The following is a 56,558-nucleotide window of genomic DNA, read 5'->3' on the forward strand; positions in this document are numbered from 1 at the left end:
GGCTTTTGGGAGAAAAAATGAAAGTATCACTAAATGCAATTAAATTAATTTATCCTCCTATCTCAAATAGATTCGCAGATCATTTATGGGAAAACAATCAAGAAGTAAGAAAGCAACTTACAGATAGTCATTTATATATGCTTGCTCAGAGGCAGCAATTGTATTTTGAGAGCTATACTTATGACGTTGACTCGGCATCATTTAATTTCACGCTTGTTTGTGGCGATCTGAAGTATGAAAACTTATCTGTAGATCTATCTGAGTTCTTAGTTGAAGATGACATGCGTCTTGAGGCAGGGCAGCAGCACATACGTATTTATCCAGCGTCAGTTGATGTGTCAGCAGAAGAGCCGACATATTGGGCTACAACCGATAAATTGTTATGGGATCACAGTAAAGAGGTCATCACAATCCAAGGAGATTTTGATGCTAAAGCGATATCAACCTTTTACCTCTATTACGTAGGTATATCAAAAAGTAATGATAGCTTTACGCGCCTATTTAAAAATGGGCATAAAAATAGAACGAAAATTTTATCAAATGAGATGCAATTTTCTGGTAATGCACGTTTATCTGATGAATTGATGATTTTCTTCTTTGACTGTGAAGAAACAATGGTAAAACAGTATGACTTGGATGAAATTGAATTTAATATCCCGAACTTAAATAATAAAATTGACATCATATCAGACGCAGAAAAAGCTTTTATTAAAGTATTAGATTGTAAATATAATACGGAGAAGTATAAAAACTACCCTCAGTGCTTAGATGGGCTATATGATAAAGGACTAAAATCTTACTCTTATCATATTGACGATGATCTAAATTTTATTGCTCCTAAAGCTACAATAAAAGGAAGCTCAAATATCTTTATGGAGCAAGATTATGACTTTATATTGATATCTGGTGAAAATGTTACCTTGTTTAAAGGTCAAGATATCGTCGAAGAACAAGCCTAACAAAGCCATCAATACGACCACTAACGCTCGGCATTTTAGGTCTGAATCGGTTTTAGTGTTTTCGGTGGTCTATCAACATCATTGTAATGCGTTGTGGCGTATTATGGCAGGCGTTAGGCACAGGGTCGAAAGTGGAACTACAACAGTTAAATCAACGCCGACTTAAATGCTTACTCGAACATGGTGGTATTGACTCAGAATTGACGTTTTGTGAAGGCTCTGTGCCACCAAAACATGTTCTGATTCGATCTTATGAGCAACTTCAAAGCTCAAAATCTTCCTTCTGGTCTTTGCCCTACATGATATCGGTGGACAAAAATGTCGTCGGTTTTTGTGGCTTCAAAGATGAACCACAAGATGGTGAGGTGGAAATTGGATACAACGTTTCACCACATAAACAGGGTCGAGGATTTGCGAAGTTAGCCGTCAATCAGCTATGTCGTTTAGCTTTTAATGCAAGTTCAATTGAACGTGTTGTTGCCTTGATTTCACCGACTAACATCGCTTCGTTGAACGTTGTGCGAGCCAACAACTTTATTTTCATTGGTTTTGTTGTCGATAGCGACAATGAAAAATTGGAAAAATGGTCGCTAAAACGGGCATCTTTTGCCTAACAAATTCTTCAAGAGGCACTGTCAACTACCAGCGTTTCCAGTCCCAATGGGCCACAGTGGTAAAGGCCGTTGTGTTTAAGTGCCGGGTTAATGCGTCACCAGCCCCTTAGGCGGACGTTAGCTCTAAATTGAATCTCATCATAACGTTAATTATCTATCATGAATTCGCTGTTCTCTATGTGCATTAACTTCAGGAGGTAGTATGAGCAAAAGGTTTTGCGAAGTATGTGGGAGCGACACCGAACATAAAGAAGTCATGAAACAGAAGCCATCGAAGTACGGTAAGTCTAAAAAAGAGCAGTTCAAAGCATTTCTAGATGGCTTCTTTAGCAGCTCTTCTACTTCTATACCCGGAGGCGCTTCTCTTGAGTTAACAGATAGGTACATAGTTTGTGCTATTTGTGGCAAAGCGACGAAGGAAAATCATGGTTCGGAGTTTCAATGAGTCACCCGCTTGATAACGACCTAACAAGCGAATGCACGACGAGCGTTTACTCGTGGCACATTTTTCATAGAAACGCTGTGATTAAGACACTCCAATTAGTTTGGGCTGGTACAAGCCTGTTATTCGAACGTTATATCATTGAGGTAGTAAACCTTGAGTGAATGGGATGCTGTAGCAGCCTTAGTTGACTTTAACCTAGAAATTTCCGTTAGTGATTTTTTAGCGTCCGTTCCAGTTGGGGCTAAAGTACTGGATTTTGGCTGCGGCTATGGTCGTGTTACACATCAAATTGTCGAACTCGGTTACAGCAATGTAATTGGCGTTGATTCCTCCAAAGAAATGATAAGTAGAGGATTGAGTGAATATCCTCTACTTGATTTGCGCTATTTGTCTAGTGACGTTCTACCTTTCTCCGATAATGAATTTGATTCGATAGTGACGTGTGCTGTGTTTACATGCATACCTGAACAAAACACTCGTGAAAAAGTGCTTCGAGAGTTGAGACGAGTACTCAAGCCTAATGGTGTTATTTACTTAGCGGAGTTTTGTTCCGAACACAGTCGTCGTTTTGTGTCGGGGGCTGGTGTTTCGATGTGGCATAGCGAAAAGAGGGAACTTGAAACTTTGCTTGTGGATTTTGATATTAAAACGTCAAGATTAGTTGAAACATCAACCATGTCAGGTGTAGCAAGTTTGGCTAGTCATATCATCGCGAGAAAAGTCATCTAACAAGCGAGGTTTACTCGTGGCGCATTTTTCATCGAAACACTGAAATTCAGGCGTTTCAAACAGTTTGGTCTAGTAAATGCCCTTTATAGTGAAGTTATTTGACACAGAGGATATATGGAAATTTCACTGCTAGCTGATCATCCCGATTACGCACCTAGAATAGCTAAATGGTACTTTGATGAGTGGGCGCATATTGCCCCAAATATCACTGAAGAAATGGTGTTGGAAAAAGTCATCGAGAAATCTAAAAATCGTGACCAGATACCATTGGCTCTTGTCGCGTGTTTGGACGGTGAATTAGTAGGCGTTCTGGAACTTAAGTTTCGCGAAAATAAAAACTACCCTGAATATGAAAATTGGATCGGCGGTGTGTTTACAAACCCTGCTAATCGAGGGCAGGGAGTGGCAAGTCAGTTACTTAAGAAAGCTAAAGAATTGGCAATGGATTTGGGTGTGCAGGATTTATATTTACAGTGTGAGAGCTTCAATACTCCACTGTATTTAAATCGTGGTTTCAAAGCGTTACACCAAGCTCAACACCATGACGTAGAAACAACGATAATGGTGTGGCGAGCAGCCACACAACAGAGCGTTTAAGGCGGACGTGTTCCCACAATGGGTGAAATAGAGTGATTGCGCCGCTCATAGCTTAGCTGGGCGTCACATTACAAAGGTGAAGAATGCTGAGCTTATTTCGGCCAAATCGAATCATTTATACCTCAAAGAGCGTTGATGAGGTCATGGAGAGACTTCAAGGCATTTATCGCCACCATGTCAGTAGAACTAAGTATCTTGAAGTACTTCGCCGTGGCACTAGACTCTCAACTTATATTTTCACAAAAGTGTAGCTTCCGCCCAGCTCAAATACTCTATATCCAAGGAAGTTTGGGTATCCGAAACCGAGACGGGGACGGAGGTTCATATAAAGACCAGACCCATTATCTATGCTTGGGGCTTCCCCCTTCTTCTTTGCACAATGCTACCTTTTGTCATACCGAGCTATGGCGTTGCTGGCTTTTTGATCGTTTTATTGCCGTTGCTTATTTTGGATCTCTTGTTTTTGTTTAGATCAACCAAGGAGAACAAGAAGTTGGATGCGCTAATTGATATGAGCGCGCAGTAACCTAATGAGGCTAAAACGAATGGTTAAAGCTCGTTGTCCAAATTGCAATTCTCCAACACCAGAGCTTCCTGCTTCCGGCGTTTGCAAACAATGTGGCAGTTTCTCAACAGACTGGTTCATATATGATTGGCCAGCTTTTGTTAGGTTCAAACGGTATCACGTTGTACTTAACTGGATTGTTTTGGCAATGAGTCTTTTATCGTTATTGGGAAATGTGTACTTTGGTATGGCGAGTATAGGCTTATGGATAGCCTCGTTGTTCTCTTTTCCTGCCATATATGATTTATCTAATTCGTATAAAGCACTCAAGAGTGAGTCGAATTATCAAGGTCACAGATCTAAAGATGTCACTTCTTGGATTCCCTTGATATAGCAAGCTAATAATCAAATCACCGGTACATTTACTCGCGGCGCAACTTTCCTAGAAATGCAGTGATTTAGACACTTTAATCAGTTAGGGCGAGTAAACGCGCATTTTGTTAACGTTATCGATAATGAACATGGAGGTTAATCGTTTTGGGTAAGCAATTTTCGGAGTTATCCGATAAACACATCGAGTTTATCGAAAAGCAAAAAATCTACTTTGTCGCGACAGCGGTAGAGAATGGCAGCGTAAATTTATCACCTAAAGGCGGAGACTCACTGCGGGTTATCAACTCAAAGCAAATAGCGTGGTTGAACCTCACTGGAAGTGGCAATGAGTCAGCATCACATGTCATTCAAAATCCAAGAATGACAGTGATGTTTTGTGCATTTGAGGGTTCTCCGCTCATCCTACGTGCATATGGTCAAGCAACCGTTTTACACGCGAAAGACGAAAGGTGGGATACGTTTGCTCCGCTATTTCCGAAAAGTGTTGCCGCCAGACAAATCTTTGTTCTAGATGTTGATTTGGTTCAGTCTTCCTGTGGCATGTCAGTGCCTTACTTTAGCTATGAAGGTGATCGCGATGACTTAGCTAACTGGTCAACCAAACAAGGTAAAGAGGGCATTGAGAAGTACTGGCTCAAAAAGAACCAAAAGAGTCTCGATGGCTTTGAAACTGAAATTGCGAAAAGGTCTGGCTTGGACGTAGAGTAAACAAAATCGTTTTCATCACCGCTGGCATAACGATAAATTTAGGCAGATTTAAAACGCTTGGCATTTTATGTGTGAATCAGCTTTTGTGTTTACAGCACAATGGGCTAGGTGTGTGGTAGCGTAATACGAGTTTTGCTTGAGCAGTTTTATACATTCCCAAAGTTTGTGTTAACAGGATCTTGGTATAGAGCAATGCGAATTACACAATCCTAATATGTCGTTCAAGGAGGAACGGTGTTTAAAAAGAGTCACATCTATTTTCGTATCCAGAAAGGTGAGGTGCATGTTTCTCAGGTGGAGAGTGGGAATAGCGCAAAGAAATTTTGTACTGCCTTGTCGCACCCACGCACGTTGATGGGGGATTTCTTTGCGATAGAATCCTGCTTTAAAGAAGCCTTTACCGAAGTTATGCCTAAATCATGGCTTTCCCTTTCACCGATAGCGATCGTTCAACTGCTCGAAACTTATGACGGCGGCTACACAAATGTAGAAATTAAGGCATTTCGTGAGGCCGTATTAGGAGCAGGTGCCCGACAAGTCTTCTTTGCGGATTCAAACGACGTGTTATCTCCATCTGATATCCAAAACAGAAATTTCAACGAGCTTAAAAGTGCGTAGCAACGGACTTACAATGCCTGGCTTATCACTACCTGAGCTTTCAACGTATTGAGAATAAGAAGGATTAGCAGGTTTTGGTAGTTTGGTAAGGTCCGTTGCCATTTCGCTATCAGACAGGAGAGAAACTGAAATATGTCAATTCTCAGCTATTCAACTATTGGTTCTGGGCCGGAATATGTAGTCGTTTTACATGAGTGGTTGGGCGACCATTCGAACTATGAGCCAGTGATAACTTATCTAGATACTCAAAAGTTTACGTGGATCTTTGTTGATTTAAGAGGTTATGGCGATTCAAAAGAATTATCAGGTGAATATACTTGTGAAGAAGCATCAGAAGATGTTCAACGATTAATAGATAAACTTGGAATTCACAGCGTCAACCTTGTAGGGCATTCAATGTCAGCCCTAGTGGCTCAAAAAATTCTGGTTGATAATCCTCTTTTACTTAAAAAACTAATCTTGGTCACTCCTGTTCCAGCATCGGGTATCCAAATAAGTGAAACAGATGCAGACGAGCTTCGAACTAGTGTTTTTGAACATTCAAAAATTCGTCACCTCATCAATCTAAGAACGGGTAAAAGATATAACTCCTCATGGCTAGATGCCAAATTGATGCTGGCAACCAAAGCGTCAACGCCAAAGGCCAGAGCGGGGTATTTGGAGATGTTTTTAAACACGGATTTTTCTAGCCAGCTTTTAGGATGCTCCTCACCCGTTCGCGTAATCGTCGGTAAGCATGACATCCCTGCATTTCAGCGGGAAACAATCAAAAAGTTATTTTCGCAATGGTACAAAGATCTTGTGATTGTTGAATGTAAAGAATCAGGGCATTACCCAATGCTGGAATGCCCAGTCTTTTTTGCGAGTATGCTGGAAAAATTCGTGACTGAATCGTAGGTTTGTTTACATTTTTGTTATTAATGAATACCAAGTGCAGTCGACGAGGACTAGCCTGCACGAGAGAACAGAAACAACACAAGGAGAGTAAATGGTCGTATACGGAGATATGCAGTCGGGTAACTGCTTAAAGGTAAAACTCATCCTGTCATTCCTTGGTATCGAACACCAATGGATTCACGTCAACATCCTCGAAAACGAAACCAAGACCTCTGAGTTTCTTGCCATCAATCCCAATGGAAAAATACCGGCCGTAATGCTTGATGATGGTCGTACCCTGAGCGAATCAAACGCTATCTTGGGTTACTTTGCAGAAGGTACAGACTTTCTGCCGCTAGACGTTTACCAAAAAGCCAAAGTCTATGAATGGCTATTCTTCGAACAATATTCCCATGAACCTTATATCGCTGTGGCTCGGTTTATCCAAAAGTACCAAGGTATGCCAGAGAGCAGGGTAGAGGAATACCAATCGCTCCAGGCTGGCGGCAATAAAGCACTAGCTTTGATGGAACAACAACTGTCTACGTCGGCTTTTCTCGTTGGTGAGCAACCGACCATAGCGGACATCGCGTTATACGCGTACACCCACGTGGCTGACGAGGGCGGATTTAACCTTTCAAATTACCCCAACATTCAACGCTGGATAGCGGCAATCGCTGCGAAGAAAGGTTACATCGGTATGCAGGGGTAACTTACCAAGAACAGACAAGATGTAACAGCGGCTGAATCTCGCCTCACGTTAAACCTTCTTGTCACAAATAGCTTGGCGCATTTTGTATTCAACGAAATGCGACCAAGCTTTTTTATTCAATTCGTTTTCGGTTCGAAGGTGCGCAGTGTTAAGAGTTATGGAGAACGCAGTGTTCGTAAGAAAAGCCACCAAGCAAGACGCAAAAACCTTGTTCGCATTCCTTGAGCAAAAGGCTGAATTTGACCGCAGTATGAAAGGATTTAGCGGGGAACTCTCCACCTCTGTCGAGAAGATTGAACGCACATTATTCGGTGATTTGCCTTTTGCGCATGCATTGGTGTTAGAACGCGAAAGTGAGGTACAAGGCTTCGCGCTATACCATTTTCGCTACTCCTCTTTCACTGGAGAGCCATCCATTTGGCTAGACGATCTTCTCGTCGTTCCTGAGCATCGATCAAAAGGTGGTGGTTTTGAGCTGATGAATGCGTTGAAAGTGGAGGCTGAGACGGCCAATGCTTCATTCATTGCATGGACGGCAAGTCCACACAACATAAAAGCACATGCCTTCTACAAAAGGCTAGGTGCAGAGATTGAACGAATGGATGCTCAGCGACCTTACTTTCGTTGGGCAATAACCTGCTAACAGGCTTTAGGGCTGCATTAATATGATTCTTCTTCTTAAACTCACGCTGGCCCCTCTTTTTGTTGGCTTGGCCTCTCTCGCTGGAAGGCGTTGGGGGAGTGGCGTTGCGGGGTGGATCGCGGCTTTGCCTATTATTGCGGGTCCGATAGTTTTAATTTTAACGATAGAAAACGGTGTAGCGTTTGGGGAAAGTGCGGCCAGTTCAGCGATATTGGGAATACTGTTGCTTACAGGGTTCTGTCTAAGCTATGCGCATATGGCGAGATATTTTAATTGTGTTGTCACGCTCTTTTTAAGCTGGCTGATCACGTTTGCATTGATAGCTTTGCTGAGCGAACTGGCTCTATCTCCAGCGGTTTCATTCACTATCGTTATAGTGGCACTGTATGTTGCTTTGAAGTGCTTTCCTCAGTTTGATACTAACCAACCCATTACCTCACCACCCAAGTGGGAAATTCTATTGCGTATGTTAGCGGTAGCGGTGCTTGTACTTGTTATCACATCATCCGCTCAACTTCTTGGGCCAAACCTTAGCGGTCTTTTAGCACCGTTCCCAATTGCATCATCAGTCCTTGCGGTTTTCACGCATCGGTTTTTTGGCGTAAATGCGGTTATTAGCCTCACTCGTGCTTTTGTGTCCGGCATTTTTAGTTATGCCGTATTTTTTCTGCTTCTTGCCACTACGTTAAAATCATTCGGTATCAGCGCGGCTTTTGTCATTGCCTCACTGGCTGCATTGATCATTCATGCTGTATCAGGTCGTTATCTAAGGCTCATTCAAATACCGAAATTGGGGTCACGTGCGCCGGCTGGAAAAACAGAGGTTGAAACAAGTAAGCACTAAAAGCTGCTTTTGTGCTTTGCACATGAGCCGATACTCAAGGCGGAGAAAACATGACAACGGGAAGTTGTAACTGCCAATCGGTGAGTTTTGAAGTAAGTGGCGACATAAAGAATGTCGTGAATTGCCACTGCGGGCTTTGCAGAGGGATGAATGGAACCCCTTTTTCAACCTATGCGGTGGTTGTGGAATCTGACTTTAGACTGATATCCGGTGAGCTTTCTTTATATAGCGCGACAGAAAGTGCTGAAAAGTACTTTTGTGGCAAATGTGGTACACCGATATACAACCGTAATTCTAAATACTCTGGTCTAAATATGGTTTATTTCGGCACGTTGAAATCGAGAGACACTTTGGCTCCAGCAGTAAATATCTTTGGTGAGTCAAAAGTGGATTGGCTTTCTGGCATTCTTGATTAGCCAACCTTTGGGCAGGGGCTGAAATAACTGCGCGCCCAAACTTAGAAGCGGGTGATTGTTATGGAAGAGGTCAACTATCCAATCATTTTGTTTACTGCTTTTGTGTCGTTGATGAGCCCTGGGCCAGCAACGTTGTCGATCGTTGCTACGTCGATGAGCCAAGGGCGTTTGCATGGCATTGTGCAGGCTAGTGGAGTGGGGACAGGCGGCATTGTCTGGTCGAGTCTGGCGGCCTTTGGATTCGGTGCCATTATGGTTGCGAATACGTGGCTATTTGAGGTACTGAAAATATTAGGTGCCTGTTACCTGTTATTTTTAGCTTACAAGTCCGCGAAATCAGCATTGAGCAAAAACAGCATACAGTTCGAACAAACACCGCACGCTGATTTGGTTACAACCTATCGAAAGGGTGTGCTTATTCAACTTACGAACCCCAAAGTCATTCTATTCTTCGGCTCTTTATATGCGATAGCTATTCCTGCGGGGACAAGTTCGTTTGAGATCGCGAAAGTGATTCTGGCGATTTCGCTTCAATCACTCCTCTGTTTCTATGCGCTGGTTTATCTGTTCTCCACAACAAAAGTGCGTCAGTTCTATATCGGATTTCAACGCAAGCTTGAAGCCTTTTTATCCTTCGTGTTTGCGTTTGGCGGTTTTAGCTTACTGTTCTCAAAATTTAATGAAAACACATAGTAACGCCATAAATTCATAAGTTTATGCTGAACTAGTTCTGTCTTGCCGTACTCAGACACAAAGTCGCCTACCATTCGTTTTTCCAACGTGCGGCTATTTGATATGGGCAATCGAGCACGCGGTTTATCAAGCATACACCGGGAAAGAAGCTAACCACCCTGATAGTCGCTCTTGTGAGAGACCCTGAACGATGCTGAAAACAAAAAGGCTGATACTCCGACAATGGACAGAGGAAGACTTTCATCCTTTTGCAGAAATGTGCAGTGATGAAGATGTTATGGCGCATTTCCCTAAACCTCTCTCTGCGGAAGAAAGCCATGAGATGGCAAGAAAGATCCAATCGCTCATCCGTGAAAGGGGTTGGGGTTTGTGGGCGATAGAGGTTGCCGGGCAGCACAAGTTTATCGGTTTCGTTGGTTTGCACGAAGCGCCTTCGGCGATGCCATTTTCTCCCTGTATTGAGATTGGCTGGCGTTTATCGAAGGAACATTGGGGGAAGGGATACGCGACAGAGGCAGCAAAGGACGTGCTGAGGTTTGCGTTTGAAGAGCTGAGTCTTTCACACGTTGTTTCTTTTACCACAGTTGAAAATACCCGCTCTAGGGCGGTGATGCATCGAATTGGCTTAAGAGACACTGACCAAAACTTTGCTCACCCGAATATCGAGCCATCACATCCTCAAAGCGAGCATGTGCTTTATAAAATCACGCAATCTGAATGGCGGCAGTTAAACCGATAGCTTGCTTTTAAAGCGTCACTGGGATTGCCGCTTTTGCTTTATCAGAAAAGAAAAACACAATTATATGCGCTAACAAACAAGGAGAGTTTTATGTCAGAAACCATAGGTTTAAACCATCTTGGCTTATCTGTTGATGATTTAGAGGCAAGCAAATCGTTCTTCGTTGATGTGCTTGGCTGGCAAGAGTCGGGCTATGACGCGTCTTACCCAAGAACGGCGGTATCAGACGGAAAGCTTCGTCTCACGCTTTGGCAAGTGGACAAAAGTTTAAACGGGGCGGCGTTTGACCGTAAAAAGAACGTAGGTCTTCATCACCTTGCGATTCAGGTAGAGTCAGAAAGCAAGCTTGATGCGCTGTATCGAAAAATTGCTGATCATCCCAAATGTTCCATCGAATTTGCGCCAGAGTTGCTTTCAGGCGGCCCACGCAAGCATATGATGTTTAATGAACCATCAGGGCTGCGTTTAGAGCTGATTTGGCAAGGTAACTGATCATTTCCATCGTCACATTTGGCGGGGAATAACCGTATACTGACGGAGCATTTTTCTATCGAATGCTCCGTCAGTGTATTTAAGGCGGAGCAACACATACCATCTGACTACCGAGAGTGAACGCCTGATGATTCAATGGCCGTGTATATTTAAACTAGAGGGTGACGATGAGCTGATGTATTTGGCTTCTCAGTCGCAACTCGAAGCCGAATTTGAAGCGTTAATTTGGAGTGATGACGACTATCTCATAGACAGCCAAGGTCGACGCTTTTCGGTGCAAAGGGCGAAAGGTGGCGAACTTGCTTTCGAGGCGACTTCCTGTGTTTTCACGTCTGACGAGGTAACTCTGCTAATTCAAGCTCACGAGTTTTCAAAAGCGGAAGTTTGCCTCACCAAAATCCATTTCTTGTCAGTCAGTGACGCTATCCATTCTCTATCAAATCAAAATTAACAGCGCGATAACATTTCTGGGCATTTTCTTTTTGTGAATCGTGCTGTGCGCCCTAATTTCCTGCCGCTTATTTGAATTCGACATTGGGTTCCTGTTTCTTGGTCGCAAAGGAAGGACTTTTTGCGGCTTTTTCTTGGCTGCTCGTTGGTTAGAAATCGAATATCAAAGGATGTGAAATGAACTTAAATCAAGTCACGTTAACCGTGAAAAACATGGAAGAGTCCGTCGCGTTTTATAAAACACTTGGCTTCACAATCATCGTCGCTGAAGACCATTATTCTCGCTTTGAATGCCCAGAAGGCGATGCGACATTTTCTCTGTATCTTGGCAAGCCTGACTCTCAAAACAACAGTGTTATCTACTTTGAGCATGAAGATCTTGATGCTTGGGTAGAAGACTTAAAGCAAAAGGGCATTGAGTTTGTTCAAGAACCCAAAGATCAGCCCTATCTTTGGCGAGAAGCGATGCTCTGTGACCCTTCCGGTAACGAGATCAAACTGTATTGGGCGGGAGAAAACAGAAAGAACCCACCTTGGCGTGTAAAGGCATAACAGTTTCTGAAACAGCAAGGCTAAAAGTCACTAGATCGAATTATGTTGTTCGCCTTACTCGCGAACGTTTGCGCATTTGTCTTTGGAAGGATCTTATCGATGTACCCAGACGTGATTTTACTGAATGGCACGGGCAGTTCTGGCAAAACAAGCTTAGCCAAAGAGCTGCAAGAGTTGCTTCCTACGCAGTTCCTAAACTTCAGTATTGATAGCGTGTTATATGCATTACCGCCCTCTGATTTAAAACATATGATGAAAGGGGAGGAAATTACGCGTGATGGTTACAATTACGGGCAGTTGACGGAAGGCTATCATCGCTGCGTGAAAGGGCTTCTGGAGTCTGGCTGTAGGGTCATTATCGATAATGCCTGGATCAACGAAGAGGAAATTGATGCGCTGGAAAGCGTACTTAAAGGTTTCAACGTTCAGCGTGTGAAAGTGCAGTGTCGCTTAGATGTGTGTGTTGCTCGCGAACTTGCGCGTGGCGACCGAGCCATTGGTTTGGCGGAGTGGGAGTTCCCTTTGGTACACCAACACATGAAGTATGATTTGGTCGTTGATACCAGCGATATTTCACCAAAAGAAGCGGCAGCGCAGTTGTTTGAAAAATTGCGAAGTGGTGAAGAGGTAGAGGCATAGGCCTCTACTTTTTTAATCCAAACACACAGACAAAATCGTAGATGGCTCCTTGCTTGTTTGACCGTCATCTGCTGCTGTGATACGTGCTCTTACTCTCTGATTTATTGGGAAAAATTTAAAAATTCGATAAGTCTCTTTCTTGCCATTCGTCATGGTTCTATTCACCTTACACTTTAAAATACAAAGCGTTTTTATTACGCAGTTGGGTGAGCAAATGATCGCAGTCATTTTTGAAGTACAGATTGAGCAAGGTAAGACAGACGCGTACTTAGATATTGCAAATGAAATTAGGCCGTTGCTGTCTGAGATAGACGGGTTTATCTCAATAGAACGTTTCCAAAGCCTGACGACAGAAGGCAAAATCCTGTCGCTCTCTTTTTGGCGAGATGAAGCCGCGATTCAGGAATGGCGCAAGCTAGAAGCCCATCGCTATGCGCAATACAAAGGGCGAAATGGTGTATTTCAAGATTATCGTTTAAGAGTGGCGGGTGTGATCCGCGACTACGGGATGGATCATCGCACCGAGGCACCGCAAGACAGCATTGAAGCGAATGGTTAAAACCGACTCGAACGTCATCACTCGGCCATCAACAAGGAAGTAACCTATGCCAAAAGCAACGCCAATCAAACTGGATGAGGCATTCTCAACGCTCTCATTCTTAAGCGGCCGAACACCTGAAACAACCGATGAAGAAGCAAAAGATGCTTTTGCCATGCTCTCTGAGTTTTCAAATGGTGGCGTCTATATTGGTCACTATGACGGATACAGTGAGTGGGAACGGCATTCTCACGGAGACGAGTTGGTGCAGGTGTTAGGCGGGGAAACAACCCTAGTTTTGCTTATTGATGGCGAAGAGCAGCCGAAGCTTCTTTCAGCTGGACAACTGCTGGTGGTTCCCAAAGGTGTATGGCACCGATTTGAAAGCCCAAAAGGCGTGAAAGTGATGACGATAACACCGCAGCCAACGGATCATCGGGTAGATTTTCCGCTAGACGACTAAGGTATATCGAGGCAGTTTCTACTTCGTTGGGCATGAGTTTTCTTAGATGTAGAGACCTTTGCGGACGGTAAGAGGGAGGCGGCATTTAATGAAGGTATTACTGTTCCTGCTATTGCTGGTATCGCCCCTATATTCCTTAGCAAAGGAAGTGGATGTCCCTGGCGGTAAGTTTATCCGAATCCCTATTGGCAATAGCGAAGAGGGGCTTCGTCCTATTCAATGCGACCTCGAAATTCTCAAGGAATATCGCGACACAGAATACGGCCCCGTCATTTCTCTCGACTTATCGGATGCCAACAACGATGAGTTTATTCAAGTAAGGGTGACGACGACAAAGGTCGACAAAAACTACCTATTTTTAACCAAAAATGGGTCGCGTAAGCTTGGTGACATTGAGTCATATTTTCTTGCTTTGCCAAAAACACTGGGGGACAACTTATCTCTGTATATTTTGCCGTGGGATGAAGAAGGGGGAACCTTCGACTATCGGGCTAAAGTCGGTAAAGACATTAAGGCTGGCGGTTACATCATCAATCCTTACTTACGCAAAGATCTCCGCTACTCCATCTCATTTTCTTCTGTTCGGGCAGACTATGAGTGCAAGTTTATCCAATGATCGCTACGTAAAGATAGCTGCCGCGTTTCTGAATTAAAACATGCTAAAGATAGGGGATACATTACTGTCAATCTGATGACCTTACAGTGTATAGGTATGAGATATGGGCAAAGCATTGAAAGTGGTAGGGGCAGTTCTGGGTATCTTGACTCTTATTGCTGTCTTTTTAGTGCTCTGGACAGAAGCGTCGTTGGATGATGCAAGAATTAACGCGACACCATTTATTAAAGAAAGCCTGCCAATTCTTACAACCTGGGAGCCTGAGCTCTATGAGCCATTGTTTACGGAAGAAGCTCGTGTGGCAATGCAAAGCGAGCGAGGGAAAAAAATCGTTACTTACCTCTCAACGCTTGGCGAACTAAAAGCTTTTAACGAGCCCGAATTGTTAAAAACAAGTACTCATACAAGCATTGATGGGGACACAAAAGAATCGGCTATTTTCAAGGTTGAGGCATTGTTTGAAAAAGGACCTGGGTTGGTCAGAATCGTCTTACGAAAAACCCCTGAAGGCTATCGAGTTCATTCAATTAACATTTCTTCTGATGCGTTCATGGAGTAGAGCGTTGTTGCGTTTCATCGATTAATGAACGAAATGAACGCTAATTGAATGGCGGTTAAATCAAAAACAATCAGAAATCTTATTAAGACAACGTTTAATCATTATACATTCTCCACATTCAAGGAAGCTTAATGGAAGTATTACAGGGCGGGCGCGAAGGCGCGATTTTCCGCTCAGAAGACAAAGTCTATCGACCGGCCGGGGCTTGGTCCCATTCTGTTCACCAGTTATTGGCACATTTGGTTAATGAGGGTTTTGACCGCGCACCTAAGTCTTTTGGCTTTGATGATAACGGAAACGAAATCCTTTCTTACGTGAAAGGTGACGTTTATAACTACCCGTTAAAAGACCAGATTGCATCAGATGAGGCACTGATTTCCGCCAGTAAATTGCTACGCGAATACCACGACGCGTCTGCGTCATTTCTTGCCCATCCAGCGTTTCATGAGATGGCGTGGATGTTTTCCAAAAGAGAGCCGGCGGAAGTGATGTGTCATGGTGACTACGCACCGTACAACGTTACGCTAGAAGGCAATCAAACCATTGGTCTCTTTGACTTTGATTTGGTGCATCCAGCACCGCGCCTTTGGGATATTGCGTATGCGGTTTACTGCTGGGCACCGTTCAAGACCAATGAATACGATGCGTTGGGAGATTTGACGGCGCAAACGGAAAGAGCCAAGTTGTTTTGCGATGGCTATGGTTTATCAAATTCAGAGCGTGAAAAGCTCGTTGCTACCGTGATTGAGCGGGTGCAGTTTCTTGTCGATTTTATGCATGCTGAGGCGAACAAAGGCAATGCGGCGTTTATTGCCAACATTGCCGATGGTCATCACCTTGCGTACGTGGCAGACATTGAATACCTTCAAACCAACGCGCATTTCATTACCAATGGTTTAATGAAATGACAGCAGTTTAAAGGATAGAACTCTTAGCACCGGTGGCTTGCTGATTAAACCGCCATGATGTGACAACCGGAAATAGAACAAAGGAGGGGGGAATGGCGTGGTTTTTATATGGTTCAGCCCTCCTTTTGTTTCTCGTCGCGTTAGCGCATTCCTACTTGGGAGAACGCTACATACTTATCAGGCTTTTTAGACGCGATAACCTTCCCAAGCTATTTGGTTCAGATGACTTTACCAAGCGCACACTCCGATTTGCGTGGCACCTTACGTCCGTTGCATGGTTAGGGCTAGCCGCGGTCGCTATTGCCCTCGCACAACCTGAGCTTAGTCGTACTCTACTCGCGCAAATCATTGCCATAACCTTTGCTATTCACTTTTTTGTCGCGCTGTTTGGCTCCAAAGGCAAACATCGTTCGTGGATAGTATTTGGTAGCGTCAGCCTTATGATGTTTTTCGCGTCTTTCATGTTGTGAAGTAAGAGGGGAGAGATGAGCAAACCAAGTGGCAGTGAATTGGTCTCGCACTATCAGTCTTTGCTAAGGGATGGGAGCCTTCAACATACCTACGCCTTTCTCATCAAATATGTACAAAGCCTCAAGACTGCATTCACTAAAGCGTTTGGGGATGACTTTGCTATTGGCAATGTATTCCAAGGCTACATGGATTTCACGTACTTTTACCTCACGACGCCTGACCTAAAACGCCACAAACTCAAGCTGGCAGTGGTATTCAATCACCAAACATTGGGCTTTGAACTTTGGCTGCTTGGGCAGACGAAACCGGTGCAGCGTGACTACTGGCAAAAACTGCAAGGGGCGAAATGGATAAGCAGCAGTCACATGCCTGAATATGCTATTGCCGAGATAGTGATGATAGAAAAACCAGACTTTGATGATTTGGACGCACTGACTGAGCAGATCAAATCGCAGTTTATGGAATGGCAACTGCGTGTCTGGCAGGCGATAGAGTCTTCTTCAAGGAGTGATAAAGCATGATACGCGAGATGACCAAAGCAGATTTCGAAGCATTCTGGCCAACGTTTTTCCACATTATCCAAGCACAGGAAACCTATGCGTTCGACCCTAATATGACGTTAGAGGAAGGCTATCAATTGTGGTGTACGCTTCCAGACAAAACGTTTGTGTTCGTGGAAAGCGGAGATGTATTGGCGTCTTATTACATCAAACCGAATGCTTCGGGACCAAGTCGCCATCTTTGTAACTGCGGTTATATGGTGTCGGAGAAGGCAAGAGGTCAAGGCATCGCAAGAAAGCTTTGCAAACACTCACAGACAGTTGCGTTAGAGCTGGGATACAAAGCGATGCAATTCAACAGTGTCGTATCCACCAATGAAGCAGCGGTGAAGTTATGGGAAACGCTAGGATTTAGTATCATTGACACCATTCCAAATGCTTATAAACACGCGCGTTTTGGGTATGTTGACAGCTATGTGATGTATAAATGGCTCGATACTGAAGTGAGATAGCACAAGAAAATGAGCCCATTGCAGGGCTCACTTCAACCGTTAACGATGGAAAATGATCTGCTCGTCTTCGGTTTTCACGAGGCTAGCTTTGTTCTGTTCAATGAGTTGTGCCGCATATGACGGTGTGACCGCTTGGATTTCACCTTTGGCTCTCATTGTGAATGCATCCCACGCTTGGTCTTTGTATTTGCCTGCTTGTGTGTATTGAATTAGAACTTTCATAGCATCCCGCTCCGTTGTGGTTTACGTGCTACTCAACGTAAATCGTTTGGTCGCGTTACGCACCCGTTAAAAATGAAACGTAAGTTTAACGAAATAAAAATGAACACTGAGGAGAGAAAGCGACTAGGGTGTCTTCGCCTCGTTTCTGTTCAGTGGCTCATTTTTCAGGAAGAAATCTAGAAGCAAGGACGACATGCAAGCCGTTGTAAGAAAAGCAAACATAAAAGATGTGCAAGACATTGCATCCATTCACGTTAGATCTTGGAACGCCGCCTTTGATGGGCTGATGCCTGCGGCTTATATCGATAAGTTCACCTTGGCACGTCGAGTGAAAGAGTGGCAACACATCATAGAAAACCGCAAAGAGCATGTCCTTGTTGCCGAGCAAAAGGCCAAGTGCTGGGGTTTGCTTCTTTTGAAAAAGAAGTGAACGACAATCAGACAATCGCGCTCAATAAACTCTATCTTTGCCCTCGACATTATGGCTCGGGGTTAGGCCGTTTGTTGATGGAAGAAATTGAAGCGTCAGCGAAATCACAAGGCGCAAAAGTGTTGTCATTGTATGTGCTAGACAGCAATGAAAACGCTGCAGGTTTCTACCAAAAGCAAGGGTTTGCTTTCGGAAAAGGTTCAGTCTCAGAGGTCTTTGAAGGAGTGACAATCATTGATGTTCTGATGGAAAAACAGCTTTAGCTGGATATGCCAAAAAATAACGGGGCACTATAGCATAAACGGTGCTTATCTCGGGATTCGACCGCCGTTTATCGCTATGATGCTCGGGTGTTTTAATCCAAGAGTTTGCAACAATGATCCGTTTGATCCGCGAAGAAGATATTCCTGCTACCGCACTGGTTCACAAAGCCGCTTTCGTCAGACAAGGACACTCTCAGGAGTGGATTCAATGTAACTTCAATGCCTTCCCACGTTTTCAAATATATGTGGCCGAATTGGATGGCAAAGTGGTTGGCTACATCATCTGGAACCAGAAAAGCGGTTTTCGTCCTGAAGCAGTGCTTGAACTCGAGCAGCTTGCCGTTTCCCCTGATTTTCACGGCCAAGGCATCGGCCGCCGATTGGTTGTTGAATCATTACCACTAGTGAAGCAGCAATTGGCCGAAAGAGACGCCGTAATCAAGCATGTGATGGTGACAACACGAGCCGATAACTTTGCTCAAGAGCTTTACAAAAGCGCGTTAGGTGCGGAAGTGGAAGCGACAATCACTAACCTTTACTCTGCCGACGAAGTTTTACTGATTGCCCGTAACGTAAAGGTGTAATCATCAAATAACCACCACAAACACCAGCATAGGAGTGCGAAATGAGCAGCGAAGCATTTGTGATGCGTGAGGCAACAACCCGCGATATACCTCGGCTGCTTGAACTGGAGCAAATCCTCATTCAGGCGGAACGTGCACTTAACGAAACCATGAAACCGAGTGACGTTAAGTATTATGACTTCGAAGCATTGATTGAGGATGAAAGTGCCTGCTTGCTGGTTGTTGAAGATAAAGGAGTCATTATTGGTAGTGGCTTGGCGCAAATAAAAACCTCGAAACCAGCACTCTCCCATGATCTTCATTGCTATTTAGACTTCATGGTTGTCGAGGACAGCTATCGTGGGCAGGGGTTAAATAAAAAGGTGATAGAACATCTGATGGTATGGAGTCAGTCCAAGTCAGTGTCCGATTTTTATTTGTCTGTTTATAGTGACAACGCGCCCGCAGTGAGAGCCTATGAAAAGCTGGGGTTTCGTTCAAACATTCTAGAGATGAAACTTAACGTAAAGGATTAACGTTAGAAGCATGACGAAACCAATGGGCGATAACGTTAAAGCGTGGTTGAATCGCAACGGGTAACCCCTGTTGTGAGATGCTTGAAAAACCTCTATTGACTCTGCGACTTAAAACTCACCTTTATGTGCTTTCTTTTTATCTCTATTACGAAGTACGTAAAGTGTTGATTGGCATTGCAAGGTGAACGTGGAGTATTCAGATGCGGGTTTTCCCTGATTTAAAACAGCCTGATGGCAGTCTATATTGCGGCCCTTTTTGTCTTGCTGCGATGCTTACCGTTTTGAATCGTTTGCCGATCGAATCAGCCGTCACTGTTAAACGCTACAATGGTGATCACAAGGAATTTTGTGGAGAAGATGTTCCGTTGTTCTACGCGTCTGGTGATTTGAGTGGTTTCGGTAAACAGATATACAAACTGACAGGTATCATTACGCCGGGTGAGTACCCCGACTATATCGAACACTCCGGGTACAATTCGTTGGCCGCGATGGTACATGTGATGACGCAATTCGGCTTACAAGCCGAAGTGATTATTCGGGATGAACAAACGAAAGGCTATTTAGAAACCGTTTTTCCCGTTGAATTTGAATTGCTGAATGACATAAGCGTGCCTGTGAGTCTATTAAACGGCGAACGGTCAACACCCGAAGGCTGTTATCTTATTTCTGTTATCGCCGTAAATGGCTCTCTTCATTACATCCTCAATACTGCTAACGCTGAATGGTTTGATTCTCACCTTGCTGTTGATGATACGTCTTGGGACTTCATCGAAAAATGGGATGGTAGCGGCACAGGACGTGATGGCGCATCGTGGGTTGGAATATCCTTGAGAGTTTTTCTTCCAACCAGCGAAGAATAGACGCACAGGGAGTGCAACGACGTGTCTCGCAAAACCGCAATGCAAGACATAAGAGTTCTTTATTGCTCTCCCGTTGCCCCTTCCCAACATGGATACTTTGAGTACGTACTAATTTGGGAGAGGTGAATTTGGCATATGGATTATGACAAAAAGCTCGAGCTTGCCCTAAAAGAGCTCAACGCTAAAGGGAATAACATTAGCGACGTTAACCTTAAATATGCAAAAACGTTAATGCGATTTGGTTTTCGCCTTCCTCCTCCCCATTATCAGAGTTTCTGGTGCAACCTTGTTTCTTCTGGCTCCTCATTCGGCGTTATATGGGGCGCATTGATGTGGTTTATGCTCTGGGAGCCCGCAGGAAAAACGTTTGTTGAATGCCTGACTTTGATGGTAATGGGGGGCGCGCTCTTCGGTTTACTCAACGCGAGTTTCTATCGGCTTCGTCGCAAGCGTTTAGGGCTTTCAACGTGGAACGAGCTCGGAAAATAAAGGCCAAAAGTAACCTTAGCTTCTCAGTAATGGCAGTTTGAGAACGTTCAAACCAAAGGGGAAACGAAAGTGAAATGTCTGGTCGTTTTAGCACATCCGCAAACCTCAAGTCTTTGTCATTACCTTGGTGATGAAACCATTAAACACCTTACTTCTAAAGGCTATGACGTTGAAGTGTTAGACCTTTATAAACAATGCTTTGATCCCGTATTGAACCTTCAAGAACGCGAGAGCTACTACAAGGAAACGTTTGATGTATCCAGCGTTGCATCAGACATTGAGCAACTGAAAAATGCAGAGTCTTTAGTGCTTATCTTCCCTACATGGTGGTTTGGATTTCCGGCAATCCTGAAAGGTTGGTTCGATCGAGTATGGGCCCCCGGCCATGCTTACGACCATGCCGATGATTTGGGTGCCATCAAACCTCGTCTTCACAACTTAAAGGAAGTGAAAGTCGTGACAATGTTGGGCTCGCCTTGGTGGGTGGACAAGTTTGTGCTTTGGCAGCCCGTCAAACGCATACTTCGTATCGCGTTGCTCGGCGCATGCACGAAGAATTGCCGCTTCACGATGTTGTCGCTGTATAAAAGTGAGGACGTGTCAAAAGAACGTGCTAAACAATTTGTCGAAAAGATTAAAACAACGTTCTAATAGAGCAAGTTGTCAGCAGTGTAAACAACACGTTAGATTTTTTGGAGAGCGTGCTCAATGCGAAAAAGGCTTTGGATTAAAAATGGCGTCATTGCGCTGTTTTTGGTTGGCTTGAGTGTGTTTGTTATTCGATTTGCGTTCTATCTTCCCGAGCCTGACTTAGAGAGTTTTGCTTGGACGCAGCATTCAGCGCAGCAAGACTGGAACGTGGTAAAACCCGAAGCGGAAGGGTTTGACCCCATTACGCTGGTGGAGCTACACAATCAGGTAACGGTCAGGAAAACCAAGAAAGTACAGTCACTGGTCATCGTGCGTGACGGCAATCTGGTGTTTGAGCAATATTACCTTGTGATGAGTGACGAAGACGGCTTGCCAGTGCCTGTTCATTATCCGCCTACCGCTGATACACAGCACCAGATGCGCTCCATTTCGAAAACGGTCACGGCGACCTTGATAGGAAGTCTGATAGAAGAGTCTTTACTGTCTGGTACGGATGAGCCTATCTATGGCTTTTTTGACCAGAATGATATTCCTAACGCATCCAAGAAAGCAGCGGTGACGATTGAAAATGCGCTGAACTTTAACAGCGGTCTAGATTGGCAAGAGTGGCGTGCAGCAAGCAGTGATGCGTTCAATATGTGGGTATCACCAGACCCTTACCACTATGTGTTCAGCAAAGATGTGATTCATCCACCCGGCGAGGTATTTGAATACCAAGGTGGAATGAGTGTTTTGTTGGGCGGTGTGGTTGAGAAAGTCACGGGAATGGATTTGCGTGAATACGCTGATAAACGCTTGTTCTCGCCGTTGGGCATCTCGAATTACGACTGGTTTACCCATGAAGCGACCGGGGACCATCTGGGCTCTTCTGGCCTCTATCTTCGTACCCGCGATCTGGCCAAACTCGGCCAGCTTTATCTCAACGAAGGCGAGTGGAACGGCACGCGTATTTTCTCTGAGCAATGGGCAAAGGAAAGCCTCAAACCAGCAGGACGGTTTTGGGAAAACAAAAGCATTGAGTATGGTCACAATTGGTGGTTCCCAAAACTCACGCTAAGAGGTGAACCGATCAAGATAGCAGGCATGCGGGGAACTGGCGGTCAGGAAATGTTTGTCTTGCCTGATTACAACCTGGTGTTTGCGATGACGTCGGGGGCGTACCTCAGTCAAGATGAGGATTACCCGTTTGAACTCATTGCTGATTATGTGCTGCCTGCCATTGGCGTAGATAACGTGAAATATGAACCCAAAGCTAGTTAGGGCGTTGTGGGAATGATTAATCGAGTAAGGAAGCAACGATGAAAACGCAGTTTGTGCTCATGGCTAAGTACAACCAGTGGATGAATGACGCCTTGTACCAAAAAGCGTTTGAGATGACGGAAAGCGATGTGTATGACGACAAAGGGGCTTTCTTTGGCAGCGCTTTTCACACACTAAGCCATATTTATACAGGCGATCTTCTCTGGCTTGGCCGGTTCACGTCAGTAGCGAGCTCTGTTGATCTTGCAAGTTCGCTATCTGCCTTTCCTTCTACAACATCAAATACTGTCCATTTATGTAAAAATCTCAGAGAGTTGGCGGACTCTCGCAAACTCTTAGATGTATTAATCATAAAATGGGTCGAAGGGATTGAAGAGACTGAATTTGAACAAAATTTGGAATACCAGAATACAGCAGGCAAGACGTTCTCTGAACCGCTAGGGAGCGTGTTACTGCATTTCTTTAATCACCAAACGCATCACCGCGGGCAGTTCACCACCTTGTTAAGCCAAAGTGGTGACAACGATTACTTCACGGATTTGATTGGCTTAATTCGCCAATAATGATTTACCGACGCCATTCATCATGTAACGCATTGCTTTTAGACCAGGGAAGGGCAGTAATGAACACATTTGATGTTTATAAAGTGACGATTTTCGTCATCGGTTTTACAGGACTATTGTTTTTTATCCAGCTATTGATTGCAGATGTGGTTGGCTTAAGGCGCAAACATCAACCGGGTTTTCCCGTTGATGCGGATTACGATGATTTCTTCTTTCGTGCCAGTCGTGCATTTTTAAACAGCAACGAAACAGCCAGTATATTTCTGATGCTCGCGGTGTTCGCCATGCTATCTTCGGCGAACGCAACAAGCTTAAATACTGCCGCGTTGGTGTATTTCTTTGCCCGCTTATTCCATATGCTGTTTTACTACTTCAGCTTCAGCATACTGAGGAGCGTCTCCTTTACAGTGAGCTTGATTGCGCTGCTGGCAATGTTTGTTATTGGCTACTCTGCTTGGTGAGCCGTCATTCGGCAAGTGAGATGATTCGAGCGAAAGATAAAACCTACCAAGGACGCTGCCATTGTGGCTTTTTGACGTTCAGCGTTGTGGCGAATATCGACCATGCGCGCGTTTGCAACTGCTCGATATGCTCAAAAAGGGGGACGATGAACTTTCGTGTGCCCAATGATGCACTAACGTTAAACACACCGCTTGATGGCCTCACGCTCTATCAATGGGGCTCTAAAACTGCGAAAGATTACTTTTGCCCTAACTGCGGCATTTTGGGATTTCGTCGTCCTAGTCTTCCTACGAAGGAAGAACAAGAAAGAGGCATTCAACCCTTCGAGGCTGGGCAATAAACCTTCGCTGCATTGATGACATCGACATATCAACACTTCCTATCGTTAAGATCGACGGCGCATCTCTTTAGCTAGCCTTTCATTCCATACAGAAACAGTGCGAGTCGACAAGCGTAAGAACGTCGTCGATTTGCGTAAACTTGTTTGAATTTGCTGCAATTTACTATTGTTTAGATACGCAGTTTATTTTTTGACTTGCTGTTTGACGTCAACCTACCGCGTAAATTCTGCTCTTTAGCAACGATCCTCTTCGCGACACCTTAACCGGAATACAAAGCTGATCGCGATTGACTCTATGTGAAGGAGACCGATATGGAAATCAAACAGGTACACAAAGCAACATGCCATTGCGGCTCAGTCGAGCTTGAACTCAGAATGCCAAATGGTCTGGTGGATGCCAGACGATGCTCCTGTTCGATGTGTCGCAAGCGAGGAACTGTTATGGCTTCGGTGGAAGTGGAAAATTTGATGGTCACTCGAGGCGAGGAATTCCTCACCTTGTACCAGTTCAATACGCTGGCAGCGAAACACTACTTCTGCAAGCGTTGTGGTATTTATACTCACCACCAACGCCGTTCCAATCCTTATCAGTTCGGGATTAACGTTGCCTGTTTGGAAGGGATCAATCCGTATGATCTTCCAAACATTACCGTGACAAGTGGCGTGCATGAACCCGGTGAGGGCATAGGCCTTTAAGCCGAAAATAGAATGAAAAAAGAGGCGGGAAAACCGCCTCTTTTCCTTTTAGGTAGATTGTGTGTTTAGCCGTAGAGTGCCTGCATAACCAGCTTAGGCGTGCGATCTACTTTGAACAGTCCCCAATGTTTTTCTGGTTCCTGAGGGTGTGAGTCGCCTTTCCAAGGCTCATCAAACGCTTCAAAGACAAACGTGAGGATCTTCTCTTTACGTGTCCACTCCAAAAGCTGCTCGTAATACGCCGCTTGAAGCTCTTCTGACGCGTTCCACTCTTCAATGCCACGTCCATTAGATGCAGTCGCCCAACCTGCCTCGGTGATGATGACAGGCTTATTCGGGTACTTGTCTGCAACCGCGTGGTAGTTCTGTTTAGTGTACTCGAGGGCATCGTGAATGGTTTTGTATTCCCACACTGGGTAGGTGTGTAGGGAAATGAAATCCAACTCTGCTACAAGCTCATCCAATTTGTATGTCCAAGGGACATAGTTTTCACAGAAGGTGACAGGCTGAGTGATGTTGGATTTCACCGTTTTAACGTGCTCAACCAATTTCTCAACGGAAATCAGATGATCTGTCCATTCCACACTGGCCTCGTTACCCACTGACACGTAGTCGACGATGTCAGGGAAAGCATTTGCCAGCGCAATCAGTTTTTGAATTTCTTCCTGATTGTGGAGGCGGTTTTCTTCCAGTTTTTCTTCACTAAACTGTGCGCCCCATGGACACCCAGGGTTGTTCATTTCAGCGGCGACATCTGCGCCAAGCATGACTTTGAAGTCGAGCTTTTCATTACGAATAACGTCCAATACCAAACGGGCATGGTGGCTGCAGTCATATAGCCGCAAAGCTTGCCAGTTTTTGGAGAGAATAATCAGGTCTTCTTTGATCTCATTGTAAGTCGGGTAAATACCCTCACGCGGGTTTTGACCCTCTCGATAGCCTGAGTAACAAATAGCGTTTCTGTATTCCATAGCGCGCATTACCTTTTATTGCGTATTTCCAATCACTTGTCAGATTGTTGTTATCGTTAAACGGGATACTTGTAGCGACCGTCTTTGTCCCACAATCCCCAGTAGGCACCGACGGCACCTTCTTTTTCGACTTTCCACGCCTCGTCGAACGACGAGAAGTAGAAGACTTCAATGCTTTCTTCTTCCGCCCATTGATAGGTGTCAACGAAGTAACGAAGAGCATTCAGTTCGGATGGCTCCGCGCCGCGTTCTGCGACACCTTCATTTGGCCAACCGGTTTCTGAAACGATGACAGGTTTGCCTTTCGCTACGACACTGGCTCGGCGATACATTTCTTTCATGTAAGGAACCGCGAAGTCGATAGGACACCCTTCCCAAAACGGGTAACAGTTTGTCAGGATGACATCGCATGCATCGGCAACGGCCGGGTGGTTCTCAAACAGGAAGTAGGCGTCGACATACCCGACCATGACGTCTGGTACTTCAGCCTTAACACGGTGGATGTATTCGATGAGTTCATGCTCAGGGATGTCTTCACGAAGCAATACCTCGTTACCCACCGCAAGAATATCAACGTGGCCCGCTTTCGCGACCTCGATGGCATTGCCAATTTCTTCTTCGTTCTTTTCTTTATCCGCATCGATCCAAATGCCGACCATGGTGTTAAGACCGTTGGCTTTGGCGATACGAGGAATATTCTGATGGCCTTCTGTGCACGAGAAAGAACGCACCCAATTCACGTTACTGCTTATGATTTGCAGGCGTTCTTGGATTTGTTCTTCGCTGATGTAAGAGCCTGGGCCTTGTCCTTCAATGTAGGGGCTGAAGGAGATGCCATGGATCTTTTCGTTTAGGATCTGGCTGGTTTTCAGTTTTAGACCTTCCAGATCATGCACTCCGCCCAGAGAGGGCTGATACAACTTACTCGACACGCGTATAACTCCTTGCGGCAAAATCAATCTAGCTTCCGTGCCTTGGATGAACCTTTTCGCAGGTTTTCCAGACGCATTCTTGTTTGCTGACTTTTTGTTTTTTTCGTTTTGATGACCAAAAAGAAAGCGCTTTCTTTTTGAGTTTTGCCAGTTGCGGCCAAATAGACAACCCGTTTTTAGGCGAAGGATAAGCTTGATCACAAATGTGCAGAGGAGGGGCAAGTGTGTCTAAATCGAGATTTAATGTGATGGATGAGCGGTTTATAAAACAAAAACAGTAGCTTGATTAATAGTGGATGGTTTGCATATTTGTCATATTTGGGTTGCCAAGGTGTGTTTGATTTTGTGACGATAATGTCCAGTTTATCCATCAATATTCGAAAGGAAGCATCAAGATCATGAGAATAACAGAACGCTTAGGTATTGAACTTCCCATCATTCAAGCGCCCATGGCTGGCGTGCAAGATGCCGACTTAGCGATCGCGGTTTCAAACGCAGGAGGTTTGGGTTCGCTTCCTTGCGGCATGTTAGATGTTCAAGCCATGGTCAGCCAGATCGAGAAGATCAAAGCCGCCACCGATAAGCCATACAACCTGAATTTCTTCTGCCATGAGGTTGTCCCTTTCGATGATAAAAAGCATCAAAAATGGCGCGAGCGGTTAGGTGGCTACTTCGATGAATTTGGTATTGATGAAGCAACCCTGGGTAACAAAGCCTCTCGGCTGCCTTTTGACGAAAATGTTGCTGATGCAATTGCACCCTTTGCGCCACCCGTTGTGAGCTTTCACTTTGGTTTGCCATCAGAGGCTTTGCTAACACGCGTGAAGGGCTGGGGAAGTGTTGTCATGTCGTCAGCAACAACGCTTGAAGAAGGGATATGGCTTGAGGAACAAGGCTGTGATGTGGTGATTGCACAAGGCATTGAAGCGGGTGGTCACCGAGGGATGTTTTTAAGCCGTGACCTCAACACTCAGATTGGTGTGAAGGACTTGGTTCATGCTCTAAAACAGCACCTTTCCATTCCTGTTGTTGCAGCTGGTGGCATTGCGAATGCGTCAGATATATCTCAAGCCTTCGACCTTGGCGCAGACGGCGTTCAAGTTGGCAGTGCATTCTTATTGTGTGATGAAGCTAAAACGTCAGACCTTCATCGTGTTGCTCTTCAAAGCTCTGCCGTTGAAAGTACGGCTCTCACCAACATTTTCTCCGGCAGGCCAGCCAGAGGCATTGTGAACAAGGCAATGGAAGAGCTTGGTTGCATCAACGATCGCGCGCCAGTGTTTCCTTACGCGTCGATTGAAATGACACCACTACGGGCGGCGGCAGAGAAACAGGGTCTGGATGCTTTCACACCACTTTGGTGTGGGGCTAACGCCAAGAACATTCAAAAGGGCAGTGCCAAATCGATTGTTGAATCTTTAATGGCGGGATTATCTCGGTAAGGTGCTAGGGATGAGACATCGATAGCGAATGTCGATGGATATAGTAAATAACGTCATGAACCAAAAGACCATTCACGGAGGAATGTGTGTATGAAAGGTCTCATTACTTTTGTTGTTTTAGCCATGTTTAGCGGGGCGTCTTTCGCCGAGATAAAGGTGAAAACCTTACCCAGTTACAAAGCGGCGAAAGAGCTGAGCGAACGTATCATGCAAGAAGTCAGCAAAGACAACTTGGAAAAGGGTATTCGCGTTATGAAGCCTTATATGCCTATTTCAGAGGCGGAGTTTAATGCGGAGATCGCACAGGTCGCGGTTCAACAACCTGCGATAAACGAGCGATTCGGTAAGTCGATAGGCTATGACTTCGTTTCTCAGCAAGTGCTGGGTGATTCACTTGTTCAGTATGCTTATCTACAGAAGTTTGAGCGTCATGTCATGGTGTGGCGTTTTATCTTCTATAAGCCGCGTGACGTTTGGATGCTGAATACGTTTGATTTTAACGATCAGGTCAAGCCACTCTTTTTCGCGCGCTAAAGCGACAAATTAATTGAGAAAAACAAGGCAATAAAAAAGGGCATCGAATGATGCCCTTTTCCGTTAGATTCCACTTACACAGTGAACCTGTGTACCAAATCGTTCTGAGTAACAGCTTGCTCATCCAAGCGGTCACTTGCACTTGCGACATCTTGCATCGCGTTGTAGCTGCTGTCTGCGATAAAGCTGATGTGCTCAACATTGCGAGCAATGTCTGCCGATGTAGTTCTTTGCTCCGCAGCGGCTTGTGCAATCTGGCTGCTCATGTCGCTGATCATCATAATGATGGCTTCAATTTCTTCCATTGCAGAGTTAGCGTCAGAAGCTTGAGTCACACTGTTACTCATTTCATCAACACATTCTTCCATGACCGAAACAGCTTCACGAGATTGTGTTTGCAGCTTGCTGATCATCTCTTCGATTTCAGAAGTGGAATCAGAAGTACGTTTTGCCAGTACGCGAACTTCATCGGCTACGACTGCAAAACCACGACCTTGTTCGCCGGCACGTGCCGCTTCAATCGCCGCATTCAATGCAAGCAGGTTAGTCTGGTCTGCAATGTTGCTGATTACGTCCAGAATGGTTTCGATGTTCGATGTCATCTCTTGCAGCGAAGAAACAACCGCTACAGACTCGTCCAAACGTGTAGACAGCTGGTGAGTCGTGCTGATGTTGCGCGTCATGATTTCACGACCTTTCGCTGCCGCATCGCTCACTTCCATCACTTTATCCATGGTTTGTTGAGCACTACTTGCAACGTCTTGTACAGAGTGTTCCATTTCCGTCATTGCCGCAGCAACGGCAGTGGTTTGTTGACGCTGCTCATTCAACTGAGACTTCGCCGTTTGCGTGGTGGATTGGTTTTGCGCCGCAACTTGCGCTTGGTCTTCTGCTGCATCTCTTAACTGACGCAGAATACCCTGAAGGTTCGATGCCAGCGTGTTGATGTGGTCTGCAAGCTGACCAAACTCGTTGTGCTCTTTCACCTCAATACGTTTGGTCATGTCGCCATCAGTGATAGCTTCCAGTACAGCCAGCGTGTTGCTTAGCGGCTTACGTACGCTACGTGCAATGTTCCAACCGATGAATACTGTGATTGCAAGAATAAGCACGCCGATGAACACAGTCTGCTGAACACCATTTTTGAAGACGGTGTTTGCGTTCTCAATGGAGTCAGCCATCACCATTTCTGCTTGGGTGCGGAAAGAGGTCAGGATAGACATCGCGTTATCAACTTCCACTGCCAGGTTAGCAATGTTGTCGTAAAGCTCATTGGTTGCCACAAGGTAGGTGTAGTGCTGGTCAAGCACACCGCCTTCACGGCTAACGTCTTTAGTGAACAGATCTAAATCTTTCTGGAACTTGTCAGTCAGGTCAGGAAGCTGAGACGTCAAAGAGCGGAAAGAGTAGTTGAGCTGACGAATGCTGCGTTTGTTTTCCGTGATGGCTTTGTTTACGTCATCAAGGCTGGTGCTCGCGAGGGCATCTGAAGTGTGCGTCTCGGTTTCATTCAGCTTTTTAAAGTAGGTTTTTGAAATGATCTTAACGGTGTTGTTGCCGTTGTTCGCGATGAAATCTTGCATGCCAAGAGCCAACTGCGTGTTCATACGCTGGAATTGACGCGCTGCCGTTACACCTTCCGCTTTCGCCGTTTGTTGGCGTTGGTAGTTATCAATTGCGGTTGCGGCTTCTGCAAAGTAGCGGCTTTCGATTTCGCGCAGTTGTGCCAACTGGCCTTTAAGCTCAGGTTGGCCTGCCGATGCTTCATCAAGCTTTGTGAGTGCGTCATCGAACTTTTTACGCGCCGCTTCAAAGCTTTCCAATACTCCGGTGCTTTCCGAAACATTGTTGGTTGTCAGGTAGTCTTTAAAGATTTTGTCCGCAGCAAGAAGGCTAACACTCGCATCATTAGACATGGACACTAAGGGTAGGGCTTCGGAGGTCACAACCTCTAACTGGTCATGGATGTTTTGAGAACTATTCAGATTAAGTGTATTGGTCGCCACAAGGCTGACTGCCAGTACTGCAAAACCTGCATACATTCTGCGGATTACAGAACTTTGTCGTTTCTTTGCCATTTTTATTCCTCCCACCAGTTTTTGGCTGGTGCTCCCCATTTTGCTTCCGTACTACAACAATCGGTCGGTTGCTTGGTTCTACAATCGTGAGCGAATCAAGACTCCAAACTCGCTTGGATTATTAGTCGTTACACCGAGGACAAATAAGAACGATGTAACGCTTTGCTTTTCCTATCATCTGCAAGTATTTCAGAATCTTTACGCTAAAAAATCGCTATGCTTTCCACTCTTTGAAGTAGGACGCAAAAATGCTGAGACTTTGGTTAATAAACGTCTAGTCGGTGATACTTAGATTCGGTTTGATTTATTCAGGTGATTAATTCGTAAACAAATCTGGAATCAAATTCTCAAATCGCAAAATTTCCATAAAAACAGTGTTCAATATTGCTCAATTGATCGGGGTAAAGCATACTTACACCTCCTAGAAATCATTAATTTGGAGCTGCTCGTGGCTGAAGAAACCATATTCAGTAAAATCATTCGCAAGGAAATTCCGGCTGACGTGGTTTACCAAGATGATCTCGTCACGGCTTTTCGCGATATCAACTCGTGCGCCAAGCCATATTCTGATCATTCCAAATAAACTCATTCCAACAGTTAACGACATCGAAGCTGAAGATGAGGCCGCAATGGGGCGCATGTTTACCGTTGCACGTAAACTGGCTGAACAAGAAGGTATTGCTGAAGACGGTTACCGCCTGATCATGAACTGTAACGTTCATGGTGGTCAGGAGGTTTATCACATTCACATGCACCTGCTGGGTGGACGTCCACTGGGACCAATTCTTGTAGGCTAATGAAATCAGCATCTAGAAAAGCCCTCGCTTGTGTAAGCAGGGCTTCTTTTTCGTCTGTAAAAACACTCACCTTGGCTGGCCTTATCTCGGTTGGTTTGGTCGGGTGTGCGAATCTGTCTGTACAAAGCCTCTTTAGTAATTACTCAGCGGGTATGGCTGACTCGCGCTCGCTTGCACAACAGGGGGCATTCCCTGACGCGATCGATGCGTTACCGACTGGGGCGGGTGGCGAGATTTTGGATGAAATGGAAAGAGCGAGACTTGCGCTTCTCTCCAGTGATTATCCGCAAATGAAAGAAGCGTTGGATATGGCTGATCTTGCTGTGAAAGAACAGACCAATCAGGCCGTCATTCAAATCTCAGAAGGTTTTAACCAAGTCGGCGCACTGGCATCTAACGACAACATGCTGACATACGTGCCGCCTTCTTATGAGCTCGGCTTTCTTCATCTTTACTTGGTACGACATTATTTGCAGAAAGGGGATTTGCAGGGCGCATTGGTTGAAGTCCGACGTGCAAAGCAAATCCAAGAAGATGCTATTAAGCTTCGCGAGAAAGAGCAGGATCTGGCGCGAAAAAGTGCCAGTGAAAACGGTATTTCTGACAACGTAGGCGCAATATTGTCACGTTATCCTGAGTCAGATAATGCATTGGGCAGCGTTCAGAACGCCTACCTTTTCTATATCTCTGCATTGCTTTACGAAGCGGAAGGAAACCTAAACAGTGCCTTCATTGATTATAATCGTGCGCTTGCAGTTGCACCTGATAATCAATACGTTGCTGAAGCCGCAATGCGAATCGCAGCGAAGCAAGGTCGTAAAAGCGAGCTGAAGCTACTCGAGAAAAAATACGGCAAGGTTTCAACGCCGAAGAAAGGCAGTGCAAAACTGGTCGTGTTAGCAGAAGACGGTTTCGTTGATGCTCGACTCGGTTGGCGTTTGCCATTTTGGGTCACAGACAGTAACGGCAACCTCGAATCTTTCACTGTTGCATTACCGTATTATGCACAAAGCAGAGGCTCTCAACCTCAAGTCATCAGTCTTGATGGCAAAGGCGAAAAACTAGAGGGGTTGGCGGACGTAAATGCGATGGCGAGACATGCGCTGAATGAAGCGATGCCGGGCATGGTAGTAAGACAGATCCTTCGAGTAGTGGCTAAAAACGAATTCCATAAGTCCGCGTCTAAAAATGATGAGTCGGGCTTAGGCAGTTTAATTACCAGCATGTATAACGCGGTAAGTGAACAACCAGATACAAGAAGTTGGCAAACACTGCCAGCAAGAGCAAGTCTGTTCAGCGAGTACCTTTCTGCTGGAGAGCATAAGCTACAGATTAACGGTAAAACGATAAAAGTGAATTTAACGCCTGACAGGACAACACTTCTTTGGCTTTCAACAGCCAGCGGTGAAGTGGTGGACTGGCAAGGAACCTTAGGAGGGGTCTAATGCGATATGCAGTTGCGTTGCTGTCTGCGGTGCTATTGGTAGCGGGTTGTGCAACAAATTCTTCTACTGGCATTAGTATTGACAGTAGTAATCAAAACGTCGTGCTAGGGAACAGCACACTTGGCGAAGCGTTGGAGTTTGGCAATGCGCAAACCAGCATTGTTAACGAGCGTCTTCTTGCTCAAGTGAAAGTGACAAACACGAGCAGTGAAGTGCAAAACCTTCAATACCGTTTTAACTGGTATGACGCTCAGGGTTTAGAGGTGGATAACGGAAACTCACCTTGGAAACCGTTTATTGTTTATGCTGGCGATTCAGTGACATTGCAGGGTGTAGCGTTGAGCTCTAACGCAACAAACTTCCGCGTGTCATTACGTAATGTTCAGTGATACTTGAAAGACAAAACAGGAAATCAGAATGAATAAAAGCGTAATTGCGCTAATGGGTGTAGCTCTGGTACTCGGCGGTTGTTCGCAGAAAGTGAGCTACGGCGACGCGCAGGAAGTAGAAACAACAACCATCGATTTTGGTTCGACTGATCTTCAGACTATTGCTGTTGAAATGACAGACAGCATGTTGTCGTCTGGTGCTGTTGCTGCGATTACCCGCGACAATCGTCCTATTGTTTTCGTGGAATCCATCAAGAACAAAACCGCAGAGCACATTGACACGGAATCTATCACTGACAGCATCAGTACCCGCATGCTGAAGTCTGGCAAGTTCCGCTTTGTGGACATGACCCGTGTAGAGCAAGTGCGTGAGCAACTGGACTTCCAAAATAACGATGCGCTGGTTAACCCAGGCACAGCTATCCAGTTCGGCAAAATGGTTGGTGCGCAATACATGCTGTACGGCAACCTTGCGAGCATTGTAAAACGTGATGGCAGTGACGAAGACGTTTACTACAAAATGACTATGCGCTTGATGGATCTGGAAACAGGTTTGATTGAATGGGCTGACGAAACGGAAATCCGTAAGAAGCAATCTAAGGCGTTTCTAGGCTGGTAATTCGTGCCAAACATTGAAAAAGAAAAGGCCGCACTTGTCGCTATGTTGCGGCCTTATTTGATCGTGAAAGACGTGGAACCGCTGGATGGCGGTTTGAGCAATCGTTGTATGAAAGTCACGGATGAAAATGGGAACAGCTATGTGTGGCGTCCTAATGGTCCATCAACAAGAGCATTTGGACTCAACCGCGCGGATGAGTTTGAGGTTCTCACGCTCGCCAGCGAAGCTGGATTTTCCACATCGCCAACGAGCTTGGTTCAAGGCGGATTGCTCAACCCATGGGTTGAAGGCAATACCATGGAAACACCAGAATTTGATGTCATCTTGGACTTGTTGGTAAAGGTACATCAGTTGCCCAAGATGTCTTTCCACTTTGATCCGTTCGAGAAGGGCGCCTATTACTATTCGCAGTTATCGCCATCTTCGAGAGACAGATCGATTGCTGACATTCATACGTACTTTCAAAGCCATGCATTTGTGACGGGGCTGCCGTTAACTACCTGCCATTATGATTTAGGCTATTACAATGTGATTCGAAAGCCTGATGGGCAGATATCACTTATCGATTGGGAGTACGCCGCGCTTGGCGATCCTGCAATGGATATTGTGATGACGAGTTTGGCGAATGAGTTTGATCTTGAAACCTTAGTGGAGAGTTACTGTCAAACTAAAGGCATCGAGGAAAAATCGCTGTGGCTTGAGCACTGTCGGCGTTGGCAGCCAGTGGCAGACTATCTCGGTTTGCTTTGGTACGCGTTAGGTTACGAGTTATACGGTGACGAGCTTTACGAAGAAAGAAAGCGGTTTTTCCAAAGTAAGTTACAGGAACACATTCGAAACAACCCGTAGGAGACAGGGAGGAAAGGATGAAGGTTTTGAGGCAAAAGTTGCGAACCCTCGCTTCTGCATTTGTGCTCACGCTTTTCCTCTCTGCGTGTACTAATCAACTCGCCTACAACACCTTGCCTTTCTGGATTGATTATTACCTTTCTGACTATGTCGACTTGAATTCCTTTCAACAAAAGCAATTAGAAGAGGATTTGGATGCCTTTCATGAGTGGCATCGTCAAACTCAGCTTCCCAAGATCCGCGCGCTTTTAGTCCAGCTGGAAAGGGACATGGAAAAACCACTCAGCTACTCCCAAGTCAGGGCATACCATAAGTACACCAACACCACGATACTGGCGTCGCTAGAAGGCTGACGCCAACTCTCGCCAACATGATTCGTACGCTTGATGACGAGCAGGCAAAGCAATGGATGGACGTGTTGTCTGAAAACATTGAGGAAGCCGTTGAGAAAGCAAATGAAGGCACCTTAGAGGCTCAGCAACAGCGCAGGCAGGAAAGGCTAGTCGAACGTGCGGAGTTTTGGATTGATTCAGTCGATAAAAAGCAGTCACAGCAGTTTTTGGAAATGGCGAGCTATCAAATCGAAATGCGCCCTGTGTTTTATGCCATTCGGGATGATCTGCTTGGTGAACTCACGCTGATACTGACCGAGCGCGATGCACCTGATTTAGAACAACGCATCAACAACTACTTTATCCGCGTGGTAGCTTTCCAAGGTGAGGGCCACGAAAGCGATATGGCTCTTTATCTCGCGAGACGCTATGAGTTGCTACAGCGTATCGATAAAAACCTTTCCCCGGAGCAAAGAGAGACGATGAGAGAGAACTTAGCGTCGATCTCGAACGACATCGGTGCCTTGATGAATTGATTGAATTGCAATCAATCGCATTCAAATTTATTGACCCTCACCATTATTTCCCATTTAACCGCAATGAAAGTATGTGATTATCTTTTTATTTGTGTTATCACCATGAAACAGAGAAATACCATTCTGTCTGCTTAGCTGAGCATGTACCGCTCAACAATCTTCGCATCCGGCTTCTTCTAGATGACTAGGAAAGGGCGAAGAAAGTGTCGGAATGGCGCGTTACAAACTGGCGATCTATTCATGCCAGCACGGTTTAAGAGGGAATTTTTGTGATTATCTATCTTCATGGCTTTGACTCAACAAGCCCTGGAAACCACGAAAAGGTCATGCAGCTTCAGTTCATTGACCCAGACATTCGTTTCATCAACTACAGCACCTTGCACCCTAAACACGATATGCAGCATTTACTTAAAGAAGTGAATAAGCATATGGAGCTTTCAGACGACAAGCACCCGCTCATCTGTGGCGTTGGTTTAGGCGGTTACTGGTCAGAGCGTATTGGCTATCTGTCCGGCATCAAGCAAGTCATCTTTAACCCAAACTTGTTCCCAGAAGAGAACATGGAAGGTCGTATTGACCGACCAGAAGAGTACGCAGATATCGCAACCAAGTGTGTTGAAGACTTCCGCGTTAAAAACGCAGGCCGTTGTCTTGTGGTCCTTTCAACAAACGATGATATTCTCGATAATCAGCGAACGGCTGATTTACTGGGCAAAAACTACGAGATCATTTGGGACGAGCAACAGCCTCACAAATTCCCAAGCATCTCTGGCCACCTCCAAGCGATGAAAGCGTTTAAAGACGCAAAGTAAACGCGGTCATATCTCATCAATGTAATGCGGGCATATTGCGCAACAAAGTGTGTCCGCTTTACTTTCATCTCGCGATCAATAAATGAAAACTGATAACAACATGGGCGTTTTTACTGCAAACGATGTTGATGATTAGATTAAAAAATTGATTGAGATCAAACTGGCTGTATAATGAATCTGTCTGAAAAAAGCGTTATGTAAAAAACGATGCAGATAAGTTGCGGGCAATACTCAAACAAGATTTCGCAGCAAGCCACTCAAATCGAGTGAATTTTACCTCACTACCTACAACACATTTTTTGTATGCCGCTTATCGACAGCGGGGTACGACACAGTTTTTTGTTTTTAAATTCATGGTGAGGAAGTAGTCGTGACCAATATTATCGTAGTAGGTGGCGGTGCCGGTGGCTTGGAATTGGCAACTAAGCTAGGTCGCACGCTTGGACGCAAGGGACGCGCCAAGGTCACTCTGGTGGATCGCAAAGCTAGCCATCTTTGGAAACCATTGCTGCATGAAGTAGCAACAGGCTCTCTGGATGAAGGTGTAGACGCGATCAGCTATCGTGCACATGCGAAGAATCATTTCTTTGATTTCCAATTGGGCAGCCTTGCGGACATCGACCGCGAGAACAAAACCATCAAACTTGCAGCATTGCATGACAAGTCTGACGGTGAGCTACTGATGCCTGAGCGTGAGCTAAGTTATGACATTCTGGTCATGGCGATTGGTTCTACGTCGAACGACTTTAATACCGCGGGTGTTCGTGACAACTGTATTTTCCTAGACAGCCCAGAACAAGCGCGTCGTTTCCGTAACGAAATGAACAATGAGTTCCTGAAGCTGCACGCAAATTCAGGTAACGGCACAGTTGATATCGCGATTGTTGGTGGTGGTGCAACAGGTGTTGAGCTTTCTGCAGAACTGCACAATGCCATCAAAGAGCTGCACAACTACGGCTTTAAAGATCTGGATAGCTCGAAACTGAAAGTGACGCTGGTTGAAGCGGGTGAGCGTATTCTTCCTGCTTTGCCACCACGTATCTCAGGTGCGGCGCAGCAAGAATTGATCAAGCTGGGCGTCAATGTTCGCACTGGCACTATGGTTGTGAAAGCAGAAGAAGACGGTCTGACCACAAAAGATGGCGACAAGATCTCTGCGCAAATCATGGTTTGGGCGGCAGGTATCAAAGCACCTGACTTCCTGAAAGATATCGCGGGTCTGGAAACAAACCGCATCAACCAATTGGTTGTGAAGCCAACGCTGCAAACCACACGTGATGACGACATCTTTGTTATCGGTGACTGTGCAGCATGTTCTCAGCCTGACGGTACTATGGTTCCGCCACGTGCGCAGTCTGCACACCAAATGGCAAGTCGTGCGTTTGCAAACATCGTAGCGAAGTTGACTGATCGTGAACTGAAAGACTATGTTTACAAGGATCACGGCTCTCTGGTTTCGCTAAGCCGTTTCTCTACCGTTGGTAGCTTGATGGGTAACTTGACGCGCGGTTCTATGATGGTTGAAGGTCGTTTGGCTCGTGTAGTGTACATCTCACTGTACCGCATGCACCAAATCGCGCTTCACGGTTTCATCAAAACAGGTTTGATGATGCTGGTTAGCCGAATCAACCGAGTGCTGCGTCCATCGCTGAAACTGCACTAAAAAAGAAAGCTGCCGAATGGCAGCTTTTTTTATGCCTGTCCGTTTGCGGGTTTGAACGTGATGGGCGGTAGCGGTGTTGGCTCTACTGGATTCTCAAACACTGTCTGTGGCGCAATACATGACGGATGCCAATGAATAAGCTGTTCAATTGGCAACGGCTTGGATTTTAAGTAGCCCTGAATGTACACGCTGCCTTGGGCGTTAATCCAAGTGAGCTGATTCTCCGTTTCGATACCTTCCGCTACAACGTCCATATCAAGTGATTTGGACAAGTTCACAATGGCTGCACAAAGCTTGGACGAACGTTTTTGGTCGTCAGCGACATCCACCAGGAAATTTCTGTCTATCTTCAACACATCGAACTTGTGCTGCCCCAACAATGAAAGCGACGAATATCCAGTACCGAAATCATCGAGGTACAAGGTGATGCCCGCAGCCCGAAGTGCGCTCAAAGAGGCGGCACTGGCGACTTCGTCTTCCATCAAGGTCGTTTCTGTAATCTCGATACCGAGCTTGTGAGGCGGAATGTGGTGCTGGTTGAGCAAATCCTTCACAAAACTAATGAATGCGGGTGAGCCAAGCTGTTTGGCTGACACATTGACGGAAATCCCAGGGTAGTCGAGAGAGTTCGCTTCTTTTTGCCAGCTTTCGAGCAGTGCACACACTTCCTGAAGTACCCACCGCCCAATGCTGTGTATTTGATTCGTCTCTTCTGCGATAGGAATAAACTGCAAGGGCGAAATAGGCCCCAAGTAAGGGTGATTCCAGCGGATCAAAGCTTCGAAAAAATGAACATCATCGCCTTTGAAAACGGGCTGGAAGGCGAGGGTAAACTGCTCATCAGTTAATGCATACGCCAACTCTTGCTCGATATTAAAACGCTGTTGTACCTCCGTGAGCATTTCTTCGCTATAGAAGGTAATGGCATTGCCTTGCTCTTTTGCATGATACATCGCGATATCCGCCTGCTGGATGATATCGAGCAGAGTAAAGCGATGATCAGTGATGGTGGAAATACCTATGCTCGCACCAATCTGGATAGTATGTCCGTCAATCATGTACTGCTGATTTAGCGCATCCAGATAGGCTTGTGCCAGTGAGTACGCCTTGTCTTTTAAGATAACGCCGCTTAAACACACCACAAACTCATCACCGCCAAATCGATAGCTGCGATGTTCCGTCGGCGTTGAGATGAATATGCGGTCTGCGACGGCTTGTAACAGCTTGTCGCCAACGAGGTGCCCAAGTGAGTCGTTGACATGTTTGAAGCGGTCTAAGTCGATGAAGAGAATGGAAAAACCCAAACTGACACCGCTTTGAAGGTGTGTTTGCTCTTCCTTCAAACGCTTTTCCAGCGACAAGCGATTGCTTAGCGACGTGAGGTTATCATGGTAAGCCTGATAGCGAAGTTTCTTGGTTTGTCGGCTCACCAGTTCATTGGCTAAAGCCAGTCTGCTGGAATAAGACCATACACATGCAGCGGTAGCAAAGGTGAGCAGCATACCTAAGACAGTGACGAGCAAGCTGTATTGATAGCCCGTGAGATAAGAATCAGTTTGGGTAAACTCTATCCAGACACCTTCTTCACTACCCGGGATCCTGACCAGTTGTCGAACAGGCTGGATTTCCATGTAATTATCTGGATTCAACACGCCCGATTGGAAAAGGACTTCTGCGGCATTGTGAGGTGCACTAAATTGCGGCCTGACATTGATATGGAGATTGTCTAACTCCTTGTAGTCCGGCCAAACCGCGGCAAAAAAGGACTCAAAATAGATTGAGGTGACAAGGTAACCTTTGAGGACATCTTTTTCCAACACCGCAGAAAATAGCCTTACGCCATTTCCGTTTTCTTTATGAAAGAAACTGGCTTCTGGGCGGCGTTGGAAAAAGGCTCTCTCCATGGCATGGGCGAACTCACATTGAGATTCCGCGCGCCAGCCAATGTATTTTTCTGCGTGAGTTTGAGGGGAAACATACAGCACCGGAAAAGTGTATTCAGTCAAAGACCATGCACACTTTTCAGTAGCTTGAGGGTAAATCTGATACGTGTCGTAACTGCTTCCTTCGTTTCTTACCACAGAGGTTTCGAAAGTTTGCACAGATTCTCTGCGCACTTTGGGCAGCCAGAACACGGAATGGATGCCTGAACCTTTTCTCGTTCGGCTTTGCAGAAACTGCTGAAACTTAATTTTGTCCAGACTGTAACTGTTTTGAAAATAGAGTTGCGCGGAAAGCTGCAGTTCGTTGAAAGAGAAAAGGGCTTTCTCAAGGGCTTTTAACCGCTGTTCAACCAGTGTTTCAAACGCATTTTGGTGACGCTGAGCGTCGAGATAGTTTACTGCAAAGCCACTACTAATCGCTGCGACAGTACCTATGACAACAATAAACCAGTGTAATTTTTTAGAGAACATCATTTTATAATCAAAGAATTACTGGTGATCTCGATTATATTTATCAGTGTTACGGTTTATTTCACGAATTGTGACATTCTGGTTTCAGACTGAGCTGTTACATAATAGGAAACGGCACTATTTTAGGTAAGTGTATAATAATTAATCATATTTTTGCTTTTTAATGAAAGCTGTACTGAAAACGCAGAATTGGAAGAAATGCGAGAGAGGGCAAGCTAAAAATGCGTGTCTTTTTGTCTAAGTGGCAGAAAAAACCTGCCACGTTCGGAAGGATTTAACAAAGAATATCTTCTGGGATCAGGCTGTACACTAACCCTTCTTTTGCTTCACCATCATACATATAGCGGTTGCGCGCTCGGCACTCAAACGTCGCTCTAAGCTTTTCAGCAATGCGGATGCTTGCGGTGTTGGCGGGGTCCATCACCAATTCCAGTCTAGTGAGGAGTAGGTGGCTAAAAGCCAGCGTGGCCGCCATTTCTGCGGCTTCCAGAGCATATCCTCTACCTTGGAATTTCGTCGCGGTCCAATACCCTAAATTGGCCATGTTAGCGACAGAGTCAATGCTTGAGATGTAAACACAGCCAACGAACTCACCACTGTCCAACTCGAATGCGGCTAATTCATAGCTGCTGCCTGTCAGCCACCCTTGGCGGCTTCGATTAATCCAAGCGTCTGCATCCATGTCATCAAAATCTTCATGGCACCAGTCTAGCCAAGGCGAAATGGTGTCAGCGGATTCACTGATAGCATCACGAAGCGGTGTAATGTCGACACGCTTTAAAGCGCGCAGTAACAAGCGATCTGTTTGAAACTCTAAATTTGACTGCATAAGGAAGGTAAATGCTTTTGGGTATAAAACTATATTAAGAAAAAACGCCCTCAAGTGAGGGCGATTTATTTAGGCATTTTCGTCTTTTTCGACGCGGGTAACTTGAATAATCAAACCCATCAGCGGGTGGTCAAGATAGTGCACTTCACCACTGCGCATACGTCGTTTTTGCTTCAACACGTAAGGTTCGAGATATTTCTCTACTTCGTATTCGCGCTCAAGCTTTTGAAGGCCGGTTACTGTGTTGCCTTCGGTTGTTGAGGTTACTTGCGTGTTGTTGCTCAGCAGACTGTCGGTTTCAGTGTCCGTTTGATTTTCCAGTGGAACAGGTACGGCGTTCACGTCTTTAAGTACCTTGCGCTCGCCAGGTTCACGAAGCACTAAATCTGTCTCAATGAACAGGTAATGCTGAACGTAAACGCGGATGAACCCGTCCAGTTCATACATTGGGCCACTTTCTTTGGCTGGCTCTGGGGCAACAAGTGGCGTTGGTACGATAGTGCCTGTTGCAGGGTCGACAGTAGCAGTAGCGTGGTGTCTGCCGCTGCGTTGATGGTATTCAGATTAGGCTGAGCAATCACAGACGGCGCATCTTTTGGCGTACCATCTAAGTAGTAATCATTGCCATAGTCTTGGCCTGCAGTGAAACGCAGTTTAGGCATTACGCCACGACCACCATCGTTTTGGCGCCATGCCACATGAACCAAAGGCTTAAAGCTGCATGGTTAGCAAGCTTTTGATATTCAGAATTGAGTTTCCACTGGCTTTGAGGCAGCAAAGTAAGACCTTGCGCTTGGAGAGACGTGGCATCAAACACTGAAACAGCATTGGATAGATTGATGTTTGGTTGAGTTTCAGGCCATTTCTCTGTAACAGAGGCGGGATCTTGATTGCGTTTGAACACAATCACTTCCACATCAAACCAGCGCTCAGCCTTCGTAGGCAAGCTAAGCGTGCACAGCAGCAGGAAAATCAGCTTTTTCAAAGCATTACTCCGTATTAAAACTTGGTTGCGTTCAATCACGCAACCAACAAATTATTAGCAAAGTCGTCTAGTAGTGTTTCGATGAAGGCCACTCTATCTCTACGATCCGTGAGAGATTCGACAATTTTTAGCTTGGTTGGACCGTCAAAGCGATAGCGACTTGGATGGGATTGTAACAGACCCACCAAGAAGCCGGGATCAATTTGGGCATTTTGATTAAATTCGATCACACCGCCTCGATCATGAGCATCAATCTTACGAACGCCAAGTTTGGCGGCATCCAGTTTGATTTGCTGCACCTTGAGCAGATTTGATGCGGCATCTGGCAATAAGCCAAAGCGGTCTATCAACTCTACACGCAGCTCTTCAATGTCGTCTTGCGTTTTCGCCCCTGCAACACGCTTATAAAGCGACAAGCGGGTGTTAATGTCAGGAATATAGCTGTCTGGCAACAGGGCAGGGAGACGAAGCTCAACATCGGTTTGCTGGTTAAGCAGGTCTTCGAGCGATGGCTCTTTGCCTTCTTTCAGTGCCTCAACAGCCTGTTCAAGCATTTCCATGTAAAGCGTGAAGCCCACAGACTGAATTTGACCGCTCTGTTCTTCGCCCAGCAATTCACCCGCACCACGGATTTCCAAGTCATGCGTTGCAAGCGTGAAACCCGCGCCCAAATCTTCCAATGACGCTATGGCGTCCAGACGCTTGATGGCATCTTTGGTCATGCGTTTTGGATGTGGCGTTAGCAAGTATGCATAGGCTTGGTGGTGAGAACGACCCACGCGACCACGAAGCTGGTGCAACTGCGCCAGACCAAGATGGTCGGCGCGATCCATGATGATGGTATTCGCCGTTGGAACGTCGATACCTGTTTCGATGATTGTCGTACACACCAAGACGTTAAAACGCTGGTGGTAGAAATCTGACATGATGCGTTCCAACTCGCGTTCACGCATTTGGCCATGTCCCACAGTAATACGCGCCTCAGGTACCAGCTCAGCAAGCTCATCAGCGGTTTTCTCGATGCTGTCGATGTCATTGTGCAGGAAGTAAACCTGTCCACCACGCATGATTTCACGCAGCATGGCTTCGCGGATGAGGTTCTTCTCACGTTCGCGAACAAAGGTTTTGATTGCCAAACGACGAGACGGCGGTGTCGCGATGATCGACAAATCACGCATACCGCTCATCGCCATGTTCAATGTTCGCGGAATTGGCGTTGCGGTTAGCGTTAGGATGTCTACATCCGCGCGCATGGCTTTTACTTTCTCTTTCTGACGGACACCAAAACGGTGCTCTTCATCAACGATGAGCAAGCCAAGGTCTTTGAATTTGACATCACTTTGAAGCAGTTTGTGTGTGCCAATCAGAATGTCGACTTTGCCTTCAGCGCAATCGGCCAGAATTTGCTTTTGCTCTTTCGCGGACTTAAAGCGAGAGAGCACTTCCACACGCACTGGCTGATTGGCAAAGCGGTCTCGGAAATTCTCAAAATGCTGTTGAGCCAGCAGGGTAGTCGGCACCAGCACCGCCACTTGCTTGCTGTTATTGGCAGCAAGGAAGGTGGCACGCATTGCCACTTCTGTTTTACCAAAGCCCACGTCACCACATACCAAACGGTCCATCGCGATTGGCTGACACATGTCTGACAGCACGGCATTGATCGCTTGGATTTGGTCTGGTGTTTCCTCAAACGGGAAGCCAGAGCAGAAGTCCAAGTAGCTTCACGGTCATGTTTGAATGCAAAGCCCGGTTTGGTTGCGCGTTTGGCATACACGTCGAGAAGTTCAGCGGCCACGTCGCGAACTTTCTCTGCAGCTTTCTTACGTGCTTTTTCCCACGCTTCGCCGCCTAAACGGTGTAATGGTGCAGATTCTTCTGCACCGCCACTGTAGCGGCTAATCAAATGCAATGAGGCAACAGGGACATATAGCTTCGCGCCTTGTTGGTATTCCAAGGTCACGTATTCGGTTTCAATACCGCCGGCTTCGAGTGTTTGCAGACCCAAGTAGCGACCAACACCGTGCTCCAAATGCACCACGGGCTGTCCGGTTTGCAGCTCTGCAAGGTTACGAATGAGCGTATCGCTATTGCTTGCCGCTTTTTTGTTGTCTCGACGGCGCTGTTGAACAACGCGTGCACCCAGCAAGTTGGTTTCACAAATCAGCGCGAAGTTCGGAGATTCACAAACAAAGCCGACTTCCGCAGGGCCGACAACCAACGAATGTTGTGTTGGGCTATTTAGTGCTTCATCCAGCGAATCACAAACCATAGGACGAATTTTGATGCGTGCCAGCAAATCAAGCATGGCTTCGCGACGACCTTCTGTTTCCACGGAGAAGACAACTTTACCGCTAAACCCTTCCGTGAATTGACGCAGTGCGCCTAACGGCTCCTTGAGTTGTTGGTTGATCGTCAACTCAGGTAGTAAAGAAACAGGGCATTTTGACGGCCAGCCTTATCTTCGTCAGGCTTCAGAGACAGTTTTACGCGCGGATAGGCTTTAAAGTGGCCAAATAACTCGTCAATGTTCTGCCAGATCTCATTCGGTGGCAGCAACGGACGCAGTGGGTCAACGCGGCGCTGATCGTAGCGGTAATCCGCATCCGCGAGAAACTGATTGGCAGCAGACTCGATATCGCCTTTTACCACTAAAAGCGTGTTATCTGGCAGGTAATCAAACAAGGTTTCCGTTTCATTGAAGAACAAAGGCTGCCAGTATTCTATGCCTGATGGCCATGTCTTCTTGGAGACTTGTTGATAGATGGATTCAGGCTCGCGTCGTGCCTCAAAACGCTCACGCCAGCGACCACGGAAAGATTCAACCGCGTCATCATCCGTTGGGAATTCATGGGCTGGTAGCAGATTGATCTGATCCAACTCTTGCACCGAACGCTGGTTCTCAGGATCGAACTCGCGGATGGTATCGACTTCGTCATCAAAGAAATCGATGCGATACGGTTGGTTTGAACCCATAGGGAACAAATCAATGATGGAGCCACGGCTGGCGTACTCGCCGTGTTCGATAACCTGATCAACATGGCGATAGCCGGACACTTCCAGTTGGTGACGCAGCTTTTCAAGCGACAGTCGGTCGCCTTTTTTGACGATCAATGCATGCTGAAGCAAGAAAGAACGCGGCATCACGCGCTGCATCAAAGTGCTGGCTGGCACAATCAAAATGCCTGATTTCTGTTGAGGCAGTTGATACAGGCGAGCAATACGGTCTGAGATGATGTCTTGGTGCGGTGAGAAGTTATCGTAAGGCAGTGTTTCCCAGTCAGGGAAAACATGGCATTCGCGTTGTGTAAACTGCTGGATTTCTGGTTTTAGTTTGAGTGCAGTTTGGTTGTCTGGAACCACCAGTAAAATGAAGCGTTGTTGCTGATTGGCAAGGCTTGCAATGGTGAGAGACAGCGAAGCACCAAGAAGATTGGCTACCACACGCGTGTCGCCCGCCTTTTCTGGAGCGGGCAGATTAAAAAGAAGGTTGTCTGTCATCTAAATTGAGGCTTAGTTATTTCTTTCCAGTGCGCGTTGACGCAGTAGTTTTTGCTGTTGATGTAACGCGGCACGGATCAATACATCTCTGTCATCTTCTTGCAGACGAATGTATTTCACGCCGACCGCATACTTACCATTTTTCTCTTTACAGCCGTATACGCTACCGTAGCAGTAAATCGCTGAGGGTGGGTTCTCAAGAAAGAGTTTTAGGCGAACATGTTGCCCTTTCTGAAAGGCTTGTTTTGCAATGAAAGTGAGACTGCTGGCACCGAAGGTTTCGGTTTGATAACGAATTGTTGGGTCGTCTTGTTGTGACAGCATGAAGCCAAGCAACAGGTTAATTTTCTCGTTCTGTGCTTGAAGAAACTTCGCGAGTGCGTGTCCGTCTTCGTGTGCAAGCACCTGGATTTCTTTTTCGACAGAGTTGTCCAAGTCTCCGCATTGGCTGGCAATACGAAAGGCGAGGGGGATTTCACGTCCAAATTCAACGTCAGAAGGTACGTGCTCGGTTTCACCGAGTACCTCAACGTTTATTTTTAAGTGCGCATGTACGGAAAAGTATTCGTCCTGACTCATTATCATGCCTATTGCTTTGTAATCTGTTGATTATCACGCACTACCCGCGATTCCTCAACCTCACTTTCACCTGTCTCTCTAAGTCACGGTAACAAAATGTGCGTACGTGTTATCTGATAGACAGGGATGGATCGGATAAAAGTTCATCTATCGCGCAACAATTTGAAAAGAAAAGGAACAAATTGACGTAAAAGCCGCCTAAAGCAGGGAGAATCAGAGCCCTTTCGTGGCAATCACGAAACCTAAAAGGTATTCTTGGCACAGCCCTTACTGTGTAAAGGACATCGCCCTTTGAGGCTTACACAGTCTAACGAGTTTTTGAGAACAACAACTATGTTTCACCCGTTACCGGTGTTTATTGGATTGCGCTATTTAAAAGGGCGCTCCGGCGACAAGTTTGGCCGCTTTGTCTCCTACATGTCTACGGCTGGCATTACGATTGGCGTGATGGCTTTGATCACTGTGCTGTCGGTGATGAATGGTTTTGAAGGTCAGCTTAAGCATCGCATTCTTGGTGTGTTGCCCCAAGCGGTTGTCGCCGGAACACCTGATCACGCGCCTGATGTGAATACTAAGCCAGTTAGATGGCGTAACGGGAACCGCGCCTATCGTCAGCACAGATGCCATTGTACAAAGCCCTGTTGCGATTGGTGCAGGTAAGCTCTTAGGCATTAGCCCTGATAGTCGCGAACCAATGAAACAGTACATGGTGAGAGGGGCGATGAGCAACTTACACCGGGAAGCTACAAACTGGTCATCGGCAGAAAAACAGCCAGTGATTTGGACGTTTCGGTCGGCGACAAAGTTCGCGTGATGATCACCAGTGCCAGCCAATTCACGCCAGTTGGGCGCATTCCTTCTCAGCGTAATTTCACCGTTGCCGGCATTTATGACACAGCCACAGATGTGGATGGTCAGTTAATGTATGCCAACCTCAATGATGTTTCCCGCTTGATGCGCCTTCCTCGCTCTCAACCTGCTGATTTACGTCTGTTCGTCGACGAACCGTTTGATGTGCCAAAGCTAGAGAAAGTAGCCGAATCCATGGGCTATGAGTGGTCAGATTGGCGTGAGCTTCGTGGTGAGCTTTTCCAAGCTGTGAAGATGGAAAAGAACATGATGGCACTGATGCTGGGTCTGATTATTCTGGTGGCAGCGTTCAACATCATTTCTGCGCTGATTATGGTGGTGATGGAGAAGCAATCTGAAGTCGCCATTCTTAAAACGCAGGGCATGACTCACAGAAGTATTGTGCTCGTATTCGTGGTTCAAGGTGCGAGTAGCGGTGTTATTGGTGCGGTTCTTGGTGGTATCGCGGGTAGTGTGCTGGCGTTAAACATCAATGAAGTCATGCAATTATTGAATTTGAGTTTGCTGGGTGGCGGGCTAGCGTTGCCAGTTTCGCTCGGTATTGATGAAGTTTTCACAGTGGTATTCGGTGCAATTGTATTGAGTTTGCTTGCCACGCTTTTCCCATCGTTAAAGGCGGCATCTGTTCGCCCTGCAGAGGCTCTTCGCTATGAGTAACGCTTTGTTATCGTGTTCAAATGTTAGAAAAACTTACCAAGAAGGTGAGCTCACGACCGAAGTGCTCAAAGGCGTGTCATTCTCTATCGAGTCTGGCGAGCTTGTAGCGATTGTTGGCGCTTCTGGTTCGGGTAAAAGTACACTTCTTCACATCCTTGGTGCGCTAGATACGCTCACCGAAGGCGAAGTGTCGTTTGACGGTAAAGATGTGGTGAACATGCGTGCTTCTGAACAAGCGACACTGCGCAATCAGCACATCGGGTTTATTTATCAGTTCCACCATCTGCTGGCAGATTTCACGGCAGTGGAAAACGTGGCAATGCCACTTCTTATCGGTGGTGAAAAACCAGCAGAAGCCAAAGCTCGCGCGCTAGATATGCTTAAAGCCGTGGGGATGGCGCATCGTGCAGAGCATCGTCCATCAGAGTTATCTGGTGGTGAGAGACAACGTGTTGCGATTGCGCGCGCTGTAGTTAACCGACCATCTTTAGTGTTGGCGGATGAACCAACCGGTAACCTAGATCATAAAACCGCACTCGATATTTACGATTTGATGCGTACGCTGAATCGTGAATTCAATACTGCTTTCTTGGTCGTCACTCACGATAAAGAGTTGGCGGGCAAAATGGATCGCCAGCTTTCTATGCTGGATGGTCAGTTCGTTGAAACGAAAGCGCAAGAGGCTATGCCGTCATGATGCATTCGTTATCGCTTTTTATTGGGCGACGATTCAGCAAGGCCAAGCATCGCAACAAGCTGGTGTCATTTATCTCGATGTCTTCGATGATTGGCATTTCCGTTGGCGTGATGGTGATTATTATTGGCTTGTCTGCCATGAACGGTTTTGAGCGTGAGCTTGAAAACCGCGTGCTTTCCGTTATTCCTCACGCACAATTGGAAGGCGTTGAAGCACCAGTGTCAACGTGGCGAGATATGCAAAAAACCGCGGAGCAGAATGTGAACGTGGTTGCTGGCGCACCGTATGTCACCTTCACGGGGCTGTTGGAGAAAGGCGCAAATCTAAAGCCGGTTCAAATTCGTGGTATTGACCCTGATGCAGAGAAACGCGTCAGTAGCATTAGCGATTATGTGTTGGGTGACGGTTGGAAAACGTTGGAGCAGGGCAAAAGCGCAGTGGTGCTGGGCAAAGGCATTGCAGATGCACTGGGCGTAAAAGTGGGTGACTGGTTAACAGTGATGGTGCCCTCGCCAGATCCAGAGCTGAAACTGCGCGCGCCGAAACGTATTCGTCTCCAAGTCACGGGTATTTTGAGCTTGGGAGGTCAAGTAGACCATGGATTAGCATTGGTACCGCTTGCAGATGCACAGGCTTATCAAAACATGGGTGACGCGGTTTCAGGTGTTGCGCTGAAATTGAAAGAGCCACTCAATGCCAGAGCTGTGGTGCGCGAAGTAGGCTACACGCTGAAAGAGTACGTTTACCTCAAAAACTGGACCCAAGAATACGGCTTCCTTTATCGCGATATTCAGATGGTACGCGCGATTGTTTACATCGTGATGGTGCTGGTGATTGGTGTGGCGTGTTTTAACATTGTCTCCACCCTGATGATGGCCGTGAAAGACAGAGCAGGCGACATTGCCGTTCTGCGCACCATGGGTGCGAAAGACGGGTTGATCCGAGCAATCTTTGTTTGGCATGGCTTACTATCGGGTTTGCTTGGCAGTGTTATTGGTTCAATAGCGGGCAGTTTCATCGCGTTGAATCTGACCGAGATCGTCGGTGTGATTGAAAAGTTGACTGGGCATCAATTCCTTTCCGGGGACATCTACTTTGTCGACTTCCTGCCAACAGCACTGCATTTGTCCGATGTTTTCATGGTGTCAGGCACTGCTATCGTGTTGAGTTTGATAGCGACTTGGTATCCTTCCCAACGTGCGTGCAAGCTTCAGCCTGCTGCTGTATTGAGTGCGAAGTAATTAGAAGCGAAGCGGGCGTCGAGTGCACAGAACGTGACTGGAAGCCTGATTAACAAACTCGCGAATTACATTCCTCGTTTGTTGCATGCCAAACCTCTCGCATGCTGACAACAAATAAAAAAATACCCCGCTTGGGCGGGGTATTTTTTTAGTCTTCAGAATTCTTTCTTTTAAGCACTTTGATTTTTGGTATGCGGAGGCGGCGTTTTTGCCAGCTTCTCACCACGGAGTAGCGCCAGACACCGCGACAGCCAAAGTAGCCAATCAAACCGAAAATAATGCTACATACGAAACAGCCCAAGAGGAATGGAGGGCCGATTTGGCTCATTTGATTAAACAGGAACTCCCATGTCAGTTCAAAATGGAAATGGTGTTCCGGCGTTCCCATCAAAAACGCCCCCAGCTTGTACGCACCGTAAAAGATGACGGGCATAGTGATTGGGTTAGTGATCCACACCAAAGCGACAGACAGAGGCAAGTTAACGCCAAACATGATTGCCAGACCGGCAGCCATGATCATCTGACTTGGGAGCGGCACAAATGCCATGAACAAGCCAACTGCAAATGCGCCCGACGCCGAACGACGGTTCAAACACCAGAGGTTCGGGTCGTAAAGCAAGTTGCCGAACACTGCCAGTGCTTTCTGCTTGCGAATGACGTCATGCTTCGGCAAATATTTTTTAATTATTTTTTTAGGCATAAGTCTTCAGTTCTTTCGGGTTCAATACCAGCATGAAGATACTGCTGGGTATCGTTGTTGCTATTGTGTCGCTTAAATGGTGGCCGGAGTTACCGCCGTTAAGTGCGTTGCTTCCGGTTGGCGTCATCCTTTTCTTGCTGCGTAAATGCCTTCCAGCATTTGCAATGGGTCTCACCGTGGGCGGCCTGATTGCATACAGTGCAGCGGCTTTATTTCTTTTCAAAACAAATTCCGCCTTAACAGTGGCACACGATACTACCATAGAGGGGAAAGTTGGCAGCCTTTTTACAACGCAAAATCTGCAAACAAACGTAATCTTTGATGTGGACACGGTTGATGGACGAAAACTGAACGTTTTTGAACGCTTTCGTGCCCGGATTTATTGGCGCTGGGATGAGCCACCCAAACAAGGAGAACGTTGGAAGCTAAACGTTCGCCTCAGAGAACCTTATGGCCGTGTCAACGAAGCCGGGTTTGATGCTGAGGTCTATTTCCTTTCAAAACATATCCATGCCAAGGGCTCTCTTCGAGAAGCTGAGCGAACACGTGATACCCAATCTACCAGACAACGGCTGCTGAACAAGGTCATTGTCGAGACTGAAAACCTTCCGTCGGCACGATTTCTGATTGCATTGACTTTCGGTGAAAGAAACATGCTGACAAATGAAGATTGGTCGCGGTTAAGAAACACCGGGTTAGGGCACCTACTCGCGATATCTGGCCTTCATATCGGTTTGGCATTTCTGTTTGGTTACGCTGTCACAAAAATAATTGTGCCGTTGCTGTTTCGTTCAGACCAATGTCTTTGGCTCCCTTTAATCGCGGGTATGTTAGCTGCAATCGCTTATGCTTGGCTTGCTGGTTTTTCCCTGACTGCTCAACGTGCTTTATTTGCGCTTTTCGTGGCTTCGGGCATTCGAATGTTCGGTGCGCGTTTCAATGTGTTTGAAGCCTTGCTGATTGTGTTGGCAGTGGTGCTCATTTTCGATCCGCTGTCGGTGTTCTCTGCTAGTTTTTGGTTGTCATTTGGCGCGGTCACCATTCTCTGTGTGTCTGTCTCTTTTAGTACCAAGTCAGACAAAATCGGGCAACCAAAGCGGCTTGAAGTGAAGGGATTCATTTTCCAATTGCTCCGCATTCAGGCATACCTCATGGTGGGTATGTTGCCCATCACTTGGCTATGGTTTGGTGGCGTGAGCGTGCCGGCCTTTGCACTAAACATCATTGCCGTCCCTTTGGTGAGTTTTGTGACTGTGCCTGCCATTCTTTTGGCAATACTCAGCTCGGCACTGCATATGGATTTTGGGTTCTGGCAACTCGCCGACTGGTCACTTTTACCCGTAATGACAATGCTGGAAATGTTCGATATCGGATGGCTGTCTCCATCAGACATGTCGATGGTATTGCCTGTATTAATCTGGGGCTTGGCACTTGTGCTGCTGATTACGCCTCTCAAATCGGTAAAGGTATTGAAGGCGAGCTTGCTCGTGGCGATTGCCGTTAATCTGCTTAAGCCCGTTGATAAATCGGCATGGCGTGCATCCGTATTGGATGTCGGTCATGGTCTGTCCGTGTTGATAGAAAAAGACGGGAAAGCCGTTGTTTATGACACGGGTGCAGCGTGGAAAAATGGCAACATGGCGCAATTGGTCTTAAAGCCCGTACTCGATAAACGTGGTCTTATTTTGTCGGGAATGATCATCAGTCATGGAGACAATGACCATTCGGGTGGGGAAGTGTGGATTGTTGACCGCTATTCTCTAGATTGGGTAAGAAGCTCTGAAAACAAGGCGGCGTATTTAGCCTGTGTCAAAGGCGAGCGTTGGACGTGGCAAGGGCTTGAATTTGAAGTGTTGCATCCCAATCGATTAGTGGAAAGGGCAAGAAATGAAGACTCCTGTGTGGTTCGTGTCTCTGACGGTTTGCACTCTGTATTGTTAACGGGTGATTTGCCGGAGAAAGGGGAAATGGAGCTTCTTCAGGATGACGCGAAGGTTTCGTCGACGGTGCTATTGGTACCACATCATGGCAGTAAATCCTCATCTTCCTCGGACTTTCTGACTGCGGTCAATCCCGACGTGGCGATTGCCTCTGCAGGAAGGTATACACCTTGGAACTTGCCAAACAAAGCGGTTGTCGAACGGTATCGTGAGTTGGGTATTGCATGGTACGACACCATTGAATCTGGGCAGATATCAGTGCATTTCTCAGACAGGGGTTGGCGATTAAGTAGTCAGAGACAACATCAGGAGCCGTTTTGGTACCGCAAGATGTTTGGAGCCCCTACAAGAAAAGAGTAGAATGCCCGCTAATTGCAGAAATATAAGCAAATAAAATGTCATCAAATTATCAAGATAGAACCACCTGGGAAACCTTTAAAAAGCTTTGGCCTTACATTACGGATTACAAGCTAGGTTTGGTGGTTGCCATCATCGCTTTGGTTGTAAACGCGGCCAGCGATACGCTCATGCTTTCCATGATCAAACCTTTGCTCGATGAAGGTTTCACCTACGACAGCGTTGACAGTGATTTCCTCAAGTGGATGCCTTTGTACCTCGTATTGCTGATGACAGTGCGTGGTATCTCCAGTTTTGTTTCCGCCTATGGCCTATCTTGGGTGTCAGGTAAAGTGGTGATGGTGATGCGTCGCCGCATGTTCAACCACTTTATGCAGATGCCAGTAAGCTTCTTCGATAAAGAATCGTCTGGCGCGCTGCTATCTCGCATTACTTATGATTCAGAACAAGTCGCGAACGCAACCAGCGGTGCTTTAGTTAGCCTGGTGCGTGAAGGTGCGTCAATCATCGGTCTGATGGCGTTGATGTTCTACTACAGCTGGGAGCTTTCTGCGATCCTGCTGATCATCGCGCCAATCGTTGCGATTGCAATTCGTGTGGTTTCCAAGCGTTTCCGTAAGATTTCGTCAAACATGCAAGAAGCCATGGGCTCTGTGACGACATCGGCTGAACAAATGCTGAAAGGTCACAAAGTGGTGTTGAGCTTTGGCGGTCAGGACGTTGAAAAGAAACGTTTTGAAGATGTCAGCAACCGCATGCGTCAGCAGACGATGAAGCTGGTTTCTGCCCAGGCGATTGCTAACCCGGTTATTCAGCTGATCGCCTCGTTTGCATTGGTGGTTGTACTGATGCTGGCAAACACAGACGCGATTCGCAGTGAGTTGACTGCGGGTACCTTTGCTGTCGTATTCGGTGCCATGTTTGGTCTGATGCGCCCATTGAAAGCACTGACCAACGTGACCTCTCAGTTCCAGCGCGGTATGGCTGCGTGTAACAGCTTGTTTGAGCTGATGGAAATGGAAACCGAGAAAGACAACGGCAAGGCTGAGATTGAGCGTGTGAAAGGCGACATCAAAGTGAACGATGTTGTATTTACCTACCCAACCAAAGACACGCCAGCATTGAACCGCGTGACGTTTGATCTGCCAGCAGGGCAGACCTTGGCATTGGTTGGCCGCTCGGGCTCGGGTAAGAGTACGATTGCTAACTTGCTGACGCGTTTTTATGACATCGACAGTGGTGCAATCACCATTGATGGTACAAATATCGAAGAGTACACCCTGAGCAACCTGCGCACCCACGTCGCGATTGTTTCTCAGAACGTGCACCTGTTTAACGACACCATTGCCAACAATATTGCTTACGCGGCGACAGAAGATTACACCCGCGAGCAAATTGAACGTGCGGCGGAATTGGCGTATGCCGCAGACTTTATCCGAGAAATGGATAACGGCTTCGACACCGTGATTGGAGAGAACGGTGTGAGCTTGTCGGGCGGTCAACGTCAGCGTATCGCGATTGCACGTGCATTGCTGCGTGATGCGCCGGTACTTATTCTTGACGAAGCAACGTCAGCATTGGATACCGAGTCAGAACGTGCAATCCAAGCTGCGTTGGATGAATTGCAAAAAGACCGTACTGTGCTGGTTATTGCACACCGTCTGTCTACCATCGAGAAAGCCGATCAAATCTTGGTGGTTGACGAAGGTGAGATTGTTGAGCGAGGCGACCACGATAGCTTGATGGCAAAAGATGGCGCATACGCACAGCTTTACCGCATTCAGTTCGGAGAGTAAGCATTGGCGGGTTTGATTGAAAAAATCTGGTTTGAAAACCACCCGCTAGGCTTGGTCAGTGCGCCACTTTTGTGGCCACTTAGCAAACTGTTTGGTGCCATTGCGCGAAAACGCCGTCAGGCCTTTCTGGATGGCAAAAGCGAAAGCTATCGCGCACCTGTGCCTGTGATTGTTGTTGGCAATATCACTGTTGGTGGCAACGGCAAAACGCCCGTGGTGATTTGGCTGGTAGAACAGCTAAAAGCGCAGGGATTGAATCCGGGTGTGGTATCGCGTGGTTATGGCGGCAAAGCGGATTCTTATCCCTTTGTGCTTGATGACACGACCAGCACTGAAGAAGCGGGTGATGAACCCGTTCTGATTTTTCAGCGCACTGGTGCGCCAGTTGCGATATCGCCAGTTAGAAGTGAAGCCGTAAAAGCCCTGCTTCCTCTGGGTGTGGATATCATCATTACCGACGATGGCCTGCAGCATTACAAGCTCGATAGAGACATTGAGTTCGTGATCGTGGACGGCGAGCGCCGTTTCGGAAATGAACATTACATGCCGTTTGGACCTTTGCGTGAACAAACTGACCGTTTAGACAGCGTGGACTTCATCGTGTGCAACGGTGGTGAGGTGCAAAGCGGTGAGTTAGCGATGTGCTTGAAACCCAGTGAATTGGTTAACATAAAGACGGGCGAAAAAGTGCTCGCGAGTGCATTGAACGACGCCGTTGCTATGGCGGGTATTGGAAATCCTCAGCGATTTTTTAATACGCTGGAAAGCTTGGGTGTATCTCCAGTCCATTGTGAGCCTTTTGCGGATCACAAGGCGTTCGAGTTTACTCAGTTAGAGGCTCTGGCGAACAAAGGCCAACACTTGCTGATGACAGAAAAAGACGCGGTGAAATGCCGACGTTTTGTTCAGCAACACCCAAACATAGAGAATTGGTGGTACCTGCCGGTTGATGCGCACTTTAGCGATGAGGCGGCTACCCAAATGATAAATACAATTTTGAAAGTGAAGGATGGATATGGATCACCGACTGCTTGAAATCGTTGCTTGCCCTGCATGTAAGGGAAAACTGAACTACAACAAAGAAAACAACGAACTAGTCTGCAAATTCGACCGCTTGGCCTATCCGATCCGCGAAGGCATTCCAGTGATGCTGACCACGGAAGCGCGTGAGATGTCATCTGACGAGGTTAACCAATAATGAAATTCACGGTAGTGATCCCGGCGCGTTACGCGTCGAGTCGTTTGCCAGCGAAACCTTTGGTGGATATTGGCGGTAAGCCAATGATCCAATGGGTTTACGAACAGTCACTGAAATCAGGCGCAGACAAGGTCATCATTGCAACTGATGACCAACGTATTGTTGATGCGGCTAATGCGTTTGGCGGTGAAGTGTGCCTGACCAATGCCGATCATCAGTCGGGCACCGAGCGTTTGGCGGAAGTGGTTGAGAAATACAATCTGTCGGCTGATGAGATCATTGTTAACGTCCAAGGTGACGAGCCATTGATCCCGCCGACGGTTATTCGCCAAGTAGCCGAGAACCTTGCTAAGTCAAACGCACCGATGTCGACGCTTGCAGTCAACATTGATCATGCTGATGAAGTGTTTAACCCGAATGCCGTAAAAGTGGTCACTGATAAAGACGGTTATGCGTTGTACTTCAGCCGCGCGACAATCCCTTGGGATCGCGACAACTTCGCGAAAGCACCTGCGGAAATTCACCATAACTTGAAACGCCACATAGGTATTTACGGTTACCGAGCTGGCTTTATCAATACCTACATCAACTGGGCACCAAGTCCGATTGAGCATATTGAGTGCCTAGAGCAACTTCGTGTGCTTTGGTACGGTGAGAAAATTCATGTAGATGTGGCAATCGAAGTGCCACCTGCGGGTGTTGATACGCCAGAAGATTTGGAAGTGGTGAGAAAAATCGTTGCGACACTCTAAGTCCTAAACGAAAGCACAAATCAAACAAGCCCCGAGTTAACTCGGGGCTTTTGTTTTTGTGTTATTTGAGCTGTTCAGCAATAGCCTCGAATGCGGCTAAACGAGGTTTGTTCGTTTCTC

At 46.4% G+C, this 56,558-nt stretch carries 65 protein-coding genes and 4 pseudogenes (1 of these 69 running past the window's edge); 57 read left to right on the forward strand and 12 right to left on the reverse strand.

Annotated elements, in window-relative coordinates; translation table 11 throughout:
- From ATN88_RS09980 to ATN88_RS10110, 26 genes are all read left to right on the forward strand, one after another.
- Positions 1-959 (forward strand): hypothetical protein (locus ATN88_RS09980; protein WP_067414949.1); only part of this gene is annotated, 959 nt, incomplete at its 5' end.
- 131 nt (positions 960-1,090) lie between these two features.
- Positions 1,091-1,573, forward strand: coding sequence for a GNAT family N-acetyltransferase (locus ATN88_RS09985; protein WP_067414952.1), 483 nt, complete (start codon positions 1,091-1,093; stop codon positions 1,571-1,573).
- A 202-nt stretch (positions 1,574-1,775) separates the two neighbouring features.
- Positions 1,776-2,018, forward strand: coding sequence for a hypothetical protein (locus ATN88_RS09990; protein ID WP_067414955.1), 243 nt, complete (start codon positions 1,776-1,778; stop codon positions 2,016-2,018).
- Positions 2,019-2,171: 153 nt separating this feature from the next.
- Positions 2,172-2,747, forward strand: a complete 576-nt coding sequence (locus ATN88_RS09995) for a class I SAM-dependent methyltransferase (protein WP_067414958.1) — start codon at positions 2,172-2,174, stop codon at positions 2,745-2,747.
- 114 nt (positions 2,748-2,861) lie between these two features.
- Positions 2,862-3,344, forward strand: coding sequence for a GNAT family N-acetyltransferase (locus ATN88_RS10000; RefSeq protein ID WP_067414961.1), 483 nt, complete (start codon positions 2,862-2,864; stop codon positions 3,342-3,344).
- Between the two features lie 1,042 nt (positions 3,345-4,386).
- Complete coding sequence (locus ATN88_RS10010; protein ID WP_067414967.1) at positions 4,387-4,950, forward strand: pyridoxamine 5'-phosphate oxidase family protein; 564 nt, start codon at positions 4,387-4,389, stop codon at positions 4,948-4,950.
- Positions 4,951-5,184: 234 nt separating this feature from the next.
- On the forward strand, positions 5,185-5,568 hold the full coding sequence (locus ATN88_RS10015) for a hypothetical protein (protein ID WP_067414970.1): 384 nt from the start codon (positions 5,185-5,187) through the stop codon (positions 5,566-5,568).
- A 132-nt stretch (positions 5,569-5,700) separates the two neighbouring features.
- Positions 5,701-6,465 carry an alpha/beta fold hydrolase gene (locus ATN88_RS10020; RefSeq protein WP_067414973.1) on the forward strand — a complete coding sequence of 255 codons (765 nt, stop codon included), beginning with the start codon at positions 5,701-5,703 and terminating at the stop codon, positions 6,463-6,465.
- A 91-nt stretch (positions 6,466-6,556) separates the two neighbouring features.
- Entirely contained in the window at positions 6,557-7,156 is a 600-nt protein-coding gene (locus ATN88_RS10025) for a glutathione S-transferase family protein (protein ID WP_067414976.1), read from the forward strand.
- A 157-nt stretch (positions 7,157-7,313) separates the two neighbouring features.
- Positions 7,314-7,799, forward strand: coding sequence for a GNAT family N-acetyltransferase (locus tag ATN88_RS10030; protein ID WP_067414979.1), 486 nt, complete (start codon positions 7,314-7,316; stop codon positions 7,797-7,799).
- A 22-nt stretch (positions 7,800-7,821) separates the two neighbouring features.
- Entirely contained in the window at positions 7,822-8,643 is an 822-nt protein-coding gene (locus ATN88_RS10035) for a hypothetical protein (protein WP_067414984.1), read from the forward strand.
- A 50-nt stretch (positions 8,644-8,693) separates the two neighbouring features.
- Positions 8,694-9,059: a GFA family protein gene (locus ATN88_RS10040; RefSeq protein ID WP_067414987.1), complete on the forward strand. Its 366-nt coding sequence runs from the start codon at positions 8,694-8,696 to the stop codon at positions 9,057-9,059.
- A 60-nt stretch (positions 9,060-9,119) separates the two neighbouring features.
- Positions 9,120-9,752, forward strand: a complete 633-nt coding sequence (locus ATN88_RS10045) for a LysE family translocator (RefSeq protein WP_067414990.1) — start codon at positions 9,120-9,122, stop codon at positions 9,750-9,752.
- A gap of 190 nt (positions 9,753-9,942) precedes the next feature.
- The gene (locus tag ATN88_RS10050) at positions 9,943-10,491 is read left to right on the forward strand and encodes a GNAT family N-acetyltransferase (RefSeq protein WP_067414993.1); all 549 of its coding nucleotides are present in this window, start codon (positions 9,943-9,945) and stop codon (positions 10,489-10,491) included.
- A 90-nt stretch (positions 10,492-10,581) separates the two neighbouring features.
- Entirely contained in the window at positions 10,582-10,983 is a 402-nt protein-coding gene (locus tag ATN88_RS10055) for a VOC family protein (RefSeq protein WP_067414996.1), read from the forward strand.
- A gap of 127 nt (positions 10,984-11,110) precedes the next feature.
- Complete coding sequence (locus ATN88_RS10060) at positions 11,111-11,434, forward strand: DUF4144 family protein (protein ID WP_067415001.1); 324 nt, start codon at positions 11,111-11,113, stop codon at positions 11,432-11,434.
- 176 nt (positions 11,435-11,610) lie between these two features.
- On the forward strand, positions 11,611-11,985 hold the full coding sequence (locus tag ATN88_RS10065; RefSeq protein WP_067415004.1) for a VOC family protein: 375 nt from the start codon (positions 11,611-11,613) through the stop codon (positions 11,983-11,985).
- 99 nt (positions 11,986-12,084) lie between these two features.
- Positions 12,085-12,624 (forward strand): chloramphenicol phosphotransferase CPT family protein, encoded by a 540-nt coding sequence (locus tag ATN88_RS10070; protein WP_067415007.1) that lies wholly within the window; start codon positions 12,085-12,087, stop codon positions 12,622-12,624.
- Positions 12,625-12,838: 214 nt separating this feature from the next.
- Complete coding sequence (locus ATN88_RS10075) at positions 12,839-13,183, forward strand: antibiotic biosynthesis monooxygenase family protein (protein WP_067415286.1); 345 nt, start codon at positions 12,839-12,841, stop codon at positions 13,181-13,183.
- A 46-nt stretch (positions 13,184-13,229) separates the two neighbouring features.
- Positions 13,230-13,625 (forward strand): cupin domain-containing protein, encoded by a 396-nt coding sequence (locus ATN88_RS10080; protein ID WP_067415010.1) that lies wholly within the window; start codon positions 13,230-13,232, stop codon positions 13,623-13,625.
- A gap of 88 nt (positions 13,626-13,713) precedes the next feature.
- Entirely contained in the window at positions 13,714-14,241 is a 528-nt protein-coding gene (locus ATN88_RS10085) for a hypothetical protein (protein ID WP_067415013.1), read from the forward strand.
- A gap of 103 nt (positions 14,242-14,344) precedes the next feature.
- Positions 14,345-14,800, forward strand: coding sequence for a hypothetical protein (locus tag ATN88_RS10090; RefSeq protein ID WP_067415016.1), 456 nt, complete (start codon positions 14,345-14,347; stop codon positions 14,798-14,800).
- A gap of 131 nt (positions 14,801-14,931) precedes the next feature.
- Complete coding sequence (locus ATN88_RS10095; RefSeq protein ID WP_067415019.1) at positions 14,932-15,708, forward strand: phosphotransferase; 777 nt, start codon at positions 14,932-14,934, stop codon at positions 15,706-15,708.
- A gap of 92 nt (positions 15,709-15,800) precedes the next feature.
- Entirely contained in the window at positions 15,801-16,178 is a 378-nt protein-coding gene (locus tag ATN88_RS10100; protein WP_067415022.1) for a hypothetical protein, read from the forward strand.
- A 15-nt stretch (positions 16,179-16,193) separates the two neighbouring features.
- The gene (locus ATN88_RS10105; RefSeq protein WP_198158364.1) at positions 16,194-16,700 is read left to right on the forward strand and encodes a DUF7000 family protein; all 507 of its coding nucleotides are present in this window, start codon (positions 16,194-16,196) and stop codon (positions 16,698-16,700) included.
- The gene (locus tag ATN88_RS10110) at positions 16,697-17,191 is read left to right on the forward strand and encodes a GNAT family N-acetyltransferase (protein ID WP_067415024.1); all 495 of its coding nucleotides are present in this window, start codon (positions 16,697-16,699) and stop codon (positions 17,189-17,191) included. Before ATN88_RS10105 ends, ATN88_RS10110 begins: the two co-directional genes overlap by 4 nt.
- Positions 17,192-17,230: 39 nt before the next feature.
- Here ATN88_RS10110 and ATN88_RS10115 read toward each other — a convergent pair whose 3' ends face one another.
- Positions 17,231-17,413 (reverse strand): hypothetical protein, encoded by a 183-nt coding sequence (locus ATN88_RS10115; protein ID WP_067415027.1) that lies wholly within the window; start codon positions 17,411-17,413, stop codon positions 17,231-17,233.
- A gap of 193 nt (positions 17,414-17,606) precedes the next feature.
- Here ATN88_RS10115 and ATN88_RS27150 point away from each other — a divergent pair, with 193 nt between their 5' ends.
- The 12 genes from ATN88_RS27150 (at position 17,607) to ATN88_RS10165 (ending at position 24,526) form a co-directional block, all read left to right on the forward strand.
- The gene (locus ATN88_RS27150; RefSeq protein WP_232313061.1) at positions 17,607-17,843 is read left to right on the forward strand and encodes a hypothetical protein; all 237 of its coding nucleotides are present in this window, start codon (positions 17,607-17,609) and stop codon (positions 17,841-17,843) included.
- Positions 17,810-18,106, forward strand: coding sequence for a GNAT family N-acetyltransferase (locus tag ATN88_RS27155; protein ID WP_232313063.1), 297 nt, complete (start codon positions 17,810-17,812; stop codon positions 18,104-18,106). Before ATN88_RS27150 ends, ATN88_RS27155 begins: the two co-directional genes overlap by 34 nt.
- 113 nt (positions 18,107-18,219) lie before the next feature.
- Positions 18,220-18,690 (forward strand): GNAT family N-acetyltransferase, encoded by a 471-nt coding sequence (locus ATN88_RS10125; RefSeq protein ID WP_067415030.1) that lies wholly within the window; start codon positions 18,220-18,222, stop codon positions 18,688-18,690.
- 41 nt (positions 18,691-18,731) lie between these two features.
- Complete coding sequence (locus tag ATN88_RS10130) at positions 18,732-19,205, forward strand: GNAT family N-acetyltransferase (RefSeq protein ID WP_067415032.1); 474 nt, start codon at positions 18,732-18,734, stop codon at positions 19,203-19,205.
- A 200-nt stretch (positions 19,206-19,405) separates the two neighbouring features.
- Complete coding sequence (locus ATN88_RS10135) at positions 19,406-20,065, forward strand: hypothetical protein (protein ID WP_067415035.1); 660 nt, start codon at positions 19,406-19,408, stop codon at positions 20,063-20,065.
- Between the two features lie 135 nt (positions 20,066-20,200).
- The gene (locus ATN88_RS10140) at positions 20,201-20,554 is read left to right on the forward strand and encodes a DUF6404 family protein (protein ID WP_067415038.1); all 354 of its coding nucleotides are present in this window, start codon (positions 20,201-20,203) and stop codon (positions 20,552-20,554) included.
- A gap of 69 nt (positions 20,555-20,623) precedes the next feature.
- Complete coding sequence (locus ATN88_RS10145; protein WP_067415040.1) at positions 20,624-21,205, forward strand: NAD(P)H-dependent oxidoreductase; 582 nt, start codon at positions 20,624-20,626, stop codon at positions 21,203-21,205.
- Between the two features lie 57 nt (positions 21,206-21,262).
- A complete protein-coding gene (locus tag ATN88_RS10150) occupies positions 21,263-22,465 on the forward strand; it encodes a serine hydrolase domain-containing protein (protein ID WP_067415043.1) in 1,203 nt (400 codons plus the stop codon).
- A 38-nt stretch (positions 22,466-22,503) separates the two neighbouring features.
- Entirely contained in the window at positions 22,504-23,028 is a 525-nt protein-coding gene (locus ATN88_RS10155) for a DinB family protein (protein WP_067415045.1), read from the forward strand.
- A 59-nt stretch (positions 23,029-23,087) separates the two neighbouring features.
- On the forward strand, positions 23,088-23,489 hold the full coding sequence (locus ATN88_RS10160) for an MAPEG family protein (RefSeq protein WP_067415048.1): 402 nt from the start codon (positions 23,088-23,090) through the stop codon (positions 23,487-23,489).
- 20 nt (positions 23,490-23,509) lie between these two features.
- Complete coding sequence (locus tag ATN88_RS29090) at positions 23,510-23,830, forward strand: GFA family protein (RefSeq protein ID WP_456297733.1); 321 nt, start codon at positions 23,510-23,512, stop codon at positions 23,828-23,830.
- Positions 23,831-24,142: 312 nt separating this feature from the next.
- A complete protein-coding gene (locus ATN88_RS10165) occupies positions 24,143-24,526 on the forward strand; it encodes a GFA family protein (protein ID WP_067415052.1) in 384 nt (127 codons plus the stop codon).
- A 65-nt stretch (positions 24,527-24,591) separates the two neighbouring features.
- On the opposite strand, the gene ATN88_RS10170 is transcribed toward ATN88_RS10165, so the two are convergent.
- A complete protein-coding gene (locus tag ATN88_RS10170; RefSeq protein WP_067415055.1) occupies positions 24,592-25,497 on the reverse strand; it encodes a glycoside hydrolase family 17 protein in 906 nt (301 codons plus the stop codon).
- 56 nt (positions 25,498-25,553) lie between these two features.
- The gene (locus ATN88_RS10175) at positions 25,554-26,429 is read right to left on the reverse strand and encodes a glycoside hydrolase family 17 protein (protein WP_067415289.1); all 876 of its coding nucleotides are present in this window, start codon (positions 26,427-26,429) and stop codon (positions 25,554-25,556) included.
- Positions 26,430-26,827: 398 nt separating this feature from the next.
- On the opposite strand from ATN88_RS10175, the gene ATN88_RS10180 reads away from it, so the two are divergent.
- Positions 26,828-27,871 (forward strand): NAD(P)H-dependent flavin oxidoreductase, encoded by a 1,044-nt coding sequence (locus tag ATN88_RS10180; protein WP_067415058.1) that lies wholly within the window; start codon positions 26,828-26,830, stop codon positions 27,869-27,871.
- A 90-nt stretch (positions 27,872-27,961) separates the two neighbouring features.
- Entirely contained in the window at positions 27,962-28,405 is a 444-nt protein-coding gene (locus ATN88_RS10185) for a hypothetical protein (protein WP_067415061.1), read from the forward strand.
- A 74-nt stretch (positions 28,406-28,479) separates the two neighbouring features.
- Here the strand turns inward: ATN88_RS10185 and ATN88_RS10190 are convergent, their stop codons facing one another.
- On the reverse strand, positions 28,480-30,483 hold the full coding sequence (locus tag ATN88_RS10190; RefSeq protein WP_067415292.1) for a methyl-accepting chemotaxis protein: 2,004 nt from the start codon (positions 30,481-30,483) through the stop codon (positions 28,480-28,482).
- Between the two features lie 448 nt (positions 30,484-30,931).
- Between ATN88_RS10190 and hinT the strand changes: the two are divergent.
- From hinT to ATN88_RS10230, 9 genes and pseudogenes are all read left to right on the forward strand, one after another.
- Positions 30,932-31,280: pseudogene (gene hinT / locus ATN88_RS10195) on the forward strand (purine nucleoside phosphoramidase).
- A complete protein-coding gene (locus ATN88_RS10200) occupies positions 31,280-32,725 on the forward strand; it encodes a COG3014 family protein (RefSeq protein ID WP_067415065.1) in 1,446 nt (481 codons plus the stop codon). Before hinT ends, ATN88_RS10200 begins: the two are co-directional and overlap by 1 nt.
- The gene (locus ATN88_RS10205; protein ID WP_067415068.1) at positions 32,725-33,114 is read left to right on the forward strand and encodes a YcfL family protein; all 390 of its coding nucleotides are present in this window, start codon (positions 32,725-32,727) and stop codon (positions 33,112-33,114) included. The genes ATN88_RS10200 and ATN88_RS10205 overlap by 1 nt, the downstream gene beginning before the upstream one ends.
- Before the next feature lie 28 nt (positions 33,115-33,142).
- On the forward strand, positions 33,143-33,733 hold the full coding sequence (gene lpoB, locus ATN88_RS10210) for a penicillin-binding protein activator LpoB (protein ID WP_067415071.1): 591 nt from the start codon (positions 33,143-33,145) through the stop codon (positions 33,731-33,733).
- A gap of 3 nt (positions 33,734-33,736) precedes the next feature.
- On the forward strand, positions 33,737-34,582 hold the full coding sequence (locus tag ATN88_RS10215) for a phosphotransferase (protein ID WP_232313067.1): 846 nt from the start codon (positions 33,737-33,739) through the stop codon (positions 34,580-34,582).
- Between the two features lie 17 nt (positions 34,583-34,599).
- Entirely contained in the window at positions 34,600-34,935 is a 336-nt protein-coding gene (locus ATN88_RS28250; protein WP_269748127.1) for a DUF6279 family lipoprotein, read from the forward strand.
- A gap of 17 nt (positions 34,936-34,952) precedes the next feature.
- Entirely contained in the window at positions 34,953-35,450 is a 498-nt protein-coding gene (locus tag ATN88_RS28255; RefSeq protein ID WP_269748128.1) for a DUF6279 family lipoprotein, read from the forward strand.
- Between the two features lie 269 nt (positions 35,451-35,719).
- Positions 35,720-36,262 (forward strand): alpha/beta hydrolase YcfP, encoded by a 543-nt coding sequence (gene ycfP / locus ATN88_RS10225; protein ID WP_067415074.1) that lies wholly within the window; start codon positions 35,720-35,722, stop codon positions 36,260-36,262.
- Between the two features lie 370 nt (positions 36,263-36,632).
- Positions 36,633-37,925, forward strand: coding sequence for an NAD(P)/FAD-dependent oxidoreductase (locus tag ATN88_RS10230; protein ID WP_067415077.1), 1,293 nt, complete (start codon positions 36,633-36,635; stop codon positions 37,923-37,925).
- A gap of 29 nt (positions 37,926-37,954) precedes the next feature.
- Here ATN88_RS10230 and ATN88_RS10235 read toward each other — a convergent pair whose 3' ends face one another.
- The 6 genes and pseudogenes from ATN88_RS10235 to ATN88_RS10260 all read right to left on the reverse strand — a co-directional run bounded on the left by ATN88_RS10235 (position 37,955) and on the right by ATN88_RS10260 (position 46,230).
- The gene (locus tag ATN88_RS10235) at positions 37,955-40,342 is read right to left on the reverse strand and encodes a bifunctional diguanylate cyclase/phosphodiesterase (protein ID WP_232313070.1); all 2,388 of its coding nucleotides are present in this window, start codon (positions 40,340-40,342) and stop codon (positions 37,955-37,957) included.
- 271 nt (positions 40,343-40,613) lie between these two features.
- The gene (locus ATN88_RS10240) at positions 40,614-41,168 is read right to left on the reverse strand and encodes a GNAT family N-acetyltransferase (protein ID WP_067415080.1); all 555 of its coding nucleotides are present in this window, start codon (positions 41,166-41,168) and stop codon (positions 40,614-40,616) included.
- Positions 41,169-41,237: 69 nt separating this feature from the next.
- Complete coding sequence (locus ATN88_RS10245; protein ID WP_083539458.1) at positions 41,238-41,615, reverse strand: CsiV family protein; 378 nt, start codon at positions 41,613-41,615, stop codon at positions 41,238-41,240.
- A pseudogene (locus tag ATN88_RS28880) lies at positions 41,549-42,192 on the reverse strand (CsiV family protein). The gene ATN88_RS10245 and the pseudogene ATN88_RS28880 overlap by 67 nt, the downstream one beginning before the upstream one ends.
- Positions 42,189-45,651, reverse strand: a pseudogene (gene mfd / locus ATN88_RS10255) (transcription-repair coupling factor). Before mfd ends, ATN88_RS28880 begins: the two co-directional pseudogenes overlap by 4 nt.
- Positions 45,652-45,663: 12 nt before the next feature.
- Positions 45,664-46,230 (reverse strand): PilZ domain-containing protein, encoded by a 567-nt coding sequence (locus ATN88_RS10260; protein ID WP_067415083.1) that lies wholly within the window; start codon positions 46,228-46,230, stop codon positions 45,664-45,666.
- 333 nt (positions 46,231-46,563) lie between these two features.
- Here ATN88_RS10260 and lolC point away from each other — a divergent pair.
- The 3 genes and pseudogenes from lolC (at position 46,564) to lolE (ending at position 49,695) form a co-directional block, all read left to right on the forward strand.
- A pseudogene (gene lolC / locus ATN88_RS10265) lies at positions 46,564-47,757 on the forward strand (lipoprotein-releasing ABC transporter permease subunit LolC).
- Positions 47,750-48,454, forward strand: a complete 705-nt coding sequence (gene lolD, locus ATN88_RS10270) for a lipoprotein-releasing ABC transporter ATP-binding protein LolD (protein ID WP_067415086.1) — start codon at positions 47,750-47,752, stop codon at positions 48,452-48,454. Before lolC ends, lolD begins: the two are co-directional and overlap by 8 nt.
- Entirely contained in the window at positions 48,451-49,695 is a 1,245-nt protein-coding gene (gene lolE, locus ATN88_RS10275) for a lipoprotein-releasing ABC transporter permease subunit LolE (RefSeq protein ID WP_067415090.1), read from the forward strand. The genes lolD and lolE overlap by 4 nt, the downstream gene beginning before the upstream one ends.
- Before the next feature lie 148 nt (positions 49,696-49,843).
- Here lolE and ATN88_RS10280 read toward each other — a convergent pair whose 3' ends face one another.
- Positions 49,844-50,395, reverse strand: a complete 552-nt coding sequence (locus tag ATN88_RS10280) for a DUF2062 domain-containing protein (RefSeq protein WP_067415093.1) — start codon at positions 50,393-50,395, stop codon at positions 49,844-49,846.
- 32 nt (positions 50,396-50,427) lie between these two features.
- Between ATN88_RS10280 and ATN88_RS10285 the strand changes: the two genes are divergently transcribed.
- Genes ATN88_RS10285 through kdsB form a run of 5 tightly spaced genes read left to right on the forward strand, consistent with a single transcriptional unit; the run spans position 50,428 to position 56,438 of the window.
- Positions 50,428-52,695 carry a DNA internalization-related competence protein ComEC/Rec2 gene (locus ATN88_RS10285; protein WP_067415095.1) on the forward strand — a complete coding sequence of 756 codons (2,268 nt, stop codon included), beginning with the start codon at positions 50,428-50,430 and terminating at the stop codon, positions 52,693-52,695.
- Between the two features lie 35 nt (positions 52,696-52,730).
- Entirely contained in the window at positions 52,731-54,488 is a 1,758-nt protein-coding gene (gene msbA, locus ATN88_RS10290; RefSeq protein WP_067415098.1) for a lipid A ABC transporter ATP-binding protein/permease MsbA, read from the forward strand.
- 3 nt (positions 54,489-54,491) lie between these two features.
- A complete protein-coding gene (lpxK, locus tag ATN88_RS10295; RefSeq protein ID WP_067415101.1) occupies positions 54,492-55,523 on the forward strand; it encodes a tetraacyldisaccharide 4'-kinase in 1,032 nt (343 codons plus the stop codon).
- Positions 55,504-55,686, forward strand: coding sequence for a Trm112 family protein (locus ATN88_RS10300; RefSeq protein ID WP_067415103.1), 183 nt, complete (start codon positions 55,504-55,506; stop codon positions 55,684-55,686). Before lpxK ends, ATN88_RS10300 begins: the two co-directional genes overlap by 20 nt.
- Positions 55,686-56,438 (forward strand): 3-deoxy-manno-octulosonate cytidylyltransferase, encoded by a 753-nt coding sequence (gene kdsB / locus ATN88_RS10305; RefSeq protein WP_067415106.1) that lies wholly within the window; start codon positions 55,686-55,688, stop codon positions 56,436-56,438. The genes ATN88_RS10300 and kdsB overlap by 1 nt, the downstream gene beginning before the upstream one ends.
- A 61-nt stretch (positions 56,439-56,499) precedes the next feature.
- Here kdsB and ATN88_RS10310 read toward each other — a convergent pair whose 3' ends face one another.
- On the reverse strand, positions 56,500-56,558 hold the final stretch of the coding sequence (locus tag ATN88_RS10310; RefSeq protein WP_067415109.1) for a serine hydrolase domain-containing protein. It continues 1,249 nt past the right edge of the window; the window shows 59 of its 1,308 coding nt (coding positions 1,250-1,308); its start codon lies beyond the right edge, outside the window — the gene reads right to left on this strand; its stop codon occupies positions 56,500-56,502.

Origin of the sequence: Enterovibrio coralii (assembly GCF_001559595.1) — a bacterium.
In the GTDB taxonomy this organism is placed as follows: Bacteria; Pseudomonadota; Gammaproteobacteria; order Enterobacterales; family Vibrionaceae; genus Enterovibrio; species Enterovibrio coralii.

Coding starts and splice junctions, on each gene's coding strand:
- ATN88_RS09990 (WP_067414955.1), top strand. CDS start 1,776: ATGAGCAAAAGGTTTTGCGAAGTATGTGGGAGCGACACCGAACATAAA.
- ATN88_RS10000 (WP_067414961.1), top strand. CDS start 2,862: ATGGAAATTTCACTGCTAGCTGATCATCCCGATTACGCACCTAGAATA.
- ATN88_RS10020 (WP_067414973.1), top strand. CDS start 5,701: ATGTCAATTCTCAGCTATTCAACTATTGGTTCTGGGCCGGAATATGTA.
- ATN88_RS10025 (WP_067414976.1), top strand. CDS start 6,557: ATGGTCGTATACGGAGATATGCAGTCGGGTAACTGCTTAAAGGTAAAA.
- ATN88_RS10030 (WP_067414979.1), top strand. CDS start 7,314: ATGGAGAACGCAGTGTTCGTAAGAAAAGCCACCAAGCAAGACGCAAAA.
- ATN88_RS10035 (WP_067414984.1), top strand. CDS start 7,822: ATGATTCTTCTTCTTAAACTCACGCTGGCCCCTCTTTTTGTTGGCTTG.
- ATN88_RS10040 (WP_067414987.1), top strand. CDS start 8,694: ATGACAACGGGAAGTTGTAACTGCCAATCGGTGAGTTTTGAAGTAAGT.
- ATN88_RS10045 (WP_067414990.1), top strand. CDS start 9,120: ATGGAAGAGGTCAACTATCCAATCATTTTGTTTACTGCTTTTGTGTCG.
- ATN88_RS10050 (WP_067414993.1), top strand. CDS start 9,943: ATGCTGAAAACAAAAAGGCTGATACTCCGACAATGGACAGAGGAAGAC.
- ATN88_RS10055 (WP_067414996.1), top strand. CDS start 10,582: ATGTCAGAAACCATAGGTTTAAACCATCTTGGCTTATCTGTTGATGAT.
- ATN88_RS10060 (WP_067415001.1), top strand. CDS start 11,111: ATGATTCAATGGCCGTGTATATTTAAACTAGAGGGTGACGATGAGCTG.
- ATN88_RS10065 (WP_067415004.1), top strand. CDS start 11,611: ATGAACTTAAATCAAGTCACGTTAACCGTGAAAAACATGGAAGAGTCC.
- ATN88_RS10070 (WP_067415007.1), top strand. CDS start 12,085: ATGTACCCAGACGTGATTTTACTGAATGGCACGGGCAGTTCTGGCAAA.
- ATN88_RS10075 (WP_067415286.1), top strand. CDS start 12,839: ATGATCGCAGTCATTTTTGAAGTACAGATTGAGCAAGGTAAGACAGAC.
- ATN88_RS10080 (WP_067415010.1), top strand. CDS start 13,230: ATGCCAAAAGCAACGCCAATCAAACTGGATGAGGCATTCTCAACGCTC.
- ATN88_RS10085 (WP_067415013.1), top strand. CDS start 13,714: ATGAAGGTATTACTGTTCCTGCTATTGCTGGTATCGCCCCTATATTCC.
- ATN88_RS10090 (WP_067415016.1), top strand. CDS start 14,345: ATGGGCAAAGCATTGAAAGTGGTAGGGGCAGTTCTGGGTATCTTGACT.
- ATN88_RS10095 (WP_067415019.1), top strand. CDS start 14,932: ATGGAAGTATTACAGGGCGGGCGCGAAGGCGCGATTTTCCGCTCAGAA.
- ATN88_RS10100 (WP_067415022.1), top strand. CDS start 15,801: ATGGCGTGGTTTTTATATGGTTCAGCCCTCCTTTTGTTTCTCGTCGCG.
- ATN88_RS10105 (WP_198158364.1), top strand. CDS start 16,194: ATGAGCAAACCAAGTGGCAGTGAATTGGTCTCGCACTATCAGTCTTTG.
- ATN88_RS10110 (WP_067415024.1), top strand. CDS start 16,697: ATGATACGCGAGATGACCAAAGCAGATTTCGAAGCATTCTGGCCAACG.
- ATN88_RS10115 (WP_067415027.1), bottom strand. CDS start 17,413: ATGAAAGTTCTAATTCAATACACACAAGCAGGCAAATACAAAGACCAA.
- ATN88_RS27150 (WP_232313061.1), top strand. CDS start 17,607: ATGCAAGCCGTTGTAAGAAAAGCAAACATAAAAGATGTGCAAGACATT.
- ATN88_RS10125 (WP_067415030.1), top strand. CDS start 18,220: ATGATCCGTTTGATCCGCGAAGAAGATATTCCTGCTACCGCACTGGTT.
- ATN88_RS10130 (WP_067415032.1), top strand. CDS start 18,732: ATGAGCAGCGAAGCATTTGTGATGCGTGAGGCAACAACCCGCGATATA.
- ATN88_RS10135 (WP_067415035.1), top strand. CDS start 19,406: ATGCGGGTTTTCCCTGATTTAAAACAGCCTGATGGCAGTCTATATTGC.
- ATN88_RS10140 (WP_067415038.1), top strand. CDS start 20,201: ATGGATTATGACAAAAAGCTCGAGCTTGCCCTAAAAGAGCTCAACGCT.
- ATN88_RS10150 (WP_067415043.1), top strand. CDS start 21,263: ATGCGAAAAAGGCTTTGGATTAAAAATGGCGTCATTGCGCTGTTTTTG.
- ATN88_RS10155 (WP_067415045.1), top strand. CDS start 22,504: ATGAAAACGCAGTTTGTGCTCATGGCTAAGTACAACCAGTGGATGAAT.
- ATN88_RS10160 (WP_067415048.1), top strand. CDS start 23,088: ATGAACACATTTGATGTTTATAAAGTGACGATTTTCGTCATCGGTTTT.
- ATN88_RS29090 (WP_456297733.1), top strand. CDS start 23,510: ATGATTCGAGCGAAAGATAAAACCTACCAAGGACGCTGCCATTGTGGC.
- ATN88_RS10165 (WP_067415052.1), top strand. CDS start 24,143: ATGGAAATCAAACAGGTACACAAAGCAACATGCCATTGCGGCTCAGTC.
- ATN88_RS10170 (WP_067415055.1), bottom strand. CDS start 25,497: ATGGAATACAGAAACGCTATTTGTTACTCAGGCTATCGAGAGGGTCAA.
- ATN88_RS10180 (WP_067415058.1), top strand. CDS start 26,828: ATGAGAATAACAGAACGCTTAGGTATTGAACTTCCCATCATTCAAGCG.
- ATN88_RS10185 (WP_067415061.1), top strand. CDS start 27,962: ATGAAAGGTCTCATTACTTTTGTTGTTTTAGCCATGTTTAGCGGGGCG.
- ATN88_RS10190 (WP_067415292.1), bottom strand. CDS start 30,483: ATGGCAAAGAAACGACAAAGTTCTGTAATCCGCAGAATGTATGCAGGT.
- ATN88_RS10200 (WP_067415065.1), top strand. CDS start 31,280: ATGAAATCAGCATCTAGAAAAGCCCTCGCTTGTGTAAGCAGGGCTTCT.
- ATN88_RS10205 (WP_067415068.1), top strand. CDS start 32,725: ATGCGATATGCAGTTGCGTTGCTGTCTGCGGTGCTATTGGTAGCGGGT.
- lpoB (WP_067415071.1), top strand. CDS start 33,143: ATGAATAAAAGCGTAATTGCGCTAATGGGTGTAGCTCTGGTACTCGGC.
- ATN88_RS28250 (WP_269748127.1), top strand. CDS start 34,600: ATGAAGGTTTTGAGGCAAAAGTTGCGAACCCTCGCTTCTGCATTTGTG.
- ATN88_RS28255 (WP_269748128.1), top strand. CDS start 34,953: ATGATTCGTACGCTTGATGACGAGCAGGCAAAGCAATGGATGGACGTG.
- ATN88_RS10235 (WP_232313070.1), bottom strand. CDS start 40,342: ATGATGTTCTCTAAAAAATTACACTGGTTTATTGTTGTCATAGGTACT.
- ATN88_RS10240 (WP_067415080.1), bottom strand. CDS start 41,168: ATGCAGTCAAATTTAGAGTTTCAAACAGATCGCTTGTTACTGCGCGCT.
- ATN88_RS10245 (WP_083539458.1), bottom strand. CDS start 41,615: ATGTATGAACTGGACGGGTTCATCCGCGTTTACGTTCAGCATTACCTG.
- ATN88_RS10260 (WP_067415083.1), bottom strand. CDS start 46,230: ATGAGTCAGGACGAATACTTTTCCGTACATGCGCACTTAAAAATAAAC.
- lolD (WP_067415086.1), top strand. CDS start 47,750: ATGAGTAACGCTTTGTTATCGTGTTCAAATGTTAGAAAAACTTACCAA.
- lolE (WP_067415090.1), top strand. CDS start 48,451: ATGATGCATTCGTTATCGCTTTTTATTGGGCGACGATTCAGCAAGGCC.
- ATN88_RS10280 (WP_067415093.1), bottom strand. CDS start 50,395: ATGCCTAAAAAAATAATTAAAAAATATTTGCCGAAGCATGACGTCATT.
- ATN88_RS10285 (WP_067415095.1), top strand. CDS start 50,428: ATGAAGATACTGCTGGGTATCGTTGTTGCTATTGTGTCGCTTAAATGG.
- msbA (WP_067415098.1), top strand. CDS start 52,731: ATGTCATCAAATTATCAAGATAGAACCACCTGGGAAACCTTTAAAAAG.
- ATN88_RS10300 (WP_067415103.1), top strand. CDS start 55,504: ATGGATCACCGACTGCTTGAAATCGTTGCTTGCCCTGCATGTAAGGGA.
- kdsB (WP_067415106.1), top strand. CDS start 55,686: ATGAAATTCACGGTAGTGATCCCGGCGCGTTACGCGTCGAGTCGTTTG.